Here is a 57,671-nt window from a genome sequence, read left to right on the forward strand (position 1 = left end):
GCGCGCCGTCTCCTCCGGAGACATGACGCGCCGTCACTACGTGACGGAGCGTTGCGCGTCGCTTCGCGACGAAATATGTAACGCCGCTCCGCGACGTTACATGGCTGGCTAGGAGAACGGGCCGGCCTCTCGCTCGCCGTTACATAAATCTGCGGAGCGACCTTGCCTCTCTTATGCCTTTGAACTGCAGTTTTACCCTTAGAAGGGGCTCTATTCTGGGCTGGGTCGACCGAAGCGCCCCTCCCGGGGCACGCTCCTCCCCTCTGAATGTGTACCCATTTTGTAACGCTCACTTGTTCGGTACATAATTTATGTAACGGCTACTCTCTGTAACTTGAGTAGTGGTCTGAACCTCTCGCGAAGTATTCGGCGCCCGAAAAAGCTGAATGAGAAACCTTGCCACTTTCTAGAGAGAATCTGTAATTCACCGAAAAAAGGTAGCTACATTCCTGGTGCACCCGCTCGCGTTACATACCTTATCTATCTTCTGGTGAGGTGTTGAGCATTCCGTGCCAAGGTAGTCAGTGCGAGAATTACATAACTATTCGTCAGTAATGCCACCAACAAGTAAGTGCCATCGGCCAGTTCCAACAGTCAGATAGCCGCGCCTGTGTCGCCTAACGCCCAGGCGACGACACAACCAACGCTTCCTTGCAAACATCACATCTCGCAGGGCACGGAGTGGCGTTGTCTCTTGGGCACGGCAGCCGTGCCCCCGGACGGTGCGGTGTCGTTGGGCAGCAAGTGACAACGATCGCGCTCGCCACTGCAGTACGCCAGGACGCGGGCGCACTCCTTGCCGCGTACGAGGCCGGGCAGTGGGTTCCGGAGCAGGCCGAACGCGAGCTTGCCGAAGGCCTCGCCATGGGCCAGTGGACCGGGCCGTACTTCCGCGCCTCGCTGTGCGACATGCCGCCAGCTGTACGGTCTGGCCGGCTCATCGACGTACTCGCCCCGGCCACCGAGGTCCTGGACCAGGCTGACGTCGACCAGGCATCGTGCGTCGGCTGCGCCTCCTGATCGACGCGATTACACCGGATCTCTGATTCGCGGTCACGGCCGTCAGCCTCCTGGCAGGGTATGACCGTGACCGAGATAGTCGTCGGCGCCGCCCTCGCCGCAGCAACAACGCTTCTCGGCACGTGGTTTGGCATCTGGCTGACCCGGCGGCATCAGCAGGCCGATGCCGCCGTCGCGGAACGGGAACAGCGGCTCCGCGCTGGCGACGCCCTCGCTTCAGCCGTCCTGACCGCAGCAGCCCCCTCCGCATGGCCGTCTACGACCGCCGCGTCCAACGCGCACTCGACGCCCTCAGCCTCACCCTCACTCCCGCCCCGGGGCGCTACCGCCGCTACCTCCGGCTTCTCAACGACCTCCTGCAACATGGCGGAGCAAACGCTGATGGCTGGACCGCACGCAACATCGATACCGCCCTTTACTGGGCCGGCACCAGCCCCAACCGCCAGCAACCGCCGGTCCCAACCACACAGCAAGCCTCTGACCAGTACAAGCCCGCACCACGCCTCTAGATGCCGGCCTGGTCGGGGACCGCTCGGGCGGCTGCCTCGCTCATGGGTTGTTCAGGACGGGCCGGGCTGGTCTGCGGTGCCCATGAGCAGAGGTGCGAATTGGTGGTGTCCGCGGTAGGTGGCTCGGTTGATGATGTCGCGGGCCAGTTCTTGGTGTTCAGGACAGGCGAGTCCGGCCAGCAGAATGGCGCGGATGTCGTTCTCCCTGATTCGGGGGGCGTAGTCGTACATGTCCAGGGTGGTGACCCATCGGCGCATCAGGTCCAGCACTGGCCCCAGGTGATCGGTGGCTGCTTCGGCCAGGAAAGAGTAGATGCGCCGGTCACGGCCGAGGCTATCGGTCGTCTCGAGGGCAACGCTCAGTTGTTGCAGGCGCCAGGTGACCGGGAAGGCGTCGTTGCGGACAAGCGGGCCGATCAGGGCGTGGATCTCGTCGGGTTGCGGTGCGGGTCCTTTCGCGCTGTCGTTTCGAGCGGTCAGGCGCCAGGTCCACCACTGCATGACGCGGTCGCGGGTCTCGGGTGACAGGTCGCGGTGGTGGACGGCCTCGCTCAGGAAGAAAGCGAGTTGAACTCCAGCCGCGGGTGAGGAGTACAGGTAGTCAGCCATGGTGCTCTCATCGTCCAGTCCGAGCAGACCTGCCAGGTAGATGGCCATGAGGTGGTCGCCCAGTCGACGGTGCAGTTCCCGGTGGCCATGACCGTTCGTTGCGGGTGTGCGGGCTGCGGTGCGGTAGGCATCCATGAGGAGGCTCACGACGGACTCGGTGAGGGATGAGGTGCTCAGGTGGGCTGTCCAGCTGGCACGGCCCAGTGCGGTGTCGGGGTTGAACAGAACATCGATTCGGCGTTGTGTCCAGGTCGGGTCGAGGGCATCGAGGCGGGTGATCAAGGATCCGACGGCCCGGCCGACGGGGCTGGCGCCTGGGGCAGTGGGCGTGCTGGTCGCGTCCAGCAGCAGGCTGTCCAGGGTGGTGAACAGCACCTGGGAGGTAGCGCCGTGTTCGCGGCGCCACAGCGCCCACGCAATGGCGGCCCGCAGGGCTGTTTCGAAACTCTCGTCCCAAACAGACTGCTGGTCGTCGTGAAGGTCGTCTTGTGGTGACCTGGCGGCGCTCCAGACCGACTTGAGTACGTTCCACAGTGCGTCGCCGAGCGGGGTGGGGATCTGGATGTTCTGTTGCGCCAGTCCCGTCAGCATAAACCGGGCGACGGCCAGGTGCAGGGCGCTGGTGTTGGGGGTGCGGGGACGGTCGGTAGCTGACTGTACGAGCGGGAAGATGGTGGCCCAGGTGAGTTGCTGGCCGGTTTGGAGAGCCGTACGGAATCCGTCGAGGACAGCGGCGAGGTGATCATCGGCCAACTCGGCGAACTGCGGGGCGTCTTCCTGGTAGGTGAGGGCCTGGCTGGTCACGGCGGCTTGCAGCTGGCTGCAGAAGGCTTCGGCGTTCGTGCCGAACCTGGTGGGTGTGGGCTGGAACTGCTGGGCGTGGCTGATTAGATCGGTGGCGGTCATCGTGGCCAGGTTCTCCGGCGAGCCCTGCTCTTCGGTTACCCAGGAGGTCAGGGGCTGGGGAACTGTGTCCAGCGATGGTGCTGGGCCGAGGTTCTCGCACAACTCTCGGTAGCGCCGCAGTTGGTGTTCGGGCAGGACGTCGGCGAGTGCGGCGTAGTGGTCTCGTTGCCAGGCGCCTGCCCACTGCTGGACGTACTGTTCCGGCGGTTCGGCGCCACCGGAGGTGTTGCGGAACCGCTGCACGAACCGTTCGGTGTCCGGCCCGGCGTCGATGACGGCCAGCACCTGTTCGAGCACGGGCGAGGTCAGCGAGCTGGCGTGGGCGCGGGCTAGGAGTGCCCACTCACGCTGCGACCGGGCGGCGGCGATCTGGTCAGGGTCCGTCAGGATGCTCTGCACCACGTCCGGGGCGTTGGCACCGTGACGCTGGAGAATGTGCAGGCGCAGCCTGCGGAAGATCAGCCACGGCTGGGACTCCAGGATGGGCAGGACAGCGTGGATGCCTGTGGCTGCCAGCTGGTCTGCCGTGTCGCGGACCGCCTCCGTGAGCAGGGCCCGGTCATCGGAGCGCATTCCCCCGAGGCCCGGGTCCAGCGCCGGGTACCACACGCTGGACAGGTCTTCCCCGTTGGCTCGGTCAGGGTTCATTCCGGTGGCCAGGAGCGCGCTTGCCAGGCTGCCGGCCAGAGCGTCCAACCAGGCCGCTCCCAGATGACGGGCCAAGGCGGCGTTATGGGTGCGCAGGATCTCCTGGAGATCGTAGTCGTCGATCCGGTCACCGTCCTGTGCAGCCTGCAGGAGCGCGGCCATCACCGCCAGGGCCTGCTCGGTGTGGCCGCCCTGGGCGCAGTGGACTGCGAGTTGGGCGTAGCGGTCCGGGGCGATCAGGTAGGGGCCACGGATCGCTTCCACTGCCCGTGGCACCAGACGCGCCGCGTCCGCAGGAGGCAGCAGAAGTGCCACCTCGGCAAGATCGAGGTTGACCCGCGGGTTGTCCGTCAACGGGATCTGCTCGACGATTTCTGCCACGCGTGCCGGAGCAACGCTGGTCATCCGCACCAGATACGTTGAGGCTGGCCAGGCGGGAAAGGCCACCGTGCGCGCTTCGTCATCGGGTTCCGGTGCCGGCGGTGTGCTGAAGAATCCATGCTCGTGCAGGTGCGGCAGCCACTGTGGGGCGTCCAGCAGCCCAAAGAAGCGTTCCTGGGTCAAGTAGTCCTGCGGGAAGGCCCCCAGGAGTAGCTTCACATGGGCCTTGCCCGGATTGCGTATGGCAGCCAGTGTCTCCAGACGCTGCAGCACGGTGACGTAGCGGGTCTCGAAGCGGTCGAGCACTATGTCGAGCATGTCCTCCAGTTCAGCCAGGCGCACACGGACTGCTGCGTCCATCGGCGTCTGTTCCATACGGACGCGGTGCGCGTAGCCGTGCAGCTTCGTCGCTTCTGCCAGCCAGACCCTGCCCGCGGGGCTGTCGGTTGGGATGCCCAGCCAGTCCAGCACACCCTTCACTTCGAACAGGTGCCGGTGGCCCTTGGTCGTGTCATTCCGGATGGCGTCGGGCAGGAGGACCTCGCGGAGGGCGCTTTCCAGTTCCCGGAACAGGTGCGAGACCAGCATCCCGGTCGAACGCAGCGGCAGATCTTCATCCAGCAGGGTGCAGATGTCGGCGTACCAGCCCGCCGGTCCGGGGCCGAACCGGCGCAGGCGGCTCTGGATCCGCTGCCGCCTATCAAGGTCAGCCGGGCCGGGGCGTTGCCCGGACAACCTCTCCAGAGGAACCTCGCGGCCCTGCGCCTGCGGCACCGATGCCACCCCCTATCGGCCGGCCCAGGCCAGCGCCCAGATCGGAAGCTGGCCGTCCCAAGGACACGCCGGACCACACCCCGATCGTTCCACAGCCACCGAGGCAATGCCGCCCGCCTGCACGGCTCGTACTGCGCAAGGCGCTGGCTGCACGGGGCACGCCTATCTCACTCAGGCCTGCCGACCACAGCACATCTTCTTCATGGTGGGCGTGGGGACCTTCGCGATCGGGACTGTAGGAAAGGTGTCCGTGTGGACCATCACAGCAGGGGTTGCCGTCGTCGTGACTGCGTTGCTTATCGGGTGGCAGTCCGAGCCGCGCGATGAGGCGGATCAGTGCTCACAGGGAACATCGGCGTCCTGAGGCGGATCGCGCGGCGCCGATGGCACGGTGGGCCTGCCTCCGCCGCAACTCGGCTCACAGGAGCGTCGACACCCAGATCGCCACACCTGCGCCACGGACGCTCAGACGTCGACATTCCACCGGCACTCCCCCGTCAGGCCCATCAGTCTTACGGGCGCCGAGCGCCGCTTTGGGCGGGTCACGCCGGGCTGCGGGCGGTCGTGTCAGGCGCCGATGCCGATGTAGGAGACGTAGGTGTAGGCGCCCCAGTCGGAGTCGAGTTCGGCGATGATGTCGTCCCAGAGGTCTTCCATGGTGTTCAGGTCGCTGGCGACGAGGGCGTCGACGGCGTCGTCCCAGATGTAGCGGACCTGCCGGTGCTGGATCCTCAGGTTGTCGCGGCGGCGTGGCTCATCGACGGTGGCCTGGTTGACGGGGTGGATTTCGATGCGGGTGCCGCGGCCGCCTCGGTTGAGGTGTTGTTTGAGGGCGCCGGGGTTGGTGAGCACGTTGTGGGCTCGTAGGTTCCAGTAGGCGGTGTCGATCGCTTCGAGGTTGGCCGGGCGGGGGCGTTGGGTGCCGCGGGTCCAGGCGCGGATCGTTGTGGGGGTGGCGTGGATGCCGGCGTCGGCCAGGGCTTGGGGGCCGCCTTTGGTGGTGGTGAGGTAGCGCATGCGGGCTTTCAGGCCGCGGCGGGTGCTGACGGGGGATTTGATTCCGCCGTCGATGATCAGGCGTTCGAGGGCGTCTTCGAGGGCGCGGGCGAGGGCGATTTTGCCGTGGACGTTTCCGGGGTCGCGGTCTGCGCCGTAGTTGCCGAAGTTCTTCCATGCGTCGGTCGACATCTATCGGGCGCTCTCCTCGGCAGGGGGTACTGGTCTTTTTGTTTCATCTGGGTGGTGAGGCGGCCCTCGGTGAAGACCGTGCGCCAGTCGCCGGCCACGTGGAGTTCGTCGGTGCCGCGGACGCGGACGACGGTCAGGCCGTTGCTGTGGGCCCGGTGGGATTTATACCAGAGGTTGGCGAATGCCTGGGAGCGGATGATGTGCATCCAGTCGGGTCGGCGGATGTCGCGGTTGACGCTTGATTCTCCGATGGTGGAGGTGAATTTGGAGTACATGGCTTTGATGTATTCGACGGTCACCGTGTCGTCGGTTTTGAGGGCGTTGGTGCGGGCCTCGGTCAGGACGCGGCGGAATTTTTCCAGGAGGCCTTCGCTGGCGCCGGAGGTCCAGCATTCGGTGATGTGTGGGGCCTCGCACAGGTCGAGGCGGGCGCAGCGGATGAGGAGGCGGATGGTGGCGTCGTCGAGGAGGACGGGGCCGTCTTCGCGGCGGTTGCCGATGGGGTCGGGCAGGTGGGGGTGGTGCCAGGTGGGGCGGGTGGGGAGGCGGTAGATGCCGGAGCGTTTGGGGTCGAAGCCGCCGTCGGGTTGGTGGATGAGGGCGCCGATGGGCAGGTGGGTCTTGAACGCGGACAGGAAGCTGGCGTTGGTGTCGAGGGCGTTGACGGTGATCGGGGGGTGGGTGCCGTTTTGGAGGGCTTCCATAAGGTGGGTGTTGGTCCAGTTGTGGCGGCCTTCCCAGATTTCGTCGGCGCCGTCCTTGGTTTTCTTTCGGAGGAATTCGAGGGCCTCCGGGTAGACGGTGTGCTCGTAATTACCGCCGACGCGGGTTGCCTCGAACAGGGCCATTGCGTTCGGGACGGCCTTTTTCACCAGGGCTTCGGTTGCGGCGGTGACGTCACCGCCGTGATCGTGGAGGGCTTCGTCGACAGCGCGGGTGATCATGCCGGTGAAGTAGGTGTAGTCCCGGTTTGCGTAGCCGCCCTCGGGCGGAGGTGGAGCGGTCGCGCGGCGGGGCGACGGCCTGCGTGGGGCGGCGGTGTGGGCCGTCGAGGCGGGCCGGGTGGGCGCAGGGTCCGGGGGCGGGCTGGTGGGGGCTTGGACAGGCGCCTGCGAGGTCTGTGCGGGGGCGTGCGGGGTCGCGGCCGGGGGTGTCTGTGGTGCTGGGGTGGGGGTGACGGCGCCGGCGTGGGGGTGGGTGAGGTCGGTGATGCGGGCGTGGGCGAGGTCGGCGTGGAGAGTGAGAGTTGCCTGCGGGCCGAGGTCGCGTTCGGTGACAGTGGCGTGGATCTGGTCGGCGTCGCGGGCCAGGGTGATGGTGATGTCGAGGCTGAGCGCGGCAATCAGCTGAGGGTCGTCGGTGTCGACGGCGGCGAGGACCGGGAGCTCGTGCGTGCGGGCCAGGTGAGCGAGGGCCTGGGCGGCGTCGGTGATCTGGGTGGGGCCGGACAGCGGCAGCCGGGGGTCCTCGGCCCTCTGGAGGCGGTCGACCACGACGAGGGCCAGGCCGGGCAGGTCCGGGACACTCTCGGCGATCGCGTCGGTGCTCAGGTCGGTGCCGTCGTCGATGTACAGCGGGGCTTGGGCCAGGTGGTGGTGGAGGGCGGCGGCGTCGTCCTGCTCGGTGGGGGTGAGGCGGCCGGCTCGCAGGCGGCGGTAGTCGACGGGCAGGTACGCGGCGACGATGCGTGCGGCGATGTCGGCGCGGGTGAGTCCGGAGGCGGCGTACAGGACGGGCTGGTGCTGGTCGAGGGCGCTCGTGCGCGCGGCGGCGGTGGCGATCAGGCTGGATCCGGCGCCCGGGGCGGCGGCGACAAGATAGAAGCGGCCGGGCTGGAGACCGCCGAGGACGTCGTCCAGGGCACGGATGCCGGTCGACAGGCCCATCAGGGGTGTGGGTGTGGCGGTTTCACCGGTGGGGGCGGTGGTCGGGAGGACGGTGTCCAGGGCTTGGGCGAGTGCGGCCAGGCGTCGCGGGGTGCGCGGCGCAGGGGTAGCCAGTGGGCCGCGCGTCGGAAGGGCGGGCTCGTGACCGGTGCCGGGCATCGCAAAAGCGGGGGCCGACGGGCTCGGCTCGGACGGGGTCGAGGGGGGTACGGGGAGGGTGGTCGGCGGTGTGACCGGGGGCTGGAGTGCGGAAGTGCCAGGTGTGGGAGCGGCGGGGGTTGGAGCGGTAGCGGTCGGCGAGCCGGTGGGGGCGGTCGGTTGGGCTGAGGTGGGGCCGGGTGAGGCGGGGGGCGTATCGACAGGTGCAGGCATGTCGTGGGCTGCCGACGCCGGTTCGGGTTGCGGTTCCGAGGACGTGGTGGGGGCAACGGCCGCTTCGGCAGGGGTAGTTGTCGGCGCGGAGGCGAAGTCTTTGGCGGCTTCGGCTGGTGTGGTCGGAAGGGGGTTCTGGACTGCTTGCTGGCCCTCAGAGGGTGTGGTGGAGTCCGGGGCTGCTGTTGCAGCCGAGGATGCTGTGTCAGGCGCGGGCTTGGCTTGAGGTGCGGGCGGGGCGGGGGTGCCGTCCGCGGCTGCGGCAAGCAGTAGGGCGACGGGGGTCCTGTGGCGGCACAGCACCTGGGGATGGCCCTCGGCGGCGTACCGGATCAGATCCCCGAGCTGTTTGCGGGCGTCCGCGAAGCTGTGGGTGGGGGCTTGGATGAGGTCCCAGCCCAGTTCGATCGCGTGGGCGGGAGTGGTGAGCAGTGCATGGTGCGGGCCACGCGTCAGGGGTGTGGGGTGCCCTTCGATGGCGGCATCGATCAGCTGCTTGAGTGCGCGGCGGGCCTCGTGCAGCGTCGCCGGGCCGGTGCGCGCCCGGGCGTGTGGTGTGTCCGCGCCAGGGGCGGTGGAGGTTGTTCCCGGCTTGACCAACGGGCCCTCAACTGACTCAGGTTGACTGTCTTCGCCGTGTCCGGCGTCTTCGGAGGCTGTCTTGGCCGCTGCGGATGGGGTGGGAGGTGTCGGGAAACTCAAGGGCCAGTTGCCCTCCCAGCGCGGAGCCGGGTCGGACGGCTCCGTCGGGGCTGCGGGGGCGGAGTTGTCCGGCACGGCAGCGCCTGAAGACGCCTCACCGGCAGTGCGGGATGAACGCGAGGAGGACACCCGGGGACTCCAAGAGCAGAAGCGGCAAGCGGGTTGCGAGGGACAGGTCGGGCAGTCGCGCCAAGGGGGTGCGGAGCGACCGCGCCGCCAAAATGTAACGCTGCTACCCAGTCTAGCTGACGGTACATAATATTCGCCGGAATTATGTAACGCTGGTCCCCGAATTATGTAACGCTTCGGTCGGGGTCTCGTGTGATCACGTGGCCTGGTCCTGCCTCCGGAGGGTGACGGTGTGCGAAGGGCGGCGGCCTCTCAGCTCGGGGGCCGTCAGGCGCGAGCGGCGGCCCCCTTCGTGGAGGTCGAGGAGTGCCGAGGCATCGCCGGCAGCAACGGCTTCTCAGGCCCTCGGCGAGCTCGTGTCCCCGGTCTCCTCGCACAGACACGAGTTCCTGAAAAAGGGCGGGGGAACCGAGGGACGCAGCTTCCCGGTAGCCGCTCCGCTTCTGCTGTATCGCCGACTTCCTCTCAAGGCCGTCGAGGACTCGATCAATTCCTTCCCGGGCGAGCGGGCCAACGGCGACATCGCCCCACTACCACTCGGTTACTGGCGCTCGCCGAGCGTCCAACCGACCATCAGCACTTTGGCGCCGTACGGCATCAATCGTGGATACGATGTCCGCCAGCTTGAGTGTCACGCAGTTTCTGAGGGGGGACCTTGGCACAGCAGCCGATCGAACTCGCCATGCCGGATGGGCAGATGGTCTGGGCCATGGTTGAGAGGCAGGGGCCGCGGGACACCGGACTCGGTGACCAGGTTGCGCAGCGGATCGAGGGCTTCCAGGAGTCACTGCATGCCGTGGCTGCGAACGTGCGTGCCGCGGTGGCGACTGCCCGGCCGGACGAGGTGGGTGTCGAGTTCGGGCTGGAGCTGGCCGCGGGCAAACACGGAGTTGTCGCCGCGCTGGCAGGCGTCGGCGGCAAGGCCGCGTTCAAGGTGACGTTGAAGTGGACCGCGACGGCACCCGACCCCGTCCAACCACCGCAGCCGGACTCCCATATCGTGCCTGCACCCGCCGCCGGTGCGTGAGCTTGTCCCGCTTCGCATAACCATCTGAGATCCCGACGGTCGCTATGCGCGGATTCGACCCACTCGCCGCACTCCAGGAGCTCCTGGAGAACTGCCGCGTGTTCGTGGAAGGCACAACCGACGGAACGGGATTCTTCGTTGCCCCCGGATTCGTCGTCTCCTGCGCCCACGTCGCCGGCGTTGAAGCGGGGCTGCCCGCACTGGTTCGGTGGAACGGCCAGGACTACGAAGCTGTGGTCGTAGCGGCCTCCGCAGACACCCCAGACCGCACGAGCGCGCTGTATGCGTTCCCCGACTTGGCCGTCGTGCAGCTCCTCGATCCACCTGCCGGTCATCCCTGTGTGTGGCTTGACATGGCCAGGCCCCTGCAGGGAAGTGAGTTGACGGCGGTGGGCTTCGCGGACACGCTCCAAGCCGCGGCCGCGCCGCGCCGGGTGAGGCTGATATCTGGAGGCCGCACCGCCCAGGCTGGCGGCCAGCTGATGGAACTCGTCGACGGGGAGATCAATCCGGGGCTCTCCGGGGGCCCTGTGCTCAATCACACCAGTGCCGGAGTATGTGCGGCCGTCAAGGCAACCCGCCTGGAGGACACCACCATGGGCGGTTTCGGAGTCCCCCTCGACTCGTTGCGGCTGCTCGACCCGGAGGTGTACCGGACTGTCATCGAAAGACACGACCGCTTCCACCAGTCGGACCCACGATGGCGCATGCTGTCCGATCGGGTGGAACAGGTCCCCGTCGGCGAGGTCTCCGAGGCGGCCTTTGACCGGCACTTCTTGGGCCTGCTGGCCGCCCTGCCCGGCTCCCACGACGCCGATCGATCACATTCCGCCGCGTTTCTAGCCGTTGCCGCGCCCGGGACGCCTCTGCCGGAGCGACCGTTGCTCACCCACCGCGACGTCTACGTGGAGTTGACCGCGCTTCTGCCGCCGCCGGACGGCGAACTCCCTTATGAGCTCGCCTTCTGCGCCGACCTCGCCCGTGAGCTGGCGATGGCGCCGTCCGACGCATCGGACCGAGTGACCGCATTGCGGGACCAAGTGCTGATCGCCGCTGGCCGGCTCAGGCTGGGCGACGCGGTACGGGCCCGGCTGGCGGGCAACGGAGTGCCAGCCCGGCGGCCCTCGGTGATCGGCAGGGTCCGGCATTCACTCCGGGACCGCAGTCTCTACCACATCATGGTCTGGCGGTTCCGGTCGCCGCACGACATCGTCCCGTGCGCCTCGGAATCCTCTGCCCTCCCCCTGCAGGAGGCCCTCGTCCTGCTATCCGACCTGCTGGCTCAGCAGATCGACCTGATGGCTGACCACCCGCAGCGCCGGGGGCTGATCGAACTAATCCTCCCGCGCGAGGTCCTCGACGAGGACTTCGCCGACTGGAGGCTGTGGCCGGAGGTCGGGTACTGGTCGCTGGGACGCAAGTGCGACCTGGTGGTGCGGCCGCTGGAACGCCACGAGGCTCCGCACCTCCACAGGGTCTGGGAAGAGCGCTGGCGTCATCTGGAGGGAAAACGGGTGGGTGAGGCGCTGGTCTGTGTCTGCGGACGCGACCGTCAGCGCCAGGCGGCACTCGACGCCATGTTCAACAACGACCCGACGCTGGCCGCGCTGGCGCTGGCCGGGACGCCGCGTCAACGACCGGTCGCTGAGGCGTACATGGTCGCACTCACGTCCGGAGTACCGATGATGTTGTGGCGACGCGGTTCTATGCCCGGCCCGCCGACCTGCGGAAGTCCCTGCGGAATCCCGGGCCGGGACGCCTGCCCCGATGCGGGGTTCCTTACCCGGGCGCGTGAGTTCCTCTCCGACACCCTGCGGGACGACGTGCCCGACAGGGTCTGCGTACTGCGCAACGATGCGGAGATCGAAGCGGAAGACGACGGTCACATCGGCGAGCACCTCGTGCTGCTGTGGGACGACCCCAGCCGGCGGATTCCTCGCACTCCCCTAGTCCCGGCAGCTCCGGTCGAGGAAGGACAACCCGTTGAGTGAGTGGAGGATCTATCAGGGCGTCGGCGAGCCGCACGATGGCATCGACCGCCTGCCCGCTCCGCCGCCGTGGCGTGACTTCGGCAACGACGGGGACGAAGTGACTCCCTTCGACCGGGAGGTACCCGCACAGGGCCGGCGCCGACTGCCGCGGGCCGCGGCCTACCAGGCCGACACAAGCATCATCGAAGCGGTGAACACTGCCCTTTATCTGCGCAGGCCGCTGCTGGTCACCGGAGACCCCGGCGTCGGCAAGTCGACGCTCGCGGACGCGGTGGCGAGCGAGTTGAAACTGGGCACAGTGCTGCGCTGGCCAGTGAACAGCAAGACCACGCTGCGCGACGGGCTGTATCGGTACGACTCGCTGGGCCGCCTGGAGGAAGCCGGCGTGAACAGGCGCCAGACGCGGCCGGGCGCTCAGCAGCCTGCAGGGCCCGGCCGGTACGTCAGCCTCGGCCCGCTGGGCACCGCTCTGGCCCCCTACCGGCTGCCGCGCGTGCTGCTGATCGACGAGATCGACAAGAGCGACATCGACCTGCCGAACGATCTTCTCGACGTCTTCGAAGAGGGCGGATTCGAGATCCCGGAGCTGGCGCGAGCCGCGGACACGCACGAGACGATCACAATCCGGCCAGCCGACGGCAGCGAGCACGTCACGGTACGCCGCGGCATGGTCCGCTGCCGTGCCTTCCCGTTCGTCGTCCTGACCAGCAACGGGGAACGAGAGTTTCCTCCTGCGTTCCTGAGGCGGTGCGTCCGCCTCCAACTGCCGGCAGTCACCGAAAACGAGACGCGACTGCGAGCCATTGTGAGCGCCCACCTTCCAGGCGCCGACGACCAGGCAGAAGAGATCATCCAGTTGTTCATGGAGCGTGCGGCAACCGGTGAACTCGCCACCGACCAGCTACTCAACGCGGTGTATCTGATGAGCCGGACCATCCAGGAGGGCGCACCCGACCAGGACGGGATCGCCCGGCTGGTGCTCCAGCATCTGAACCTGACAGCTCCCGTCGAGTGACAAGCGATGGCGGCGGCGTCGCACGCCTCGGCGCGCTGCTCGGCGCCCTCGACCCATACGGGCTACCGACCGGTCCACGGGAGGTCGCCGAACTGCTGTGGCTGGCCGCAAACCTGCCTGCGGGGGCCATCATCCGGGCGCAGACGTCGTCTGACGAAGGCGCTGTCCGTGAAACTCCGCCATCGCTTCCAGACCAGGAGGCGGCTACAGCCGAGGCTCCGGAGGCAACCGCCGATCAGGGTGATGCGGGGCCGGAGGGCCGCTTGTACCTGCCGGACGGCCAAGTCCCAGGCCAGGAACGCACGCAGGTCCATCGAGCCTCCCTCATCCGCGTCGCCGGCGCACCCGCTCTGCCAGGTCGGCGTGCGTTGGCCCGGTCACTGCGGCCGCTCAAGCGCCGGGTGCCTTCGACAACGCGCCTGACCCTCGATGAGGAAGCCACCGCCGACCGCATCGCCGACGAGGCCCGGTGGATGCCCGTCCTCGTCCCGGCCCAGGAACGATGGCTCGACCTTGCGCTCGTCATCGACGTCCAGGGGGACGGCGCAGCCCTGTGGCAGCCGTTGGCCCGTGGACTGCTGGGCGTGCTGCAGGAGCTGGGGGCCTATCGCAGCATTCGGACATACTGGCTGCGTCGTCGCCCTGACGGCACGCCCGGGCTGGCCGCGAGCCCACGCCAGGCACCGCGATCGGCCGCAACCGCGAGCGATCCCACCGGACGCACGGTCACGTTGCTTCTCACCGACGGAGTCGACCCGGGCTGGGGCAGCGCACCCCTACGCGGCATGCTGCGGCGATGGGCTCGCAGCGGACCCGCCGCAGTCCTGCAGACGCTTCCTGAACATCTATGGGCGCAAACAGCACTGGCACCGGAACCCGGCCGCTTCAGAAGCATCGAGCCAGGCGGCTCGCCCACGCTGCTGCACTTCACCCCCTACGCCCTCGGCTCGCGCGCGCCGCAACCGGGCGAGGTACCCCTACCGGTGCTGGCCATTCATCCGGAATGGCTGGCGCCCTGGGCCAAGTCCGTCGCTGGCGTGGGCGAGTTCGACGGCGCGGCAGTACGCCTGTCCGCGGTCGAGACAGCAGCGGTCCACGACCTCACACCGTCACCTGTCGGGGAGCCGATCAGCTTCGAGGGATTCCTCGCGCAGGCGCAGCTGAGAGTCTTCCGCCTCGCGGCCTACTTGTCCGCTGCCCCCCTCAACATCGCCGTCATGCGACTGGTGCAGTCGGCGATGCTCCCCAACAGCCCACCCTCAGACCTCGCCGAGATCCTCTTCAGCGGCCTCCTGCGCCGGCTTCCCACAAGCAGCACGGACCGCGATCCGCTTCAACAGGCCTACGAATTCATGCCCGGCGTCCGCGAACGTCTCCTGAGCACCCTGCGGCGCGACGAAGCCGCCCAGGTCATCGCCAGCGTCTCCGCCTACGTCGAGCGCCACATGCCGGCTGGCGCGACACGCTTCACCGCAGCGGTCGCCGACCCGAATGGCCCCCTCCTCCTCCCGGCCGGAGCCCAGCACTGGGCCGAAGTACAGAACCTGGTACGCCGTCGCCGTCGAAGCAGGACCACGGCGCACGGCACGGAGATTCTGGATCCCTCCGTTGTGCCCGCCTTCAAGGGGAAACTGGGACCGGTAGCGCACGGCACGCCCGAACCCCAGGCCGAGCAGCTACCCTCGACCTCTGCCGATAGTCACCCGGCCGGGCCAGGCCGCAGCGTCCCCAGACGCTTCCTGATCACCGTCGGCGTCTCACGGTTCCCGAACAGCTTGCCGGAGCTTCCCCAAGTCCCCGAGGACATCGCCCGGGTACGCGAGACGTTCGAGGCACTCGGGTACACACCTGTCCTGCCCGAGCTGGCGGACAACCCGTCGACATCCGCCGTGCTGCGAAACATCGAAGCCTGGGCCCGTAGCAAGCGCGTCCGCCCCTCCGATGTAGTGGTCGTCTACTTCGCAAGCCACACGACGATCATGGCCGACGGCACGGCGCAGCTCATGGCCTTCGACAGCGAGCCATCCACCGGGCAGCCGAGCGGTATCACAATTCCGCGACTACACCAGGCCTTCTCCGGCCGTACGAGTGGCGTCATGCTCATTCTCGACACCGGTTTCCCACTCCGAACTGCCATCTCTGCCGCCACGCAAGGCCCACCCATATGGGTGCTGGCGTGCAGTCCGGGCATGGAGGAGCGCCGCAACAGCACTTTCGCCCGCGCGCTGACTACCGAGCTGTCTCGCCTGAACGTTGCTTCAACTGCCCCTGAGGACTTCACGGGCTTCACCGCGCGCATCAGGACGCGGATGGCCCCGAGCGAACCCGTCATCAAGGCTTGGGGACCAGGCGACTCCTCCACCTTCCACCGCTTCTTCCCTGGCTCGGGGCGGCCGCGTACTGCAGGTATCCCACCCCTGCCAGCGAACATAGCCCCATGGGCCGGACAGTCGAATGTTCTCGAGGCCATCATGGACTGGCTGCTGTACCAACCAGGCGACGACAGACCCAGGATCGTGACCGGACCGCAAGGATCCGGCAAGACGACGGTTCTCCGGTTCCTGGAGCGCCAAATGGCCCAGCGCAGCATCCCAGATCCCGACACCATTCATCGTGAAGACCACGCGAGAGTAAGGGCCGTTCTGCTGAGCTCGATTCCCGACGCTGCAGACGCCGTATCACGGGACCTTGTCCTCCAACTCGGATACGAACGGCGCTCCAAGAACTGGATAAGTCAAGTGGCCAGCACCCCGGGCACGGTGCTCGTACTACTTGACCGGCTCCACGAGGCCTTCCCGAGTCAGCGCCGGAGCATCGTAGACCAAGTGGTTCGCCCCTTGCAGCAGCTGCCCGGCGTACGGTTCGTGATCGCTGATGAATCGACGCAACTCGCAAACGAACTGGGCACCGACGTAGAAGTTCTGCGCCTACCGGACTCGTGGCTGCAAGGCGCGACGGGCGCAACGGAAGATGTTCGGCGCGAGCCACAAAAAACCACCCTCAGCCCGTCTGTGAGCCTTGGTGCCGGACGCGAACCCTACTTCTTTCTCAGCTACGCGCGGAGGGACAATTCCGACGAGTTCGTCAAGCGGTTCTACGACGACCTCGTGCAGGAGCTCCGGCGGATCGGCGCCGACCCGGCCGCGCAGCCGCCGTTCCGGGACGTCGAAGGGCTCGGTCTGGGCTCGGACTGGACGCGGGTGCTCGGGAACGCGGTCGGGCGCTGCCGCGCCTTCGTCGCGCTGTACTCCCCGGCGTATCTGAACAGCGAGTACTGCGGCAAGGAGTGGACCGCCTTCCAGGAGCGGCTGCAGGAGTACCGCCGGGCGACCGAGATCGACGTACCCGCGCTGGTTCCGGTGCTGTGGGCACCCATAGAAGGGGAGATCCCGGAGGAAATCGCCCAATTCCAGTACAACGATGCAGGCATGGGCGAAGAGTACAGCACCCAGGGCCTGATGCAGGTCCTGCGTTCCGACCCGACGGGCCCGGCGTACCGCAGGGTCGTCGAGAAAGTCGCCGCCCGGGTGCGGATCGCCGCCGACCGGTTCCGGCTGCCGTTCACGCCCGGCCTCGACCTCGGCGAGGTGCGCGGCCTGTTCCCAGTGGCTGAGCACCAGCGGCCCGCCGCACTAAGCACTGCACATGTCCAGGTCTTCGTGGCCGCGGGGGTCGTGAACGCACTCCCGGAAGGTCGGCACCGGCCGGAGTACTACGGACGCTCTCCGAGGGAGTGGACGCCATACCACCCGCCCAAGCACCCCACGATCGCCCACCGGGCGCAGAGAGTGATCGTGGAGGAGGGCTACACCTGCAACATCGAGGTCGTCGACGACCGGCTGAGCAGCCGCCTCGACGAAGCGATGGCCGACAACCAGATAAACATCCTGCTTGTCGATCCATGGGCCGTACGCACCCCGGCCTACCGCGACGTACTCGCGGAGTTCGATACCCAGCACCACCCGACGACCGGCGTACTGGTGCCCCGCCACGACGGAGATGAGGAGTCAGGCAGTGAGGAGATCTGGGAGGACCTCAGCCGGGTGCTCAGGCGCAACTGGCGCCGGCACAACGACCCCAACGACCCACTGTTCCGGGTGCGGGTCGCCAGGGCCGAGTTCGACAGTCAGCTCGCCATGATGTTGACGGTGGCGCAGAACCGGCTGATGGAGATGGAGAACACCACCGCCTACAGGCCCCCCACGGGCCCGCCCCGCCCAAGCAGCTCACCGAAGAGTCGAATCAATGACGATTCTTCACCCGCGTAGCCCGGCCAGACCGCAAGAGCGTCTGTCCAAGGCCCCACTCGCCTCTTCTGCGGCGTCAGCCTCACCGGTTGCGGCGCTCTTGAACTCACCTTGCCTACCAGGCCGCTGAACTGGTCCGCCCAGGTGCGAATCAGACCACCCATAATGCGCTGACGATCGGCGTGAGAATGACATGACCTTTCGTCACTCACGTCAGCAACGGGTGGGCACAACCCGTCAGCGCGCGCCGTCCCGCGCTCTGTCGCGGCCGTGCAGCATGGCCCCTGGAGGACCTCGGATCGCCGCCGGGGCGGCCGGCAGCACACGCCCGCGGCTCTGGAGAAACAGCACCAGCATCAGGGGGTCGCTGCGCTGTGCTTGCGCACCCCCACTGGCGGGTCAGATCGTGTCGTCCTGGGTCGCCGGCCAGCCGAACGGGTCCGTGTGCTCGATGTCATCCGTCCAGTAGCCGTATCGCTCACCGAGCACCGACAGCAGTGCCTGAGAGTCGAGCGGGCCGGGGCGGATGGCGAGGCCGAGGCCTCGCGCGGTGCTCACCGCAGCCACGGACAGGTGTGAGCGCAGGGTATGTTCGGTGAATGCCTCTGCGGGGACAGGCGGGTCGTGGGGACGCTCGGGGGCCTGCATGGCGGCGAGGATGCGAGCTCGGTGTTCGGGGGAATCGCCCGGGGAGGGGCGCAGGCCCTGCTGCTGGGCGCGATGGTTTCCGACCGCGTTGGCGATGGCGGTCAGCAGGTGCCAGTCGCGCCACCCTTCCTGCCTCAACTGCGTGGCTGTACGCCGGAAGCCGGGGTCCGCGGCCAGGCGGGGAAGGGTGTAGCGCACGATGAGGAGCAGGTTGGTATAGCGGTTGCGGACGGTGTCGAGGGCTGTCTCGTGCTCGTAGCCGGGCCCAGGTCCGGTCCGGGCCGGCAGGGCAACTGGCTTCGCCTGGCCGCGCGGCGTGCCTGCTCCGACGGCCGGGTCGGCGAGCGCAGCCATCGTCTGGTAGTCGTCGGCCCTCAGGAAGTCGGCCAGTTCGTCGTAGGGGCGGCCGACGAAGAGCTTGTGCCAGAGGCCGCCGGCGAGCGCCTGCTCGACGAGGTGCATGAATGCCTCGTCGGAGAGCAGCGACTGGGAGAGCAGCACCTTGACCAGGGCGGTGAGCAGACGGGACGGTTCTGTTTCCAGGTCCGCGGGGGCGGTTGTGGGCAGGCGCAGCCTCCACCGGTTGGTGTCCCGGGCAGTGCTCTGGTCGCAGACGGCGGGCTGGTCGTGGGGCAGGGTGGCGTCTGCGCGGATCTCGACGCTCAGGCGTCCGGGCAGGAACAGCGGGTCCCCTAGGGCGAGTTCGCCGAGGAACACCTGGAGTGCTGCGGTGTAGCGTTCCGCGGCCAGCACCGACAGCCGGTCGTTCGGGCAGGTGATCTCCCAGTCGACGCCGAGCGCGTTCCAGGCATAGCTGCGTGTGGGGCCGGCGTCGCTGAAGGGCCGACCCACACCGTGTGCATCAGCCTCCTCGGCGTACGCCTCTTCGGTTGCTGTGGGGACGTCGGCGGTCGCGGCGAGCATCTCGTCGATGATGGTGTCGATGCCCACCGAGGCGGTGATCGTGCGGAGCAGGGGGACGAAACCGGGCCGCACCTCGCCGGCCACGCGCAGGGTGAGCGCCTGATTGCCCATCATGTCCCAGACGTAGGGGTGGCGTTCGTCGTTGTACGGCTCGTCGCAGTAGTCGGTTTGTGCCATGAGGCCGATGCAGAACAGGCGGGTGGCGGAGATCCAGTTTCCGGCCTGGCGGTCGTACTGGGCGGCGTGGATGATGCCGCGGGGGACGAAGCGGCTGAGTTCGGGGTTGGGCGCGGACTTTGCTGCGGTGGCGGCTGCGAGCGCGTACTGCTTTGCGGCGATGGGCAGGCCGAGTTCGCTGTAGAGGCGCGCGCACAGCAGCAGCATGATCAGGCCGCCCTCAAGGGTGTCGCCGCGCAGCCAGTTGGCCTTGGCCTCGTGGATCTCCTGGAGTGCTTGCGGGATGCGGCCGCTCTTGATCAGGGCGTGGCCCCGGGACTGGGCGCGTTCGCCGCGTGCACTCTGGCCGGTGACCCGGTCGGTGGCCTGATCGAGCAGGTCACGGACTTCCCGGTAGAGCGGGTGGTCCACCAGTACGGGGGTGAGGTAGTCGAAGAGGTCGGCGGTGTGCTCGATGGGGAACAGCGGTGCGTTGTCCAGGTGGTGGCCGAGCCGGAGCAGGATGTTCATGGCGGTGTCGAGGTCCGTGAGCGGCGGCCGTGTCTGGAGAGCAGGTACCGGTTCACCGGCTTCCACCGCTTCGAGGACGGATGCGGTGACCTCCGCGACGGTCGGCAGGTCCTCGGGCACGGATTCGAGGTCGGCGGTCATGTCGGTGTGCAGGGCCAGGCGGGCCCGCATGGCCAGCAGATGGGCCATGGCGTTGGCGGGCGGGCCCGCGTCCAGCAGGCGGTCGGTCTTGTCGGCCAGCAGGCGCTGCCAGCCGCACAGGTGCTCTGCGGTCAGCGCGGTGAGATTGCGCAGCAGTGCCCCGAATCCGTATCCGAGGAGCACGACGGCGTCCTCGAGGATTCCCGGGTCGGTGAGGGTGTCGTCGGCGGTGACCGTGTCGAAGAAGTCGCGGGCCAGCTGGTCCGCCGGGCGCATGTCGCCGAGGCCGCGCAGGGTGGCCACGACGATCTCGTAGCGGGCCCGCAGAGCGGTGTGGTCCCCCGCGGCGGCGGCCAGCAGGGCACGTGCGTGGCCGATCCATTCGGGCAGATCGGCCCGGGCCTCGTCGTGGAAGGTGGCGTGGCGCAGCGGGCCCCGCAGGTCCACCAGGTCGCCCAGGGTGCGGGCCGGCTCGTCGTTGGCCTGCCATCGCCGGCGGGCTCCGGCGTACCAGTCGGGCAGTTCACCGGCTCCGTCCGGGCGCGGTGGAGTGAGGTCGGAGGGCAGGTGGAGGTACTGGACGGCGAGGTAGAACAGGTCGTAGTCGGCGAGGTGGAGGGCGAGGGCGGTCGCGTCCCAGATCTCCAGGTCGACCTGGTGCGTGCGGGCGGCTTCGCCGATCAGGTCGTGCCGTTTCCCGGTGGGCACGGCGGTCACCGTGAAGTAGATGACGCGGTCAACGGGTGTGCCCTGCCCGCAGATCGATGCCAGGTCCTTTCGGATCTTGCCGGGGATTTCGGTGCTCTGGATGGTGCAGGCCATCACCACCCGCTGGGTGGAGGCCAGCGACGCGAACAGGGACGTGCCGGGCAGCTCCCGGGGGATGTTGCTCCAGTGGCTTTCGGCGTCCCGGCCCTGGTCCCCGCCGGCGCTGACGGGGCCGGTCGCCGGCAGCAGATTGCTGGTGATCCTGCGGCGGGCCAAACCCAGGCACAGGGCCTCGAACTCGTGGTGGCTGTTGCTCTCGCCGAGGGTGCCCAAGGCGAAGCGGATACGCTTCTCGAGCTGGACGGCATCGTCACTCACGTCGGTCCCCCTGGTCTCACTGCCGCAGTCACGCACGACCAGTGTCCGGTACTCCACTGACATCCCGGGGCTATGCAGGCGTCTGGGGTGCTGAGTGCTCAGGTGCGTCGTGTACCGGCACTCCTCGTGGGCTGAGCCTCGGCAACGCGCGGTGCGCGAGGATGGGGCCATGGCTGACGACCCCGCTGCCCCTGATGCGCGCCCGGTGCAGATCTCCGCGCGGATCCACGCAGTGGGGCCGGGCTGGCGGCAGCTGCTGGAGCGTCTGCATGAACAGATCCGTGCGGCCTTTCCCGGTTACCGTCTCCTCGATCTCAAGGAGAAACTCGGCGGTCTGCGCGTCTATGTGGAAGGGCCGCCGGGCAGCGGCGACACCCTAAGGAGCCTGATCGCCGCGGCCGAGGAGGAGGCGGAGCGCACCTGTGAGTTCTGCGGCGCGCCCGGCCGTATCCGCACCCGCGACGACTGGCCAGGGGGATGGCGCAAGGCCGTATGCGGCGCCTGCCATAGCGCGTGGTCGGCACATCGCATCATGATCGTTTGCGGTGTGGTGCGGGACCGCGGGTGAGGGCAGGCCGATGCGTGCGTTGCAGGTGCGGGCCACGCGCTGCTCATCCGCGTCGGCGGCCGTGCGGTGCCTGGGCGTTGATGGTGTGCTCGGTCAGGTGGGCGAGGACGGTGTGGTGGGCTTCCCAGCCGTCAGGGATCTTGGAGGCGGCTCCGGGGTGTACGGGGTGGTTGGAGGGGTGGGCGTCGAGGAGTTCGGCGATGCCGGCGCGGGCGACGACGATGCAGGCGTGGCGGTGTCGTGAGGTGAGGACGCACAGGCGGCCGGCTTCCAGGTGGAAGGCGGAGGCGTCGCCGCGCCCGGAGAGGGGGTGCAGGACGACGGTGACGCTGCGTTCGCAGCCCTGGAGCCGGTTGGCGGTGTCGACGGTGACGCCGTGGAGGTGGGGGTACTGGCGGGCCAGGAGCGCTCGGATGTGGTGGACCTGGCTGCGGTGGGAGGTGCCGATGGCGATGTCGCCGGGCTCCAGGACGTGTCCCTGGGGTGCTTCTTCGCAGGTGGTGGTGGCGCCGCGGGCCAGCAGTCGCTCGGCAAGGCCGAGGACGGTGTGGAAGGCTTCGATGTCGAGCTGGTGGGTGATGCGGGCGGGTAGTTCGAGCAGTGCCCATCCGGTGCGGGCCGCGTGTTCGATTGCCGCGTCGGCGGGGGTGCGCATGCCGCGGATGGAGAACGCGAGGGTGCGGTCGGCTTCGCTGCTTCCGGCGTGGAAGGGCGTGCCGGGGTAGAAGGCGTCGCTGATCGGGGGGACGGCTGAGGGCGGCAGGCGCCAGGACACGGGCAGCCAGTGGACGGGCAGGTCGGGGTTGTTGGCGAGCAGGACGGCGACGGCGCTGTTCATGGGGTCATGAGGCAGGCCGTGGAAGCGGTGCGTGTCGACCGTGGAGAAGGGGTCGAGTTGGCCGGGGTCTCCGACGAAGAGTGCTTGGTCGAAGAGGCCGGCGGTCCACAGAAGCATGTCGGAGCGCATCTGGTAGGCCTCGTCGATGATCGCCCAGGGCCATCGGCGGTCGGTGACCGTGGCCCATTTCATGGCGGTTCCCACGATGACGTCGGCCGTTTTCTCGAGGTCTTCGATGCGGGTGCCGATACGGATGCCGGGGCGGTCCTGCAGATCGTCCGGGACGGTGTGGTCGGCTGCGGTGAGCCGGGCGGTTTGCAGGTGCGGGTGGTGTCGGGCGAATCGCCGTACGAGATGGTCGACTTGGCTGTTGGTCTGGGCGATGACGACGCAGGGGGCACTGGATTGTGCGAGGACGTCGGCGGCTTGGGCGACAAGGGTGGATTTTCCGGCGCCGGGCGGGGAGTCCACGACGAGTCCGCGGTGGGTGAGCGTGGGCAGTTGGTCCAGGATGGCGCGGGCGGCCTGGTCCATCTGATGTTGCGGCAACGGCCGGTGAGGGGGTGTCACTCGTCTTCCTCGCCTTCGGCTTCGTCGCTGTGGTCCGGGTGGTCGGGAGGCGGCCCGCCGTGGGTCCAAGGGGTCTGCTCCCGTGAGGGGAATTCCGGCATCCGGTAGTGGTCCGGTGCGACGGTGAACACGAGGAAGGCGCCGGTTTCGGGCAGGACGGCGTGGTTGGGGCGGGCCACCGGGCCCATGCCGGCGGTGATCTCGAGTTCGACGAGGATGTCGTCGCCGTCGGCCGGGGTGACCTCGCAGATCCTGTAGCGGGCTCTGCGGTAGGTGTGACAAGCCAGGTACTGGCCGGGTTCCATGTTCACGGGGTCCGCGGTGGACACGGTGAGCCGGGGCCGCCATTGTCCTCGTCCGGTGGGTCCGCGCCGGATGTGTTCGTCGTCGATCGCGGTGACGGTCCCGGCGAAGGCCTCGCCGGTGGTGCGCAGTTCGGCCCGGACGAAGGGGTCGTCGGCGGCGCGTTCGGCGTCGAAGGTGGCGGCTGCGTGTTCCATGCGAGCCAGGCGGACGGCGGCGGCGACGGCTTGGTCGCGGGCGGGCCGGGGACGTCCGTCCTGGGCCAGGTGGAGGCATTCGTCGGTGAATACGGTGCGTTCGTGGTCCCAGCGGCGTGCGGTGCTCTTGGCTTCGGGGAGGGCCTGCAGGAGCGTGTAGGCGTGCCACATCCGATCCCAGGTGGGCTGCAGGTAGGCGGCCAGCAGGCGGTCGAGTTCGTGCAGGGTGCGGGTCTCGTCCCGTCCTCGGGCCCGGGCGCGGGTGTGGGCGTGGAACAGGGGCGCCAGTTGGTCGTTGTCGAAGGCGGCGTCGGTGGCCGGCCCCGCGGAGCGGTGGGTGGCCGGGTCTTCTGCCTGGTGTGCGGCGTCGCGTCCTGAGGTGGCGTGGCGGGGCGGGTCGATCCAGGCCAGCAGGATGGCCAGGTCCTCGTCCTCCAGGGGGCTTTGGCCGGTGACCCAGTGCATGCTGAGAAGGCTGGTGATGGGGAGGAGGGCGGCTGAGCCGGGGATGTCGGCGCGGTCGGTGAGATAGGTGAGCCAGTGGCCCAGGCGCTGGACGGACCGGGAACCGGGACTCTCATCGTCGACGCTGCGGAATCTCAGGGCGTCTCCGAGGTCTTTGAGGTGCTGCACGGTCTGGGGGTTGGGGACGAGGATCTGGGGGGCGTCGGTGTAGCGCTGGCGTGCTGGCCTGTCGTCGGTGGCGGACAGGTGCTCTTTGTGCTGCCGGCAGGCGTCGATGTATGCGGCGACGGCCTCTGCCAGGGCGGTGAGCATGGGGGCGGTGCTTCCTGAGGGCGGCGCAACCAGGAGCTGGGGGCGGTACGGGTCGGTGCCGAGCATGACGGCCAGCGGTCGCGCGGCGGGGCCCGTTCGCTTCAGCGTCAGCAGCATCAGCGGCTGGTCACTGAGGTGAAGGTGGCGCAGGTGGCTGGTGCGTAGGGCGTTGCCGGTGTCGGCGGCGCGGATCCGCAGGAGTGAGGCGAGCAGGCTCATGCGGTGTCCGTCTGGAGGTCTGTGTAGATGCGCTGTGCGTGGCGTAGGGCCTGGGCGAGGTTCTTGCTGTCCCGTGCCGGGTGCGCTCGTCCGTCGGTGAGGGCCAGGGCCATGTCGATCGTGTCGATTCCTGCCAGGTCGTCGCGGACTGCGGTACCCAGGGCCTGGGTCCTGCCTTGGTTGCGGGCCTCGTTGCGGCAGTGGAAGGCCAGGTCGCAGTGGTGGCGGCAGCCAGGGGTGTAGTGGGCCCGCACGGTGGCGAGTGCGGCAACGAGTTCGCCGCGGGGGCGGGTCGGTTTCCCGTCGGGATCGGGGGTCAGATCGAGGGTGGTTCCGGGTGGAAGCTTGTCCAGCAGCTCGGGCAGGCGGCTCAGTCTGCCGAGGTGGTGGCTCAGGGACTTGATGTGCCGGTAGGCGTCGAAGGACGTGGCAGTGGGGTGGCTGGAGAAGTTGCGCGGGTTGATCAGGATCACGGTGTCGGAGACACGATCCGGCGGGAGGCCGTCGGAGGCGAGGAGTTCACGCAGGGCCAGGATGTAGGCCGCGGCCTGGTTCAGCGCTGCGTTGACCTTGGCGGGGTCGGGCTGTCCGTAGATGACGGGGAAGGATTTGATCTCGACGATATGGAAGGTGCCTTCAAGCTGGAAGGCGATGACGTCTGGCTCAAGGTAGGCCTGGTGGCCGGCGACGGTCAGGCACAGCACGGGGTGGTCGAGCAGGGTGTGCGGGTCCGACCTGCGGTGTGCTGCGCTGAGGATGCGGGATCGGGTGTGGGTGCGGCGTAGCCGCAGGGGGGACTTGTCGTCGTCGCTGCCGACGCTGTTGACGTTCTCGTAGGACGCCTCGGGCAGGGTCAGGCCCAGAGCTTGGCGGAGCAGCGGCACGAGTGGTGCCCCGGCCTGGTCGGTGACCTGCTGTTCGAAGGCGAGACCGTAGTCGAGGGCGAGTTGGGATTTTCTCAGTGGCTGCGGCAGGTCCAGGTGGGCGGCGAGGGCGGCTTTGTCGATGCCAGCCGCGTCGATCAGGGAGCGGCGGTCGCAGGTCGGGTTGGCGGTCAGGGCTGCGAGGGTTCGTGCGGTGTGCGGGATGGGTGGCGCGGTTCCGCGTAGAGCGCCCAGTGGTGCGTCGAGCGAGCTCACTGTTTTCCTTGGAGGGACAGGGCACAGCCGTGCTGGTTGCAGGGGCGGGCTTACGAAGTACGGCGCAGGCGGGCGGTGTTGCGCAGGATGTTGCCGAAGATCTGCTCCGCGTCGCCGAGTTGCTGGCGTGCGCGCCGGGCTGCTTCGGCGCGGGTGTCGGCGTCGTCGTCGGCGTGGATCTCCAGTTCCGCTGCGGCGGCCCGGCGCAGTGCGGCCAGGTCGAGCGGGCCCCGGGTGGTGTCGCCGTGGATGTTGCGGCTGTAGTGCAGCAGGAGCTGCTGGACGGGCTGCGGCATTCCGGTTTCACCGGCGAGGTGTTCAGCGGCGTCCGCGAGGCGCAGGGCGGAGGTGAGGAAGTGGACGCGCTGGGTGAGTGGTCCCACCAGGCGCTCCTCCAGCGGCCAGGTACTCAGGGCGAGCAGCCCGCGGGCGGGTGAGAGCAGATCGGCGGTCAGCGCGGGGCAGATGTAGTAGGCGCGGCCGTAGGGGGCGGCGCGGAAGGAGCGTTCCTCGTCGCGGCGCAGGGTGGTCAGGCGGGCCGTGTTCAGCGGGCTGGAGAAGAACGCCTGGTGGACCTGGCTGAGCAGTTTCGGCGAGGCGGGGACGGTAAGCAGGGTCAGCGCCTGGTGGACCTGGTCACGTACGGGCACGCCCTGGTTGGGCTCGACAACTGCCAGCGTGGGCTCCGGCCGGACCTCAGGCCGGATCGCTTCCGGGGCGTCATCCAGCCCGCACAGAAGGTTCCAGGCGCGTCGAGTGCGCGTCAGCTCCTCGCTCAGGAGGCCGGCTTGGGCTTTGTCTTGTTGCGTGAGCGCCTGCCGGACCGCCTCCTGCAGCTGTTGCATGCGCTTCTCGAGTGCGACCAGATGCTCGTCCATGCCCGCATGCTAGCAGCCGCTCGGGGCGACCAGTTTTTACCCAGTCTTTTTAGTGGGCCGACGTCTAGTCGGCCTGGTCACGTACGGGGGCATCCCGATGAGGCTCGGTAACCGCTGGCGCGGGCGCCGGCCGGACCGAGCCCGGGACATCACTGAGCCCGACCAAAACGTCCCAGGCATGCTGAGCGCGTGTCAACTCGGCACCCAAAAGGCCAGTTTGGGCACTATCGTGTTGCGCGACTGCCTGCCGGACCGCCTCCTGCAGCTCTTGCATGTGCTTCTCGAGTGCGATCAGATGCTCGTCCATGCCCGGATGCTAGCAGGTACTCGTGAAGCCCAGTTTTACTCCAGGAAATATGGTGTACAGTCCCGGGCTCGTAAGGCACCACCGGTGCCCTCCTACGCCTCGCTTTGAGAAGGGCGCATGAAGGCATGAGCAGACTGCTCCACACCTCCGACTGGCATTTGGGCCACACTCTGTACGAGCATCCACGCGAAGAGGACTTCGACGCCGTCCTGGCCGAGATCGTGGCGATCGCCCAGGAGAGCAAGCCTGATCTGATCGTCCACAGCGGCGATCTGTTCCACTCCTCCCGTCCCACTGTCCGGGACCTGTTCCGCGCCATGCGTACCCTGCGTGAACTGGCCGCCGTCGCCCCCACCGTGGTCGTGGCCGGCAACCACGATTCCCCCACCTACTTCGAGTTCCTCGGCTTCATGAGCGGCCCCTCCTGCGGCCGCGGCCTGTTCTTCGTCGACCGGGTCCGCCCGGCGCGCGAGGGGGGCGTCCTCACCTTCGACGCCAGCGGCGGTGAGGAGCGCATCCGGCTGGCTGTCCTGCCGTTCGTGCACCCGAACCGGTTCTGGCAGCGCTCCTCCGCATCGGGCACGTCGTACGCCGACTACGCCGAGGGGATGCGCAGCCTGCAAGGGGAGCTGAAGGAGGCCTTGTACGAGGGGTACGACCCCGAGCGGGACATCCTGGCGTTCACGGCCCACGTGTTCGTCACCGGAGCCCAGACCTCGCCGAGCGAACGGGCCGTCAGCGATGACTTCGCAACGCCTCCCGAGGACCTTCCGGTGGTGTCGTACGCCGCGCTCGGCCACATCCACCGTCCACAGGCCGTAGAGCCGCTCAAGTTCACCGCCCGCTACGCGGGCAGTCCGCTGCCCATGGACTTCGGCGAAGCCAACGAGACCAAGAGTGTCGTGATCGTCGACGCCGTTCCTGGACGGCCGGTCAGGGCGTTGCCCCGGCGGCTGTCCAGCGGCCGACGGCTGGCCCACTTCACCGGAACCCTCGACGAGCTGAAGGCAGCGGCCGCCCAGTACGACGGGACCTTCCTCAAACCGGTGATCACCGGTGAAGAGCCCGACGGACTACTCAGCCAGAAGATCGCCGACATCGTCCCCCATGCGATCCTCATCAATCCGATCCCGGCACGTCAGGCAGCCGACGGCACCGTCCTGGACGGCGACCCCGGCGACGAGCCGGAACTCCCCGACGCATTCCGGGCCTACCTGGCGAGTAAGGGACTGAACGCAGAGACCGCCGAGTCCACCGTCACCGCGTTCCTCCACCTGCTCAACGAACTCGACGACGAGACGCTGACCCCGGCCCCCGCCGAGGAACTGCTGAGCGCCGCGCTGGAAAACACTTGGACGGAGGCCTCGTGAAACCCTTGCGGCTCACCCTCACAGGAGTACGCAGCCGCCCCGGCGCCTGCACCATCGACGCCACCGACCGGAATCTGCCTGCCATCGCCGGCGCCACCGGGGCGGGCAAGTCCACCATCCTCGAATCGATCATCTTCGCCCTGTACGGGCCGTGCTCGTGGTCCACGGACAACAAGGGTGCCCAGGAGCCGTCGCGCATCGCGCTGGAAGACATCACGACGGAGGCCTCGTGAAACCCTTGCGGCTCACCATCATGGGAGTGCGCAGCTACGCCGGTACCTGCACCATCGACTTCACTGACAAGCGCCTGCTCGCCATCCTGGGCCACACCGGCGTGGGCAAGTCCACCATCCTCGAATCGATCATCTTCGCCCTGTACGGGGCGAGCTCGTGGTCGAAGCGCCCCGAGGCGGCCTATGAGCTGATCAACAAGGGGTGCCCCAGCATGTATGTGGCGTTCGAGTTCTCAGCGAACGGCCGCGAGTGGAGCGTGCGCCGCACCCTGCATACAGACAAGAAGAAGCGGCCGAAGGCCGTGCTCGAGCCCCTGACCGAGGGGGCCGCCGACATGCGCATCGACAACAAGAGCGCAGTCACCGAGGCGGTCACCGAGATCATCGGGCTGGACTACGACGGCTTTGTCAGCACGGTCCTGCTCCGCCAGGGAAGGTTCGACACCCTCCTCAAGGCCCCCGAAGCCGTCCGTGCCGACATCCTGCGGCACATCTTCGGCATCAACGAACTCGAGCGTGTCCGCAAGCTGGCCGGCACGCGACTCAAGCGCCTGAATGCACAGATCAACGAGGCCACCCGGGTCCGCCATCGCCTCCTGCCGGATCCCCAAGCAGCCGCAGCCCAGGCGATGCTGGACGAGGAACGCTACCGGGACATCGCGGTCCGCCGACGCGAACGACTGGATGCTCTGCGTGCTGCCCAGAGCCAGGCCATCGAACACAAGCACCGCAAGACCAGCCTGGACAAGGCTGCGCGGCTGCTGCGTGAGCGCGCTGTTGCGGATGCGAGCATCACCATGGCCACGCTGGAACGGAAGAAGAAGGAACTCGATGCCGAAGCAGCAGAACAGGAGACAACCGGACACGGCCTGAACGCACAATTGGATGCGGCGCAGGCCGCTTTGGACACAGCCGCACAGGCCGGTGACACGGTCCGATCCCTGTCCAGCGCGTTCACTGTCCTGTCCCGCCTGCCGGAGCGTGCAGCCAGCCTGGACACCCTCGCACAACGGCTCGCGCAGGAGCAGCTTCAGCACACCGAGCACGAGCAGGAACATACGCAGGCACGGCAGGAACTGGAGGAGCACGAACAGCGCAGGACGGCCCTCGCCGAATCCGCCGCCCGGGCCGAACGCCTGGTGGGTGAGGCACGTACACGCACCGAGCAAATCCAGGAAGCCGTCCGGACGGCGCTGCAGGAGGCCAACACCGCGGCCGGCCATCTGCAGTCGCAGCGCACGACGCTCGAGACTCTGGAGGAACAGCGCACTCACAGCGCCGCCTGGGCGAGCAAGCTGACAGAGCGGCGCGGCGCGCTGGAAGCAGCCCAGGACGCGCGCGCTGCACTGGAGCGCCGGGAGGCGGCGCATGCGGCAGGCTCCGGTCTGGCGCCCGGGGACGCCTGCACGGTATGTACCCAGCCCGTCCCGAGCGATTTCACTCCTCCGCCGCTGCTGGACAGCAAGGCGCTTAGCCAGGCCAAAAGCAAGATCCGCACGCACGAAAAGGCCGTCACCGCGGCGGTGGAGGCGAAGGCGGAGGCGGTCGCCCAGCTGAAGGGGGCGGAGCGGACGGTCAACAAGCACCGCCGCGAACACCTGGCCGCCCGCGAGCGCATGGACGCGGCGCTGCTCCAGGTACAGGAGCTAACGAACGCGCTCCCCTCAGCTGATGCTCCCGCCACGGCCACTGTCCCGGACACGCTGGACCGGCAGGCCACGGCCCAGGCGTGTGCCCTGGCCGAGGGCGAGCCCACCGGCCGGGCACAGATCACCCGTGCGGTCAAAGCACTGGTCCAGCCGCTGCGCGACGCGGAAGGAGAAGTTCTCGCAGCCCACGCAAGCGCCCAGGCGCAGTTGGGTGCGGCGCAAGCCGAGACCGAGGCAGCCCGGGCCGAGATCAAACGCCAGCGTGGCCGCTTGCAGCGTGAGGGCAAACGACTGGACAAGACCCAGCTGCAGTACGAGACCGAGCGGGCGAGTCTGCTGACGGAGGTCGCCGGCCTCCCTCCCTCCATCCGCCCCACCCAGCCCTCCCCGACAGAACTGCCCTGCCTGCCAGACATCGCCTCCGCGCAGAAGGCAGCCGACCACCGCCTCACACAGCTCGAAGCCACGGCCCAGCAGCGTGACGAAGCCCGGCAGGCGCTCACGCTGCACGGCGAAAGCGTGCAAGCCCTGGACGCACGCCGTCGGCGCAGCGTCGAGACCCCCGCCCGCAATCTCATCAAGCAGCTGCAGCGCTGGGCAGACACCGCCACCGACGCCGCAGACCTCCTCAAGGAGGAGGCATCCCCCACATTGCCTCCCGTCCCGGACGGAAGTGACCTGGCAGTCGTCGACGCCTACTGCACGGCCCTGGCCTCGCTGCATCAGCATCTGACCGGCGCCCTCGGGCAGGATGCACGGCACGCCGCCGGCGAGGTCCGCGCATTCGAGAAGGAGCTCACCCGCCAAGCCGGCGCCACCACCGACGAGACGGACCACAGCCCGGGCTTTGCGGTCCCTGCCAAGAGCGACCTGCTCGCCCCCTCCGTTCTCGACCCACTCAGCCGTAAGACACTCCACGCGGAGGCCGCGCACGACAAGGCCAAAACCGAGCTGCGCACCGCGCAGTCCCAAATCCCCTACGCCGACGCGCTGGAGAACGCCCTCAAGGCCGCCCACCGGCAGGCCGAGGTGTGGGAGAGCGTGAGCGATCAGCTCACCGACGGGAATTTCCTCGCCCATCTCACCAATCAGCGCACCCATTCGCTGCTCCGCCACGGAAGCAGAATCCTCCAGCAGATCTCCACCGGCCAGTACGCATTCACCGAGGACTTCCAGATCGTGGACCTCGCCACCAACCATGCGCGCACCCCGGACACCCTCTCCGGCGGCGAGACCTTCCAGACCTCCCTGGCACTGGCACTGGCGCTCGTCGAACGCCACAACCGCGGTGCTACCAAGCTGGAAAGCCTGTTCCTGGACGAAGGCTTCGGCTCACTGGACAACAGCCACCTGGGCTACGCCCTCGACGTCCTCAGCGGCAGCGTGGCCCGGAACAAGACGGTCACGGTCATCAGCCATCTCTTCCCGGTGGCTGACGCCGTCGACGACGTCCTGTTCGTCGAAAAAACCGACCAGGGTTCCACAGCCTCCTGGCTCACACCGCAACAGCGCACCGAGCTCATCCACGACGGGATCCGGCGCATGCTGGAAAACACCTGAGCAGAACCGGGCCGGCCGACAAACGCCGAGGGGCTCGTCTCCACACTTCCGTGCAGCCCGTTCGGGCACCGGTGACTCCCCCTGCGGTGACCGGCGGACCCAGCACTTCCTTCCCGGCGCATCAGGGCGCGCCAGCATGACGGCGGCCTGCGGCAACAAAGCACAAGGCCCAGAGCCGACCGCGGCCGTCCCCAAGGACGCCGCACCAGGACGGCCAGTGCCAGGTCGTCCCCCACGTCCCGGCGTGAGAGTGCTCCACCAGCGTGCCATCAAGGAGCAGCTCTCCCTCCTCCTGGCGCAGTCCTGATGCTCGCATCCGGTACAAGCTCAATGCTCCGCCATGCCGGTCTCCCCTGGCATGGCGCCGCGTCACGGCCCTGACAGCGGCCGCGGACCTGCCGCGCCGTCCTCCCCCGGGGCGCCGCCAACGCCCAAGAGGCGCAGGGCACTTCTGACCCATTCCAAGATCCACATCTATGTAAGGAGCAGTGGCATGAGCGACCCGCCTGCCGGCATGCATGGCGCCGGCAAACCGGTTTTCACCGCCCGCTCGGGACGGCTGGCCGCGGTACCGCGGTTGATGAGCCTGGACCAGAGCGGCGAGTTGACCAGCGCGCACGTGAAGTTGGTCGCCACGGCTGTGGGACGGTCGGAGCGGGCGGTGTGGCGGTGGGTCGCCAAGGCGCGCGCCACCGGCCGCATCGACACGGCGTGCCGGGCACGGTTCAGCGTCACCCCGGAGCTGCGGCGGCTGCTGGTGCTGTGGGGAGGCAACGCCTCCGCCGTGCACCGTGAGCTGCAGCAGCGGGCCCTGGCCGATCCCCAACTGCCTGCGGTCCCGTCGTTGTCGACGATCCACCGGGCGCTGCGGCGGGACCTGACGCCCGGGGAGCGGGCCGGGCTCGCCAAGGGGGAGGCCGCCAGGCGTGCCTTCGATGTGTTCGGGCAGCGCCCGGTCACGCACCGCAACGCGGCCTGGGAAGGCGACCACAAGTGCGTGCCCGTGCGGGTGCTGCTCGAGGACCAGCTCGTGCAGCCCTGGGTGACCTGGTTCATCGACTGCGCCAAGAAAGTCATCATGGGGATGGCCGTGACGCCCCACGCTCCCAGCGCGGACGCGGTGCTGGCGGCCCTGCGGATGGCCTTGGACCGCTCCGAGCCCTTCGGCCCGGCCGGCGGCCTGCCCGGCCTGATCCGGGTGGACCGCGGCAAAGAGTTCTTGTGTAGCACCGTGGCTTCTGCCCTGGGCGCCTTCGCCGTGCCCGTCGTCGACCTTCCCGCCTACAGCCCGCATCTGAAGGGCACCATCGAGGCCCTCAACGGCGCGGTCGAGGAGATGCTGTTCGTCTCCATGCCGCGCTATGTCCACCGGCAGACGCTGACCGGCGGCCGCACCCCGGATCCGGACGAGCCCGCGCTCTCCTTCGAGGCGTTCGTGGAGCTGCTGCTGAAGTGGGTGCACTGGTGGAACACCGAGCACCGGCCCAGGGCGCTGGGCGGCCGTACCCCGATGGAGGCGTGGCGCTGCGACCCCACTCCCCTGCAGGACGTGCCCGCCGAACAGCTGGCCCATTTCGGGCTCGAGGACGACGGACGCGCCCGCACCATCACCACGCAGGGCGTGCGGTGGCGCAACCGCCACTACATCGCCCCCTGGATGGTGGGCCAGGCCGGCATCCAGGTCGTGGTGCGCCACCTGCCCCACCACGACACCACCATCGAGGTCTTCGACCTCAACGGCGCGCACCTGGGCAGCGCCGTTCTGGCCGAGGCCGCCAGCGAGGAGCAGGTCCGCAAGGTCCGCACCGCCCGCACCGCCAAGGCGCGGCGGCTGCGCGCGGACATGAAAGCCGCCGCTCGGCTGCGCCGCGAGCGCTTCGAAGCCGTCACCACAGCCACCCCGCCCGAGCGTCTGGGCTCGCTGACCGAGGCGGAGGCCGAGGCAGAGCTCTCCGAATCGGCCACCACGGACCTGCGGCGGGCCAATCCCGACTATGTCCCGCACCAGCCCGTCCCGGACGAGTGGGCACGCCCGATCCTCCCGGCCGCCGATGAGCCGGAAGACAAAACTCCTGAGGAGGACGTGTGAACTGCGACATGGACTACGGCAGGCTGCCCGCAGAGAAGGAGGACCACTTCCACCGCCTCGATGCACATCTGGTGGCCACCGACACGCTCATGACGACACTGGACGACGTCCAGGCGACGATCGACGACAGGGGCATGATGGTCGCCTATGGAGCGGCCGGATACGGCAAGACGATGTCGGTGAACTCGGCGCTGCGCAAGGTCGCCCCCGACATCACCTACCGCTTGGAGCTGCGCTCGGGGCCGACGCCCCGGGACATCCGCCACGGACTGTTCCACGCCCTGCAGCTGCCCGGGGAACCGCCGACCCGGCCGATCGAATTCGACACCCTCCTGAAGGAGGCGCTGTCCCAGACGTTCCGCGTGCTGGTGTGCGACGAGGCCCAGTGGATGGGCCGCAGCTCGTTCGAGTACTGGCGCCACCTGTGGGACGACCGCAAAACCGATATCGCGGTGATCTTCGCCGGCGGCGACAACTGCTACAAGGTCCTCAAGCGTGAACCGATGCTGGCGTCACGGATCTTCATCTGGCAGAAGTTCACGCGCATGCCCGAGTCCGAGGTCCTCGCCACGCTCCCAGCATTCCACTCCCTGTGGGCCCGGGTCGACCCGCAGATGATCCGCAACATCGACCGGGCCGCGGCACACGGCAACTTCCGCAACTGGACCACCATCACCAAACACACGCTCAACGGCATGAAGAAGAAGGGACTGACCGAGGTCACGCAGGACCTCATCAACTGGGTGTACAGCAAGCTGGGCGGCATGTAGCAGCGGCCGCACAAGGGGCGGCGGCCCGGCGTACGGGCCGCCGACAACCTGGTGCGCCGGGCAGACGAGCCTGGTGTCTGCACATCCTGGGCGGCTGCGAGGCCGGGAGGGAGCGGCGGTGGCGCTGGCTTATGGCGATGTGACGGTCGTGGTGGACGAGCGGGACGACCTGTTCTACACACGGGCGGCGCTGCAGGCCCACCGGCCCGGGGAAGGACGCATCACCGTGCAGCCGACACCCGCCAACGGCAGCCCGGCCGCGCTGGCGCACGACATGCTTTATGCGCTGGGCAAGCGGCTGGCTCCCGGGCCCCACTCCCCCGATGTGTGGCTGGACTCGGTGAACTCGGCCTGGCTCGCCGCGGCTGCCTGGGGTGTCGCGACCGGGGTGCGGCACGTTGTGGTCACTCGGGCCCATCTGCTGACCACCCGGCGCATCGACCAGTTGCTCGCCTGGCGCGAGTTGACGGGAGCTCAGCTGACCCTGCTGTGGCAAAAGCCCCCGCGCGGGCTGCCGCTGGCGCTGGCCCGCGTGGAGTGCCGTATCAGCGGCCGGGACCAGTTCGAAACGCTCCTCGCCGAGCCGGGACCGATACCCGCGCGCCCGTCCTTCCCTCCTGCTGCGCCGGCGATGCCGGTGCCGGGACCGGCGGCGCTGGCGGTGGCTGCGGGGCGGTCATCACCCGCCCGGCCGCCGCGGGGGACCGGGGCGGCGGTGAGGCCCGGGCGGCCGGCTCACCCTTGCATCGGTGCGTTGGCGACGGCGCAGCTGGTCCAGGCTGCCCCTGCCATCGAGATCCCGTCCGAGGAGGCCGCCGCTCTGGCCGCTCTCGCGCACCCGCTCATCGCCGCAGCGTTGAGTGTGCTGGCCTTCACCCGGGCTGGCCTGGGCAGCCTGCGCTTCACCCGCGACCTCGACATCGCCGGCGACGTCTGCGCCATCAAGCTCCACGGGGTGGGCCATCGGTCCTGTCCTTTGCACGCTGTGCCTGCCTGGGCGCGCCCGCTGTTGGCCGGCGCCCGTGCCCACCATCGTCTGACGACCCACTCGTCCGGGGACGGCGTGTTCGCCCCCGTGATGCTGGCTGAGGCTCGGCATCTGCGTGCGCACGCCGGACGCCTGCCCCGGCTCGGCCTGACCCTGCCCGCCGGCGCTCTTGTCCCGTGAGCTGTGCGTGGCGAAACACCTGCCCTGTGCACCGGGGAAACGGCAGCGCTGCTGCACGTGATGTCGGATGTTTCGCCCGTTCTGTGGCCGGGCTTCGCAGCGACGCCTGTTCTCTCAGCACGTAAGCACAGGCAGCCTGCTCAGGTGCGCTTCGGCACGGGGGCCTTCCTGCGCGCCGCGGCAGTCCTGCGGGCCTGGGCGCGCGCAGCGTGCTGATGCTCGAGTGCTTCACGGGTGCGCTTGGGGATGATCAGTTTCATCTTGGTGGCGGGCGCTACGAAGGTGCTGGCGCCGGTGCCGTAGCGGCCGTTGCGGGTGTCGCTGTCGGTCTTGTAGAGCAGGACGTCGACGATGCCGAGGGTCCGCAGGCTGGTCAGGACGCGTTGGACGTCGTCGATGTTGCGCCAGTCTGGGGTGTAGACGCAGATGGGACGGCGGGTGTCGTCGCTTTTGGTGCGGGTGTTGATGAGCGTGGCCGCCTTGCTGCGGAAGCCGAGAAGGCCGTCTTCGGTTGCGGTGCGGATCGTGGTCCAGGAGCGGTCGAGGAGGCTGAGCGGGGTGAACCAGAGCCACTTGCCGCTCCAGGGATGGTCGTCCTCGGTCAGGGGGGTGTCCGGGGCGGCGGCCCATAGCCAGTGCTCGGTGGTTTCGCGTGATGGGGCGTCCTGCTGGGCCGTTGGGGCGGTCTTGACGATCACGATCGGCACTGTATGCGAAGTTCATTAATTTTTTTGCTTATTTACCCGTTATGGGTCTTGTGGAACGGAACTCCCTCCGGTGGCGCCGTGATCTGGCGCTGACCGCGTGCTGCGCTGCCGCTGTCGCGGAAGCGGACCGAAGCGGCGATCCGGGCCAGCGAGCCGCCCGCCTCATCGACTGCCTGGGCGTTCTGCGCTCGGCACACGGCGCCGGCGCAGCCGCCGCCTTGGATATGCGCGCGCTGCGGCGCGGATTGCGCCACGGGCTCGCGCCCCTCCTGCCCGCCTGCGGCGAGGACGGTGATCCGCTCGGCGAGATGAGGCTGCTGGACCAGGACGGTCTGCTGCGTGACGCCGTGGAGGACCTGGGCCGCGAACACCTCGTGCCTCAGCAGGCGTTGATGGAGTACTGGCCCTGGGCGCGCTTGCGTGCCGAGCAGGAGGAGCAGCAGCTGTACGCGGAGATCCGGCGGCTCCCGCCGGACGACTACGCGAGGGTGCGCGAGCTGCTGGCGAGTGATCCGGTGGCGGAGCAGGGCGTGCTGTGGGAGAAGTGGGGCGGGCTGTGGGGGCGGTTCGGGTTCTTCGAGCCGGTCTCGTCCTGGCCGTGGTGCAACGCGGCGGGCTGGTGCTTCCCGTGTCCTGTCTGTGCCTGGCCGATGCGCGCGCAGCCTGCCGGGCAGGGGGTCTTCGCCGTGGCGTGCGACGCCCATCTACTGGAGGGGGTGCAGTACACCTACCGCCAGGTGCGCGGCAGCAGTGGCCCTCCGGTCCTGGAGGGCGGCGGGGCTTCAGCCGGTCGAGTGGAGGGCTTTCCCGCTGCCGGCGACTATTTGGCGGTCTCCCGGACGGTGTGGCGGTATATGACCCTGCCGGGACGCATGGAATTCGCGATCCGGGACGCGGTGACGGGCATCGCCGGTCTCGACGTCCTCATGTACCCCGGCGGTGACCGCTACGACCTGCGCATCACGGCCGCCGAGCCGCTGGTGGCCAAAGAGTGGCGGGTGGATGCGAAGGCGTGGCGATCTTTCGGGGCCCTGGCCGATGCCCTGCTGGAGCGTCCCGTGCTGGGCACAGCGGTGCCGCTGACGATCGTGGTCCCGCACCGGCAGCGGTCCGACCTTCCGCTGCTGCAGGCGCGTCTTGCCGGGCGGCGGGACCTGGAAGTGATGACCGACAAGGACTTCGTCGCCGAGGTTCTTCGCTGGTGCCGGGGTGAGTGGTGACGAGCGGCGATGTCCGTGAGGCGTTGCAGCGTTGCGCCATCGCGGCGTATCTCGCCCTGTCCGAGCAGTACTTCGCATTCGAGACCGTCGATGGCCGCCGCGGTGTGCCGCTGGACTTCGCGCAGATGTTCGCCGCCCGGCGCACCGATGCATGGGGACGGTGGCTGTCGCTGCCGCGCGCCGAGTACGAGCTGGTGGGCCGGCTGTGGCAGGCGCTCAAGCAGGAGGGGGACCTGGCGCAGCCGGACACGTTCCGCGAGGCGGTTATGGAGTACGCGGTGGCTCCCTCTGCGCTGTTCCGGATTCCGGGGGAATCGAACGCAGACGAAACCCACTGGTTGGTGGCCTGCCACGCGCAAGAGCCCCTCGCCCTGGCCGAGCATCTCATCGAGGAGGCCGAGGAGTACCGGGCCATGCTCCAGAGGGTGCTGCCGACGGCCGGTGAGGGACTGTGGGCCTTCGGCCGGGACCGTCTGTACACGGTGGAGATTCCTGCCAGCGAGAAGGATGCGTTCGTGGCCCCGGTCCGGTTGCGCACCGAGCCGTTCCTTGAGGAGGTGAGGCTGCCGCGGGAAGCGGTGATGGACCGCGTGGTGGGCCAGGCAACCGCCAAGCCAGGGAAGTTCGGGTGGAAACCCGGTCTGCTTCAGGGGTTCTTCGACCGGCTCACCAACGCGTACGGGCGCACGGCGGCAGAGTTGCGGCTGCCCGCGGGGCCGATGACGCTGCTGAATGCGCCCACCGGGGTGGGCAAGAGCGTGCTGATGCGGGATGCGGCGCATTTGCTGGCCGCCGGTGGCCAGGGCCCGGTCCTCATCGTGGTGGGCCGCATCCGTGAAGGACTGGGGACCGCCGAGCAGTTGGCCGCGGAGGATGGGCTGGTCGAGGAGACGGCCGCCGCTGTACGGGAGGCTGCCGAGCGGGCGGGCAAGGCGCTGCGGGTGGTGGCGTGGGTGGCGTCCTCACGCCACGATGACCAGGCCGCGCTCGCATTCGCCCAGGGACGCGAGGACCGCTTCGAGCGGTTCGCCGGCGGCTGCGAGATGACCGGCTGGCAGGTGGACGGCCCGCGGCTGGACCGCACCAGGCTCCCCTGCGCCCAGCTGGAGTGGGTTGATGGTCCCGCCGAGCCGGAGCACGCCAGCAAGCACCTGTGCCCGCGCATGGGCATCTGCCGGCGTTTCGAGCACATCCGGCAGGCCGCCGAGGCCGACATCATCGTCACCAACCACCACAACCTGATCCGTGGACGCTGCAAGGTGCCCGTCGAGGTGGACGGGGAGCGGATCGTCCATGACATGAGCGTGCTGGAGTTCGTGCTGCGGCGCTGCCGCGTCGTCATCATCGACGAGGTCGACGCCTTCCAGTCGACCTGGTGCACGCAGGGAGCGCAGGAGTTCACCCTCATCAGCCGCGGCCGGGGCCACGCGGGGCGGCTGGAAGAGGTCGACCGGCACCGAGGCGGCCTGTCGGCGCTGGAGAACCTGCTGGTGACCGGCCCGTTGATGGAGGCGCGCCGGCTCAGCGAGACCTTCCTGGACAACGTCTTGACCGGGCACCTCTACCTGGACTCCGAACAAGAGCGCCGCAATCGCCCGGGCTCCGGCTGGTACATGGTGGGCAAGAAGGATGCTGAGCTGTGCCGCCTTTTGACCGGCGCCTTGGAGGACGCCGAGATCACTGAAGCAGTGCACCATGCCTACCTGGCCCTCTTCCCAGGCGAGCGGTCCGGCGCCGAGCTGCCGGCGGGCTGGCAGCCGCTCGCCGATCAGATCCGCCAGGCCCTGGCCGGCAAGATCAAAGGAACCCGCCGCAGCAGAAAGCTCGCGGTCTTCAAGGACTCCATCGCCCGCATCCTGGCCGACGCGCCGTTCAACGTGCCCGCCTCCAAACGCGCCGCTGTGGTCAACGATCTCCTCGTGCGGGCCTGGCTCGGTGCGCTGCACAACGAGCTCCACACCCTGAAGTGGTCGATCCTGCCGCTGCTCGGGCAGCTGAACGCGGCCACCGACCTGGTCTCCACCATGGGGCTGCTCCCCCGCGACGAGCCGATTCCCTACGGGCCGCTCGGGCAGAACCTGTATGGATTCAAGCTCGACAAGAACGCCAGCGGCACCGGCCGCCTCTCGCTGCAGTCCCTGGGCGGCGACCCGCACACCTCCACCGTCCGTCTCGGCGACACCGTCGCGCTGGCCACCGCCGGGCTGCGGCGCAGCGTCCTGGGCCTGTCCGCCACCTCGTTCTTCCCCAAGGCCGCCCTGCAGCACGTGCACACCCTGCCCGCCTACGTGATGACCGACGCCGCCCCGGGCGCGGTCACCGCCCACGCCGGGAGCGTGTCGTCCACTGATCTGGGCTGGCAGCCCATCTCGATCGGCGGCGTGGAGGAAAAACGCAAGCCCTCCGAGCTGCGCAAGCTCGCCGAACGGCTGTGGCACACCCAGATGTCGTCACACCTGGAGAAGGTCGCCCGCAACGACCCGCGGCGGGAGCTGGCGCTGCTGGCCGGGAACTCCTATTTCCATGCGGCGGTGATGGCCGCCGGGATCGCGGCCGCGTGCGGCCGCCCCGAATGGGTCGCGGTCCTCGTCAGCAGCAACCAGACCTCCTCCGGGAAGGGGGTGCATCTGCCCGAGGGCGTGGTGCGGGTGACCATCGATGAACTCGAGGACCTGCCCGCCATCCATCCACGGGTGAAGGTGATCTGCGCGCCGCTGTCGGTGGTCTCGCGCGGCCTGAACATCCTCATCCCCCACACTGACCGCTCGGCGCTCGCCTCGGTGTGGGTGGGCGTGCGCCCCCTCACGCACCTGCACGAGCCGGCCGTCATGTACGCGAGCATCAACGCCTGCGGCATCGCCGCCGGCACCGTCAGCGCCGATCCCGCCGGCATGCTCGCCTCCCAGCGCACCGCAGCCGTCCGCCAGCGGGAGTTGCTGCTGCGCACCGACCCGCGGTTTTCCCGCATGCCGAAGTTCCTCAAGACCGAGATCCTGGCGGGCATCCTCGTCGAACTCATCCAGCTGGCCGGACGAGCGCGCCGCGGCGGCACCCCCGTCGAGCTCTACCTGGTCGACCACGCCTTCTTCAACCAGCAGTTGGGCTGCGACTTCCCCCGGCTGCTGCGCTCCTACTACGGCCAGCTGGACGCTGACGAGCAGGACATTCTGCGCCGCGTCTACGGCTCCACCCTCACCGCCTGGCTCGACCTCGCCCACAGCGAGGACCTGCTGCCGAACCCCGTCACCCTCATCCCCGCCCCCACCCCGGATGCCCAAGGACCCCAGTGATGCCGTCGAATGACACCCGCATGTCCATGCTGGCCGCGCCGTTGACCAGCTCGTTGATGGGCACCGTGTGGCTGTACCGGCTCCCCGAGAAGATCGAGCCCGAGTGGAAGAAACTGCGTGCCATCTACCACGGCAAGACCGGCTCGAAGGCCAACCTGCCCTATGCCGGGCTGCTGATGGTGCTGCGCGCCAGCGGCGCCACCAGCGCATCGCTGTATCCCACCAGCAAGAGCAAGCCGCCGCAGTTCCTTGCCCTGTCCAAGAAGCTGACACCGGCCCACCTGCGGGCCGTGGTCGCGCTGTGGGAGCAGGCCCTGCTGCAGACACCCCCGAACGAGATCTCCCTGGCCCACCCCAGTGACCTCGCCGACCTGTTCGCCTCGGTGGAGCCCGAGCAGGTGGCGGTGTGGGACCACGTCCGCCTCGGACCGCACGCGGTGGACGCGGACGGCTGGGTGTGGGACGCGGCCAGCTGGAACCTCGCCTCCCTGCTGGCCCGGACCGACCTGACGGCGGACGGCCGCACCATCCCGCTTCGCCCGGACACCGAGAACAACATGATGGTCTGGGACACCGAACACCTCTGGTCCAGCACCTGGCTCGAGGCCCGACCCGCCAAGGAGAAGACGGGCGAGGCCGGGGCAGACGAGGCGGCCACGGAGGCGGAGGAGTGGAAGGTCAGGCGCCACTACGCCGCGCTGCGTGTGGAAGTGGCGATGAAGTCGCTGCACTCCCTTCCCGTTCCGCTCGTGGTCATGACCCCACGCGTGTCGAGACTGAGCAATCAGATCAACGGCGCCCGCACCGCCTGGTGGGCGCCCCGCTCCCCCAGCGCCCCGCTGCTGCGTGTGAACCTGGGCGGCACGGGCAAGTACACCCACCTTGAGCACACCAGCCGCCTGGCCCTGAACGCCTGGGTCCGGCTGATGGACGACCCGGTTTTCCCGCGCAGTGCTGACGACACCGAGTTCCTTCCCGTCAGCGCCCTGGACCTGTCCGGCAAGCCAGGCAACTTCCGCGCGCTGATCCCTTTCTCGAAGTCGTTCCCCATCGGCAAGGGCGTCGGCCTGCACACCATCACCGCCCTCGCCGAGCACCTGTCCACCGTCACCGGGCAGGACCTCGTCCACGGCCGGCAGGTCGCCAAAGTCCTCTCGGTGGGGGCCCGCAAGACCGAGTACGGCCGCGATGCCACCCTCCTCGACGACGCCAGCCTCACCGACATCCTGGCCGCCGCCGGCTGCTCCAAGCTGCGCGTCCTGGCCCTGTACCAGCACCAGGACATGCGCACCCGCATGCAGCGCCTGCTGGCCTACCACTTCAACCAGCCCCACCTCGCCGACGGCATGGCCGACGATAAAATCATTCAACTCGGCTGCCACACCGAGGTATTGCTGCACCGGGCCCCTGAGCTGCTGTCCCACGGCAGCCACCACGACCGGCGCGGCGCACTCACCGACGCCCTGCCCGGACTCGAAGCCCCCGACACCGGGGTCCTGGCCCTGGTCGAGACCGAGTACGACGCCAAAGACTGGGGCCGCAAGCGGCGCGCCGCCCGCCGCGGGGAAGACGGTGCCGTCGACCCGTACACGCTCGATGCCAAGCCGGAGGTCTCCCGCCACCTCGCACGTCACGGCGTCCTCGCCCAGTTCCTCACCCCCGAAACCAAAAAGCGGCGCTCGAAGAAGAAGGAACGCGAGGCCCAATCCCCGCTCGAGGCCCTCGGCATGGAGCTCGCCGCGGACTTCCCCGGCCACCACGCCATCGGCGACATGCTGCGCTCCGCCGGCCTGGTCCATCCCCGCCTGACCCGCGCCATCTCCACGGGAAAGGGGATCAAGGACCGCGTCGCCCACCTCGGCCTGCACATGCGCGCCCAACTCGGCGAGAAGCACACCAACCGCACCGAGGAACCGAAACTCATGTGGGTCCTCACCGCGTTCGTGCCGGTCGGCGAGCAGTGGAAGGCCCTCGCCTACCTTCCCGCCGGCCGAGGCGGCCACGGCGGCTGGTTCAACTACGCCCGCGCCCAGGGCCTGTCCCGCAGCAGGCCCATCCCCGAGGGCAGCCGCGGCGACGACACTCTGCCCCGCCGCATCGACCACGCCCTGTACGAACTCAGCCGGCACCTCGAGTGCGGCTACGTCCTCTACGTCTCCGGCGACTCCACCCGCCCCGTCTGGCCACTGCTGTCGAACAAGAACGCCGACCTGCTCCCCGACCACGACGGCCTGGCCAACGGCAGGCCCGCCCTGCCCGGAGCCACCCTTACGCCCGAACACCGGCCGCGCGCCGTCATCCGCACCACCTCCAGCGCCGACCCCAGCATCCCCCTGCCCGCGCTCTTCCACGAGATCGACGAGAGCGGCACCACGAGCGACGGCGACAAGACCAGCAACGCGCTGTTCCAGCTCGACGGCACCGACACCACGTTCATCATGAGCCGCCGCCCCCACCAGATGGACGGCAAGACCCCCTCAGCCAAGTCCGGTCGCAGCCAGGGGCGTTGGCTGTGTGACGATCAGGAGCAGCAGGCCGAGACCTGGCACAACCTCACCGCCACCGAGATCGCCGTCATCCAGTATCCCGCCGAGGACGAAGCCCTCCCCTACGCCCTGACCGCAGCGCGGCTGTGCAACCACGCCCTGGCCTGGGAACACCGCACCCGGCATCCCCTGCCCGTCCACGCCGGCATCCAGATGGACAAAAACCACCCCGAGTACCGGCGCACCGTCGACTGGGACAACGACGACGCCACCGGATGACCGCCAAAAGCGATGCATGCGCGCGGTCACCGGTGGCACTGGCGCAGCGGGCCCATGGGGCTGATGCTCTTCGTCCTGGTGTCGGCTGGAAGTGGCAAAGGAGACATCCTCGGCCACGACATCCGCATCGGTCACCGCGGCATGCGCCCCGGCCTCGGCTTCGGCAGCGGCTGCCTCCCCAAGGACATCCGCGGCTTCATGGTCTCCGCCAGTGAGCTCGGCGTCGGCCAGGCCCTGACGATCCTCGGCGAGGTCGACGCCATCAACAACCGGCGCCGCGAGCGCATCATCGACCTCGCCCGCGAACAGATGGGCGGCGACCTCGCCAGCAAGCGGATCACTGTCTGGGGCGCCGCCTGCCCCTGGCCGCCCTGGCGACCCGATCCGCTTCGGTACCGCTCATGGTCGTCCGGGTCGCGAAGCCGGGTCTCGGGATCCAGGACCTCGCCGGGGCGCGCCAGCACGGTCTGGTACGGCGAGAACGGCAGCTAGCACCTGGGGCTGTTACAACGCGGGCGATGCGGCGAGCGTGGCGCAGATGTCGTCGTGACACGTCCTCTTCACTCCGCCGGAGGCTCTCCCCCGCTGGACGCACGGCGCTGATGGCGGCGATGGTTCGCGTCCTCCTGGGCCAAGCGGCGCAGAAGTCTGACGACCGGTTCGAAGAGCACGGTGAGGAACACGGCCCGTTCGGCGAGGGCGATGCGGTCGTCAATTCCGTTGAGTTGTTTGAAGTCCAGGTCCGCGGTGGAGGTGGCGAGCTGGGCGTAGGGGAGGAGGTCGTCAATTGCGTACTCGGCGCCGAGGCGGGACAGTGCTGCCAGGCTTTCGGCGAGCGCCGGGCGGTGCGGCGACTCGTCGGAGATCTGCCAGCCCATGCTCTCGATGAGGATCTCGACCCTCGCAGCGGTTCCCTCGCCTGACGCCGCCTCGTCGACCAAGCTATCTGACCCCGAGTTGCCCCGGCCGTCCCTTCCGGTCTTGTCGGCGGAGGGTACGGGCAGTGCGTGGTGGACGACGCCCAGGGTCTCGAACGCGTCCAGCGGACGGTCAACAGCTTCGAGCACTTCGCGGGTACGGGCGACGGACAGTCCGCCGAGCTGGGTGAGGGAACGGATCAGACGGAGCCGCTGGATGTGCTCTTCGCCGTACTCGACCGCTGTCGGGTTCAGCGCGCGGCCCTCGGGAAGCAGCCCTTCCCGTCGGTAGTACTTGATAGTCGCCACCGGTACCCCGGACCGCCGACTGAGCTCTGAAATCCTCATGCGCTCCCTCACACTCAACTGTCCCACCGGTGTCCCCAGGGTTGCCCCCGATTCTCGATAGTGCCACTATCAGGCACTCGGTAGTAACGCTATCAAGTGCCTCTTCGGCGTGCCCGCTTCCTCCGTTCGCGTGGACAACATGCTCCTGCGGAAGCCTTCGGCGTCACCCCGGCCGCACCCGGCCGTAGTTCCTCCCCCGTCCCCGGACCCGGGCAAGTCAGTCGTGGGTCCGGTCGTCTCGTACGCCTCGACCATGGAGAACCACACAATGTCCCAGCGAATCGGCAAGACCCACTGGAAGCGTTTCGCCATAGCTGCGGTGCCGACGGTGGCCGCAACAGCAGCCGTCGTCGTCTCCATGGCCCAGGGCGCACTGGCCGCTTCGTTCAGCATCTCCGGCGCCGACTTCCAGGTCTCGGCCGACAAGCTGAGCGGCAAAGGATTCGGCAACTACGCCACCGTGGATGTGGCCAAGAACGGCAAGCGCATACCTGTCGCCGTCTCGTCCATCGAGAACGCGACGATCACCGGCATGTGCCAGTCCGTCCCCGTCACCATCCCTGTGCTCGGGACCTACACGATGACACTCAAGGCCGGCGGGTCGGGCACACCGGTCAGGGCCGAGGACCTGTACATCGACATGACCGACCTCCAGGCCAAGACCGCCACCTTCAACAACGTCGACATCGGCGTCGCCACCGGCTCCATGACCAAGGGGCAGGTCAATCCCAAGGACCACGTCGACCCCGACGGCTACGCACAGCAGGCGGACTCGGTCGAGATCATCGACGCCCACCAGCAGGTCTGGGCCACGAGTGCGGGAACCTTCGAACTGCCGGGCCTGCACATGAACATCGCCGCCGGCCGCCACGACTGCTTCTGAGGTCGCTCCCGCCCTCGTCGTCTCCGGCATGGAAGCGGCCGGCGACAGAGGCGGGACGCCGAGCGACCCGCCCGCTCATAGACACCCCTCCCCCACCCATGACTCGGGAGCTCCCCCATGACGAGTGTCGGCGCACCCGCGAACGCCCACCGTGACAGCGGCTTCACTGGCGCTCGCCGGGCCTTCCGGACCTGGCGGCGCACCCGCCCTTTCTGGGCGGGCCTGCTGGTACTCCTGGCCGCCGCGCCGATCATCTACTTCCCGTACTTCAACCTCTCCCTGGGCGCCCTGTCCGTGGCGATGTCCACCACCGCGGGAGCCGGGTCCCTGGTCATCGGCCTGACCCTGATCGTCCTCGGCGGACTCCTCTGGTTCCAGCCGATCATCAGGTTCTTCGCCGGCTGCGTCGCCGTCTTCCTCGGTGTGCTGTCACTCCCCATCTCCAACTTCGGCGGCTTCTTCATCGGCACGCTGTTCGCGGCCACGGGCGGGCTCCTGGCTCTGGCTTGGGGACCGGCCGACGTACACCTGACGGAGACACCCGGCGGCGCCCAGGAGGCGTCGGACACCGCCAGTCCAAAAGAGAGGACCGGCGAATGACCGACCAGTCATCCGATGCCTACGGCGAGATCGCAGAACCCAGCTTCGCCCGGCCGTCGAGAAGCCGACAAGCCGGCCTCCGCACGTCCACGCTGACGCGCCCACGCCTCCGCCCGCGTCCGCGCGCACGCCTGCGCCTGCCGGTTGCGAGGGCTCTCGCGCTGACCGCGTTGCCGACCGCCCTCATCCTCGGGAGCCAGCGTCTGCCCGCCCCTGACACCAGCGCCCTCGCGGCTCATTCCGCTCTTGAAGGGGACGCGGTCAGAGGTGTCGACTGCGCCCGCCTCGGCGACGCATCGGCCCCGGTGACGGCGGCCCCCGCAAGCCCCTCCCCCTCCGCTGGCCCCAAGAGGTCGAGTGCTCACCGCAGTGGCGAGGCGGGCAGGCCGTCGGACCACGCACATGACCAGGAGACGCCACCGTCCCCAAGACAGACCGCCGCCCCCAGCCCTTCAGCCCACAACACCTCCGCCGAGACAGGCCTTGCGGACCTCCTCGCTCCCCTGGATCTCCTCAACGGCGACGCCGACCAGCAAGGTGCGGCACCCCCCACGATCCCCTCGCCGAGCTCGGTCACCGCTACGCCCGAGGCCACGGAGCCGTCCCACCTGCGGCTGTCCACGACGTCGGCGTCACCCGTCCCCAGCCACCGCGTCGCCGAGCCGTCGCCCCCACCGAAGTCCACGCCCGCGGCCGCCCGGGGAGCCGTTCGCACCTGCGACATCAGTGACGTCGAGGCCCCCGAGGAGACGAGTGCCGGCCGCTTCGCCGCCGAGCCCTGGAACATGAAAGGGAGCCGCCTCGAATTGCACGACCTCGTCTTCCACGGCGTCGTGACCGTGGACACGGCCGCCGGACCCAGGCGGGTGCTCAAGTTCTCCGCAGCGGCCGTCAAGATCCGTGACCTGAAGATGGCGGTACCCGTCGGCCAGCAGATCCAGCACATCGACGGAGCACCCGGCTCCACGTCCACGCTGCGAGGCGACGACATCACCATGTACGTCGAAAGCCTGACGGGCACCCTCTCCCGCGTCGGAAACGTCCCCACGCCACCCGTCCTCCATCTGCACCTCACTTCTGACACCGTCCCGGAATGGCTCTACGACACGACCGGGAACATCGGCCTCAAGTTCCAACTGAGCCTGAAAGATGCCGACATCGATCAGGCCGGCCAGACGGGTGGGGAGCTCAACGTCCCGGGGATTCACGGATATGGCACGACACGGTGACGCCGGCGCATGAGTCCGCGCGGCTTCGTGACCATGCGCGACAACGCCGGACCGCGGCTTGTCGCGCGTGCGGTGGTCTGTTGAGCGCCGACGGCGAGGCGCCGGTAGCTCACGCAGCCGCACCGCTTCCCTGGAAGGCGTGCTCTCGATTCGGACTTGGCTCGCGGCCGAGCTTCGACCGCGTCGACGTTGAGCGGGCCATCCTGTACGTGCTGCGAAGGGACCCGTTCGTTCCTGGCTCTGGGCGAGGAACGCACCAGGTGCGGCAATCAGGCGGTGACTATCGCATCTGCGCGCTACTCCACTTTCCCTGGTCGGGTCTGGCAGCGGTCGAGGATGCAGGGCCTTCCAACTCCACACCGCACGCGACGTCGTCGAGATCTGGCGCCACAGCCTGGCCACCCTCGACACCCCGTAGATCACCGCGGCGCATCTGGAGCCGACCGCTGACTCACGGAAACGCAGTGCGCGTTGGTTGCAGCGCTGCATCGGCCCGCTGGCGTGATAGGCCCTCTTATGCGCGCATCAGTAAGTATGTTGAGGTCTTGGATCAGCACCGGTTCGAGATCGTGCAGCAAGCGCGGGCAAAGAGTGCGCTAGGGGGGTGCGTGGTCTCCGGCAGCTTGGCAGGCGCTTTCCGGCGCGGTTGCGTCGATGCCGGGCGCACGGTGCGTTTCCCGATGTCGGGGACGCACTTCGTCGAGGGGAGCCTTCATCGTTGCTGCGGAGCCGCTTCCTCGTTTCGTCGGCAGCGCGAGCCCCCTTATCTGCCACTGCAGCCCCGCTGCACCGGCACGCTGGGCAAGGTCGGCAACTACGCAGCCCATTACGGCAACAACGGCTTGTGAGTGCGCGAACAACGTTCGCCGTCCTTCGAGGGCTTTGCAATCTGTGTCGAGCCCTGCGGGCATTCACCAGACGCCCGACACAGCGCCCTGTGCATCGAGTGGCGACAATTGCGAGTAGCGCGTCCGTGTTGCAACTGGGGCGTTCACCCTTCGCCCTGTGTTCATCATTGCCTGTGCCTCGTCGGCCAAATCCCCGTCCCGGCGTCGGAATGCTGCGAGCTGCGCCGTTACCCACCCTCACCGCTTGGAGATTCTGTGCACCCGTACGTTCCGCCCACTCGACCTGGTCCGCTGGCATCGAGTGCCACGCATGATGCCGCGAAGTGGCAGCGCATGGACAGCCTCCGCGTAACCACGCATCGTGCGCAGCGTGCCTTCCTTATCGTCAACGCGGTTCCCTTCGCCGTGAGCATCGTCCTGAGTTGCTTCACCGATGTTCCCGCCGTGGCGGTGTACGGGGAGTTCACTCTGGGATTGGCGTGGGGCATCGCGCAGTGCGCCCTATTCGTCGCCAGTGCCTGGTTGTGCGACATGCGAATTACACAGAAGTCCGAACCTGCCGAAGATTTCTTGGCGTCCGACGTGCAGCGCACCGAGATGTCGGGTGTTGTCCCCATCGACGGGTTCCGGCGGTGGGATCAGTGACCATGGATATCCTGAGCTCGGGGGCACTCGACCCTATCGGTTCGGACGCGAGGCGCCTCGTGATCGTTGTCTTTTTGATTTTCGTCGGAGGTTCTCTCTTGTGGCTCTTCGCGCTCGCCGCGGCGGAGGAGTCGAACCCGGAAAGGCTTTATGTTGCCAACCGATCCCTCTCTTCGGTCTTCAACGGTTTCGCTATGGCTGGCGAGCAGATATCGGTCGTCACCCTGTTGACGGTCTCTGGGAGCGTCGCCCTGTTCGGCTACGACGGGTTCACCTTCGCCCTCGACAGTCTGATCATGCTCGGCGTGCTGTTGCTCCTCGGCCAGAAGGTACGAAACAGTGGTCGCTATACTCTGGGTGGCCTGTTCTCATTGCGGGCTTCAGGTTCCGGGCCCCGAGTTGCCGCGGCCGCAGTGACTCTTGCCATCGTGATCCCCATTCTCGCGATCCAACTGCGTGCCGCCGGCATCAGCGCAGCCCTCCTGATCGGTATGCCGACGGCTGGCGCACAGTTGTTGTGCACGGTGCTGATGGGCTGTCTCGTTGTCTGCTTCGCAGCGATGGCGGGGCTGAGGGGCAACAGCTTCATGCATGTCGCCAAGGTGCCGATCATCTTGGTGACGCTTGCTGCGGTCACACTGCTTGCCCTAAAAAGGTTCGAGTGGGAGCCGGGAACTCTGCTCTCGACCGCGGCGGAGAAGAGCTTGGCACCGGACAGCTATCTGAGTCCGGGTTTGTGGCCGTACACGGTGAGCTTCGGGCCGCTCAACACGCTCGGCAATCACGTAGTCTTCATCCTCGGTACGGCCGTGATGCCCCACCTGATCCTGCGGATCGGCGCGTCGCGGACAGGGCATTCGGCGCGGCGCTCTATGAGTATCGCCACGGGGCTGGTCGGCGCGTTCATCCTCCTGCTGGTCACCACCGGCTTCGCCTCAGCTGCTGTGGTAGGCGCGAGCGGCATCGGCGCGGTGGATGCCTCTGGGCAGTCGTCCCCGATTCTGCTGGCCGCAGATCTACTCCGAGAGGGTTCGACAGGACGCGTCGTCCTCATCACCCTCATGGCATGCGCCGTCTTTTTGACAGTGCTCACCGGGGTAACCAGCGCGACGTTCGCTGCCGCTGTCTCCTTCGCGCACGATGTGTTCGCGGGAGGGAAACGCAGCCGCACCGACAGCGAAGAGATACGAGCATTGCGCGTGGCCGCCGTCATCGTGGGCGCGGTCGGCCTGTCATTGGCCGCTGTAATCCGCCGATACCCGACCGACTTCCTGATCGCATTTTCCATAAGCGTTGCCGCTTCATGCGTATTCCCTGTGCTGATGTACACGTTCTTCTGGAGCCGGTTTAACCGCAGGGGACTACTGTGGTCCGTGTATGGGGGACTTCTGCTCTGCACCGTCCTCACTACCTTCTCACCCATCGTCTCTGGGACGGAATTCGCGCTATGGCCTGAATCCAGCTTCAATTGGTATCCGTTCCAGACTCCTGGACTGGTTTCCGTTCCTGTCGCGTTCATCCTCGGGTGGCTCGGAAGCATTATTTCACCCCAAACTTCCGAGGCCGATTTCCGGAGCATGAAATACAAAATCTTGACGGGAAAGGAAAGCTAGGATTCACTCCGGCAGTGCACAATGGTAGGGCGTGCGTCGACACCCTCAATGTGAACCATGGGATCGGTTGAGCAACACCGATATCCGTCGCAACCCCCCAGTTGCACACGGCTGGGTATGGCTGTCCACCGGCATCCATACCCCTGCCTCCGTCGGTGAGTAGCCACCGACGGTGACCCTGGCCGACCGGTTCGAAGTGGCGCTGCCAGTGGCCGGTCGGCTTGCGTCTTGGGCCTACTTTGGGGGCCTCGACGACGATCTTGCGTCCGCCTGGAGGCCTACGTCGCCGAGGCGGTCAGTCGGGCTCGGCATCACCGATTCGCGGGCTGCGCGGTGCGCAACGACGTGTGCGAGGCGCGGGCCGAGGACGACGAGCTCGTACGGATTGCGCAGTCGTGGCTGTCGGACGCTCGCGAGCGCCCGCCTGATCGTCGCCGGCTCGGTGCCGACGACTCCGACACGCTCGCCGACCCGTCTGGCTGGTTATGGACGGTGGCCATGCTGGTGGGCCAGAGTTCACTGACGCGGCTCTCGCACTCACCCACCGCCTGCTCGAACACTCCGTCTGACGCCTGCCTCGCACGAAGCGGCTGTCCGCCTCTATGAGTCGATCAAAACCGAGTGGCTCTTCGGCTCCTGCCCTGTGCGCCGTACGGAAGGTGACGTGTCGAACCACCGACGTACCGCACGAGTGAGACTGGCCTGCTCGTGCATTCCCAGTCTCGCCGCGATGTGCGAGAACGACAGGTCGGTCGTTGTGATCAGGTCAAAGGCCTGACCCCTGCGAACGCGATCGACGACGCCGATGAAGGTCGTGCCCTCCGCGGACAGGGACCGCTGCAGCGACCGCGGGTGGAGACTCAGCAGCCGTGCGACTTTCGACAGGTCCGGATAGTCGCTTCCGTGCTGCTCGCTGAGAATCGCTGCCACCAGGTCCGAGATCGGCAGGTCCTTGCGGCCGAAGTGCGTGTCGAGATAGCCGATCGCGGTGTCACGAAGCAGGGCGTTGCCGCCGCTGACCGGCATCGAGACAGTCCGCTCGTGACGCGGAGAACCGCACTCGGACAAGCAAACCGGACCTCCGCTCCGAGGCTCCCGGGTAGGCGCTTTCAGGGGCCAGACGCGCGTGCGGAAGCTGGACCGAACGAAGTCCGTAGGGTGCGTCGCCGTTGATCAGCGTCAAGAATCGGTGAACGATCGCGATGCCGTAGTCGATCGACCGCGGTGACGCGTCCATCGTCTTGCTCGCGTAGCGAAGCCCGATCACCCCGGGACTTCCCAGCGGATCCTCGGTCACCTCGAGTGAGATGGCCGGGTGTAGACGAACAGGTACCGGCTCGCGCACCCGACGGCCTTGCCGATCGTGCGTGAGTTCTCCATGGCGATCGCCAGCGGCCCCAGCATATGCAGATCCTGCTGCGCAGCCATCCTCAACCCGAGGCCAGGCAGCGCGAACTGGCTAGCCCTCTCCTCAAGAACGCGCTCGACCAGTCGGAGGCTGACAAAGGAGTTGCCCTCGACGATCTTCGCCTCGTCGAAGCCATACGCTGCGAGGAGGCCGGGAACCGGGCCGCCGGCCGCGCTGACGAGCGTGGTCAACCCCCGCAAGGTTCTCGTTGTCGCCCAGCGACTACCGCGAAGCCCACGGATTCGCCTGACCGGCCTGATCACAGGCCGTGGCACAGCCATACCAGCACGCGGCGCAATCGTTCTATGTGCTCTGCCGGGCCGCACTCATAGATTGCGTCTGTCCGAAACCACGGCTCGAGACATGATCACTCCAAGTGAACCACAGCTCGAGAGACGGACCACTATCAGAATCGGAACATCACATGAACCGCGAAGATATCGAGTTCAAGGGTGAGGGTGGCGTCACCCTCCGGGGCTGGTTCTACCCGGCCAAAAACACCAGCGGCCCCGCACCAGTCGTCGTCCTGGCGCACGGGCTGTCAGCCGTTAAGGAGATGCACCTCGACGACTACGCCGTGGTCTTCGCCGAAGCCGGTCTCAACGTGCTTGTTTACGATCACCAGAACTTCGGGGACAGCGATGGGGCTCCCCGCCAGGAGGTTGACCCGGTCCTGCAGTACCGGGACTTCCGGAACGCAATCACCTACGCCACCACCCGCCCTGAAGTCGACGCGTCGAACGTCGGCATCTGGGGCTCCAGCTTCTCCGGTGGACACGTCCTCATGGTCGCGTCGATCGACAAGAGAGTGAAGGCCGTCGTCTCCCAGGTGCCTTTCGTCTCGGGATCGCGCATGCTGAGCCAGGCCATCCGGCCGGACTTCATCCCACACACCCGTGCGGCACTGCAGGGCGACCGACTCCACCAGTTCACGGGCGGAGAGCCCACGATGCTCCCGGTCGTCACACCCGACCCGATGGCGCAGGCGGTGATGCCCGCAACCGAGGCCTACGAATGGTTCAGCAAGACATCGGCTGACCGGGCCCCCAACTGGAAGAACGAGATGACGGCTCGGAGCCTTGAGCTGGCGAGCGAATACGAGCCGGGCAGCTACATCAGCCGGATCGCCCCGACCCCACTCCTGATGATCGTGGCCGCCGGCGACACTGTGACACCGTTCGAGCACGCCCTCGACACGTACGAAGAGGCCCGGGAGCCGAAGCAGATCATCGTCATCCAGGGCGGCCACTTCGACGCCTACACGGGATCCGGGTTCGACGAGTGCTCCGCAGCCGCACGTGACCACTTCGTCAAGCACCTCCAAGTCTGAGACGCCCGTACCAAAGCCACATCCACCCGCCGTGCATCCAGAGGAGCCGCAATGCCGTACTGGGAGATCTTCGCCCCCGAGAACGCCTACACGCCGGAGGACAGGGAACAACTGTCCGAGCGCATCACCTCGCTCTACGTGGACTACGCCAACCTGCCCAAGTTCTACGTCGTGACCCTGTTCCAGGACGTTCCGGAGAACACCATGTACGTCGGTGGCAAGGCGGCCACCAACTTCGTGCGGATACGGGTGAACCACGTCGCCAGGCAGATGGTTGACCCCGAGATGCGTTTCACGTGCATGGAGGTGATCGGGGAGAAGCTCGCGCCGTTCGTGAAGGATCGCGGCTACGACTGGGAGATCCACATCGATGAGAGCCCCATGGACCTGTGGCGCACGCAGGGCCTCGTTCCGCCTCCCCCCGAGTCCGACATGGAGAAGCTCTGGGCAAAGGAGAACAGGGCCATTCCCTTCGAGGTAGCGAGCTGACCTGCTGACCGAGGACCCGGCGCACGGTCGGGCGCTGACGGTCACCGCGCCCCGGGCCCTCTTCTTCCACCTCCGGCGTCTGAGGAGTGTGCCGTGACCACAGCGCGGGCACCGCTCCGGCCACCGCGATCATCCTTGCGCTCTGCGCCGCCGCTGCCTCCGCACAGTGTTGCTGGTCCTGCGGTGAGCAGGATCAAGGGCTCCGGCGGCCGCGGGGCTGCTCCAGAAGACTGAGGCGCTCACGTACCAGCGCTGGGCGCGCTCGTCCTACGAGTCACCGATCGCGCGTTCAAAACTTGACTTCGCCCACCGCCGACGATCGCCATGCGACGCCGGCCCCCCACACCGCTCCGGAGGTACCTCATGAACTCTGAGACCCCCTCGCCAGCCGTACCCATCCGCGCGACGGTCTTTGTCGGTCGCTCGCCGAACATCCCCGCCGAAGAGGTGCCCGGCATACCGCCCGGCACCTTCTCGCCGACCACGGCCACCCTCGTGAGCGGCGCCACCGAGGTGGTCCTGATCGACGCGCTCTACCTCAAGAAGGACGTACAGGAACTCGGTGATCTGATCGAGCGCACCGGCAAGAAGCTCACGACGATCTACATCACCCACGATCATGCTGATCACTACTTGGGCTTCGGACCGCTCCTGGAGCGGTTCCCGGAGGCGAAGTGCGTGGCGCTCCCCCACGTCATCGAGTCCATGAAGGCCACCATGCAAACGCAGGCCGACCAGTGGAAGTTGCTGTTCGGCGACACCTGCGTCATGGCGGGACCGGTTCCGGACCCGCTGGAAGGTAACACCCTGTACGTCGACGGATCTCCCCTGCACATCATCGAGGTGAAGCAGGCCGACATCCATCCCACGTCCATCGTGCATATCCCCGGGATCGACGTCGTCGTGGCCGGTGACTCCATCTACAACGAGATCCACCCGATGCTCGGTCTGTCGACGCCCGCGGAGTGGCAGGACTGGCTCGAGACCGTCAATGTCGTGGAGAGGCTCCGACCGCGAATGATCGTGTCCGGACACCGCAGGCCGGACAGCGACGACTATGCGGTTGACACCATGATCGCCCAAACCCGTGCCTACATCCAGGACTTCGCAGCCGCCTACGAGGTCGCGAAGGACGCCGAAGAACTGATGGCCGTCATGACTGCGAAGTACCCGCACCACGGCAATCTCTGGACACTCGAGTTCTCCGCCATCTTCGCGATCATGGGACGCGATGCCGCACAGTGACCGAGCCTTTCACTCGGAGCCAGCACCAGTTGCCAACCGCACCTATTCATCTTGTTGATTATGAGAGGTGGGTTTATGCATCCCTTCTGCAAGGCTGTCGAGAGCGGTGACATGGATGCCGTGACCGCGCTGCTGGCCGACGACGTCGTCTTCACCAGCCCGGCCGCATTCAGGCCGTACCCGGGCAAGGCGATCACCGATCACATCCTGCGCAGCGTGACTGGCGTCTTCAAGGACTTCACCTACACTCGCGAGATCACCAATCCTGACGGCCGTGACCACGCCTTCGTCTTCACCGCCACCGTCTCGGGCAAGAACGTCCAGGGCTGCGACTTCATTCACTTCGACGAGAACGGCAAGATTGACGACATCATGGTGATGGTGCGCCCGCTTTCCGCCCTTCAGGCCCTGGCCGAGGCGATGGGTCCCCACTTCGAGCAGACCACCCTGGAGACTGCGAAGAAGTGAGCGCGGCAATCAACTCCGGCGCGATCGAACTGGAGCAGTGCCACCCACGCCGCAGCTCACAGAGCCCTGGCCCGTGCCGCAGTGGGCTCGAGCACGGCCTGCACGTCGCCGCATTCCAGTGCAGTTAGTCTCGATCTTGCACGACGGTCCGCCGACGGCGTCGGTGGACCGTTTCGCTTTCTGTGGCTGACAGTGGGCATGCTGGCGGCGCGAGTGTCGCGTCGGGTAGGCACCGGGTTCCACTGCTCGGGCTGGGTCCACCGAACACCATCAGTTGCGGCTTTCCGCGATGTAGTCGCCAGTGAGCCTTCCGGCGGTGTCGTCGCCCCCATCGGGGGCCGTGCCGGCCCCCGGGGCTGTGGCCGGCCTGCATGTTCTCAGCCGTGGTCGGGCGCCATCGAGACCACAACCTTGCCAGCCTTGGCGCGGCCGTGCTCTACGTGTGCCATCGCCTCGAGTGTCCGGTCGAACGGGAAGACGCTGTCGATAACGGGGCGGAGCTTTCCGCTGTCGTAGAGGGCGCTGAGTTTGCGCAGCTGGGAGCCGTCGGCCTGCATGAAGAAGAACTGGTAGCGCACGCCCAGCGCCCTGGCACGCCTGCGAATCTTGCGGCTGAGCGCGTTCATGACCAGGCCTAGGGCGGAGGGGGCGCCGAGCTGCTTGGCGAAGGCGGCGTCCGGCGGGCCGGCGACACCGATGGCCAGGCCGCCGGGCTTCAGCACCGTCAGCGACTTCTCGAGGTTCGCTCCGCCGAGGGAGTCCAGCACCAGGTCGTAGCCGGACAGCACCTTCGAGAAGTCCTCCTTGGTGTAGTCGACGACGACGTCGGCACCGAGGGTCCTGGCCAGTTCCTCATTCTCGGTGCTCGTGGTCGTCGCCACCGTGGCGCCGAGGTGCTTGGCGAGTTGGACGGCCGTCGACCCGAGTCCGCCGGCGCCGGCATGGATGAGCACCTTCTGCCCTGGCTGCACCTGAGCGCCGTCGACGAGGATCTGCCAGGCAGTCAGGGCCACCAACGGCACTGCAGCCGCCTCTTGGAAAGTGAGAGAGGCGGGCTTGGGCGCGACATCGTCCGCGTCGATGGCGATGAACTCCGCAAAGCTTCCTACCCGTAGGTCTCGCGGACGGGCGTAGACCTCGTCGCCGACATTGAGGTCGTGTACGGCGGAACCGACCCTCGTCACGACGCCGGCCACATCGTGGCCGAGCACGAACGGGAGCTTGTACTTCAGGAGCAGCTTGAGCTCCCCGTCGCGGACCTTTTTGTCCAGCGGGTTGATGCCGGCGGCGCTCACTTTGACCAGGACGTCGCGCTCTCCGACGGTCGGCTCGGGTACCTCTGCGGCGCGGGCGCCGTCCTTGCCGTACTTCTCGACGACGAATGCCTTCATCCCGGCCGCCATTCTGTGTGGGTGTCTCGGTGGTCGATGCGACTCTTCGGGCAGAACCCGCCTGCGCGCCCGCATCTCGTGCGCGCCTGTCTCTCGTGTGCGGCCGGGCCGGTGTGCCGGTCGCGACACTACTTACTGAGTATAGGAAAGTAAACTCAGATGGGGTTAGGGTCCCCCCCATGGATGCGAGGACCGAAGCCCTGCAGGCCGCCGGCGCGGACCCCCGGCTCGACCGGGACGTGTCGAACTGCTCGATTGCCCGGACCCTTGAGGTGGTGGGCGAGAAGTGGACGATCCTGATCCTGCGCGAGGTCTGGTACGGCTCGTCGCGCTTCGGCGACTTCGAACGCGTGCTGGGCTGCCCTCGCAACCTGCTCGCGTCCCGGCTCCGGATGCTCGTGGAGGAGGGGATCCTGGCTGCCGAGACGTACAAGGAGCCGGGCTCGCGGAGCCGGCCCAAGTACGTGATCACTCCCAAGGGCATGGATCTGGTCCCGGCCGTGATGGGACTCCTGCAGTGGGGTGACCGATACCGCGCCGACCCTGAGGGACCGGCCGTACTGACGCGACACCGCGGATGCAGCGCACCCGTCGGCGTCCGGCTCCGCTGCGAAGAGGGGCACGCCGTGCAGGCGGAAGACATCGAGAGCGTCCCCGGTCCGGCGTTCCGCCTGCGGCCCGCCACGTGAGCAGAGCGCGGTGGCTCCAGCGAGGCTCGGAGCCCGGCTGGATAGCGACCTCGGCCGGGTG

41 protein-coding genes are annotated in these 57,671 nt (G+C 68.0%); 28 read left to right on the forward strand and 13 right to left on the reverse strand.

Annotated elements, in window-relative coordinates:
* Positions 1 to 744 precede the first annotated feature (744 nt).
* Positions 745 to 1,020, forward strand: a complete 276-nt coding sequence (locus ACIBTS_RS42210; RefSeq protein WP_399326283.1) for a hypothetical protein — start codon at positions 745 to 747, stop codon at positions 1,018 to 1,020.
* A 248-nt stretch (positions 1,021 to 1,268) separates the two neighbouring features.
* Positions 1,269 to 1,529, forward strand: coding sequence for a hypothetical protein (locus tag ACIBTS_RS42215; RefSeq protein WP_399326286.1), 261 nt, complete (start codon positions 1,269 to 1,271; stop codon positions 1,527 to 1,529).
* Between the two features lie 51 nt (positions 1,530 to 1,580).
* Here ACIBTS_RS42215 and ACIBTS_RS42220 read toward each other — a convergent pair whose 3' ends face one another.
* The 3 genes from ACIBTS_RS42220 to ACIBTS_RS42230 form a co-directional block, all read right to left on the reverse strand.
* Positions 1,581 to 4,847 (reverse strand): hypothetical protein, encoded by a 3,267-nt coding sequence (locus ACIBTS_RS42220; RefSeq protein WP_399326288.1) that lies wholly within the window; start codon positions 4,845 to 4,847, stop codon positions 1,581 to 1,583.
* Positions 4,848 to 5,414: 567 nt separating this feature from the next.
* Positions 5,415 to 6,035, reverse strand: coding sequence for a hypothetical protein (locus ACIBTS_RS42225; protein WP_399326290.1), 621 nt, complete (start codon positions 6,033 to 6,035; stop codon positions 5,415 to 5,417).
* Complete coding sequence (locus ACIBTS_RS42230; protein WP_399326292.1) at positions 5,921 to 8,080, reverse strand: DnaB-like helicase C-terminal domain-containing protein; 2,160 nt, start codon at positions 8,078 to 8,080, stop codon at positions 5,921 to 5,923. The genes ACIBTS_RS42225 and ACIBTS_RS42230 overlap by 115 nt, the downstream gene beginning before the upstream one ends.
* 1,699 nt (positions 8,081 to 9,779) lie before the next feature.
* Between ACIBTS_RS42230 and ACIBTS_RS42235 the strand changes: the two genes are divergently transcribed.
* From ACIBTS_RS42235 to fsxC, 4 genes are read left to right on the forward strand one after another with little or no spacing between them, the layout of a single operon-like run.
* Positions 9,780 to 10,151, forward strand: coding sequence for a CU044_2847 family protein (locus ACIBTS_RS42235; RefSeq protein ID WP_399326294.1), 372 nt, complete (start codon positions 9,780 to 9,782; stop codon positions 10,149 to 10,151).
* A gap of 44 nt (positions 10,152 to 10,195) precedes the next feature.
* Positions 10,196 to 12,142, forward strand: a complete 1,947-nt coding sequence (locus ACIBTS_RS42240; protein WP_399326296.1) for a trypsin-like peptidase domain-containing protein — start codon at positions 10,196 to 10,198, stop codon at positions 12,140 to 12,142.
* Complete coding sequence (locus ACIBTS_RS42245) at positions 12,135 to 13,157, forward strand: AAA family ATPase (protein WP_399326298.1); 1,023 nt, start codon at positions 12,135 to 12,137, stop codon at positions 13,155 to 13,157. The genes ACIBTS_RS42240 and ACIBTS_RS42245 overlap by 8 nt, the downstream gene beginning before the upstream one ends.
* A complete protein-coding gene (fsxC, locus tag ACIBTS_RS42250; protein WP_399326300.1) occupies positions 13,154 to 17,425 on the forward strand; it encodes an FxsC protein in 4,272 nt (1,423 codons plus the stop codon). The genes ACIBTS_RS42245 and fsxC overlap by 4 nt, the downstream gene beginning before the upstream one ends.
* A 378-nt stretch (positions 17,426 to 17,803) precedes the next feature.
* Here the strand turns inward: fsxC and ACIBTS_RS42255 are convergent, their stop codons facing one another.
* Positions 17,804 to 20,890 carry a hypothetical protein gene (locus tag ACIBTS_RS42255; RefSeq protein ID WP_399326302.1) on the reverse strand — a complete coding sequence of 1,029 codons (3,087 nt, stop codon included), beginning with the start codon at positions 20,888 to 20,890 and terminating at the stop codon, positions 17,804 to 17,806.
* 169 nt (positions 20,891 to 21,059) lie between these two features.
* Between ACIBTS_RS42255 and ACIBTS_RS42260 the strand changes: the two genes are divergently transcribed.
* Positions 21,060 to 21,458: a hypothetical protein gene (locus tag ACIBTS_RS42260; protein WP_399326304.1), complete on the forward strand. Its 399-nt coding sequence runs from the start codon at positions 21,060 to 21,062 to the stop codon at positions 21,456 to 21,458.
* Positions 21,459 to 21,501: 43 nt separating this feature from the next.
* Here the strand turns inward: ACIBTS_RS42260 and ACIBTS_RS42265 are convergent, their stop codons facing one another.
* The 4 genes from ACIBTS_RS42265 to ACIBTS_RS42280 are packed head-to-tail and all read right to left on the reverse strand — an operon-like array spanning position 21,502 to position 26,379.
* Positions 21,502 to 22,830 carry an AAA domain-containing protein gene (locus ACIBTS_RS42265; protein WP_399326306.1) on the reverse strand — a complete coding sequence of 443 codons (1,329 nt, stop codon included), beginning with the start codon at positions 22,828 to 22,830 and terminating at the stop codon, positions 21,502 to 21,504.
* A 32-nt stretch (positions 22,831 to 22,862) separates the two neighbouring features.
* Positions 22,863 to 24,362 (reverse strand): hypothetical protein, encoded by a 1,500-nt coding sequence (locus ACIBTS_RS42270; protein ID WP_399326308.1) that lies wholly within the window; start codon positions 24,360 to 24,362, stop codon positions 22,863 to 22,865.
* Positions 24,359 to 25,501, reverse strand: coding sequence for a hypothetical protein (locus tag ACIBTS_RS42275; protein WP_399326310.1), 1,143 nt, complete (start codon positions 25,499 to 25,501; stop codon positions 24,359 to 24,361). The genes ACIBTS_RS42270 and ACIBTS_RS42275 overlap by 4 nt, the downstream gene beginning before the upstream one ends.
* Before the next feature lie 50 nt (positions 25,502 to 25,551).
* Positions 25,552 to 26,379, reverse strand: a complete 828-nt coding sequence (locus ACIBTS_RS42280) for a hypothetical protein (protein ID WP_399326312.1) — start codon at positions 26,377 to 26,379, stop codon at positions 25,552 to 25,554.
* A gap of 432 nt (positions 26,380 to 26,811) precedes the next feature.
* Between ACIBTS_RS42280 and sbcD the strand changes: the two genes are divergently transcribed.
* The 6 genes from sbcD (at position 26,812) to ACIBTS_RS42310 (ending at position 35,525) form a co-directional block, all read left to right on the forward strand.
* Complete coding sequence (gene sbcD / locus ACIBTS_RS42285) at positions 26,812 to 28,056, forward strand: exonuclease subunit SbcD (protein WP_399326314.1); 1,245 nt, start codon at positions 26,812 to 26,814, stop codon at positions 28,054 to 28,056.
* Positions 28,053 to 28,289 carry an AAA family ATPase gene (locus tag ACIBTS_RS42290; RefSeq protein WP_399326316.1) on the forward strand — a complete coding sequence of 79 codons (237 nt, stop codon included), beginning with the start codon at positions 28,053 to 28,055 and terminating at the stop codon, positions 28,287 to 28,289. The genes sbcD and ACIBTS_RS42290 overlap by 4 nt, the downstream gene beginning before the upstream one ends.
* On the forward strand, positions 28,286 to 31,498 hold the full coding sequence (locus ACIBTS_RS42295) for an AAA family ATPase (RefSeq protein WP_399326318.1): 3,213 nt from the start codon (positions 28,286 to 28,288) through the stop codon (positions 31,496 to 31,498). Before ACIBTS_RS42290 ends, ACIBTS_RS42295 begins: the two co-directional genes overlap by 4 nt.
* A gap of 580 nt (positions 31,499 to 32,078) precedes the next feature.
* Positions 32,079 to 33,587: a Mu transposase C-terminal domain-containing protein gene (locus ACIBTS_RS42300; RefSeq protein WP_399326359.1), complete on the forward strand. Its 1,509-nt coding sequence runs from the start codon at positions 32,079 to 32,081 to the stop codon at positions 33,585 to 33,587.
* Positions 33,584 to 34,357 (forward strand): AAA family ATPase, encoded by a 774-nt coding sequence (locus tag ACIBTS_RS42305; RefSeq protein WP_399326320.1) that lies wholly within the window; start codon positions 33,584 to 33,586, stop codon positions 34,355 to 34,357. Before ACIBTS_RS42300 ends, ACIBTS_RS42305 begins: the two co-directional genes overlap by 4 nt.
* A 118-nt stretch (positions 34,358 to 34,475) precedes the next feature.
* Positions 34,476 to 35,525: a hypothetical protein gene (locus ACIBTS_RS42310; RefSeq protein ID WP_399326322.1), complete on the forward strand. Its 1,050-nt coding sequence runs from the start codon at positions 34,476 to 34,478 to the stop codon at positions 35,523 to 35,525.
* Between the two features lie 140 nt (positions 35,526 to 35,665).
* Here the strand turns inward: ACIBTS_RS42310 and ACIBTS_RS42315 are convergent, their stop codons facing one another.
* A complete protein-coding gene (locus ACIBTS_RS42315) occupies positions 35,666 to 36,223 on the reverse strand; it encodes a putative phosphothreonine lyase domain-containg protein (RefSeq protein ID WP_399326324.1) in 558 nt (185 codons plus the stop codon).
* Positions 36,224 to 36,282: 59 nt separating this feature from the next.
* Here ACIBTS_RS42315 and ACIBTS_RS42320 point away from each other — a divergent pair, with 59 nt between their 5' ends.
* From ACIBTS_RS42320 to ACIBTS_RS42335, 4 genes are read left to right on the forward strand one after another with little or no spacing between them, the layout of a single operon-like run.
* Positions 36,283 to 37,452 carry a hypothetical protein gene (locus ACIBTS_RS42320; RefSeq protein WP_399326326.1) on the forward strand — a complete coding sequence of 390 codons (1,170 nt, stop codon included), beginning with the start codon at positions 36,283 to 36,285 and terminating at the stop codon, positions 37,450 to 37,452.
* Positions 37,449 to 40,742 (forward strand): hypothetical protein, encoded by a 3,294-nt coding sequence (locus ACIBTS_RS42325; protein ID WP_399326328.1) that lies wholly within the window; start codon positions 37,449 to 37,451, stop codon positions 40,740 to 40,742. Before ACIBTS_RS42320 ends, ACIBTS_RS42325 begins: the two co-directional genes overlap by 4 nt.
* Positions 40,742 to 43,507 carry an RNaseH domain-containing protein gene (locus ACIBTS_RS42330; protein ID WP_399326330.1) on the forward strand — a complete coding sequence of 922 codons (2,766 nt, stop codon included), beginning with the start codon at positions 40,742 to 40,744 and terminating at the stop codon, positions 43,505 to 43,507. The genes ACIBTS_RS42325 and ACIBTS_RS42330 overlap by 1 nt, the downstream gene beginning before the upstream one ends.
* A gap of 54 nt (positions 43,508 to 43,561) precedes the next feature.
* On the forward strand, positions 43,562 to 43,999 hold the full coding sequence (locus ACIBTS_RS42335; protein WP_367881080.1) for a hypothetical protein: 438 nt from the start codon (positions 43,562 to 43,564) through the stop codon (positions 43,997 to 43,999).
* A gap of 68 nt (positions 44,000 to 44,067) precedes the next feature.
* Here ACIBTS_RS42335 and ACIBTS_RS42340 read toward each other — a convergent pair whose 3' ends face one another.
* A complete protein-coding gene (locus ACIBTS_RS42340; RefSeq protein WP_107448318.1) occupies positions 44,068 to 44,772 on the reverse strand; it encodes a MerR family transcriptional regulator in 705 nt (234 codons plus the stop codon).
* Positions 44,773 to 45,040: 268 nt separating this feature from the next.
* Here ACIBTS_RS42340 and ACIBTS_RS42345 point away from each other — a divergent pair, with 268 nt between their 5' ends.
* From ACIBTS_RS42345 to ACIBTS_RS42370, 6 genes are all read left to right on the forward strand, one after another.
* Positions 45,041 to 45,655 carry a DUF6230 family protein gene (locus ACIBTS_RS42345; RefSeq protein ID WP_107449474.1) on the forward strand — a complete coding sequence of 205 codons (615 nt, stop codon included), beginning with the start codon at positions 45,041 to 45,043 and terminating at the stop codon, positions 45,653 to 45,655.
* 117 nt (positions 45,656 to 45,772) lie between these two features.
* Positions 45,773 to 46,255 carry a DUF6114 domain-containing protein gene (locus tag ACIBTS_RS42350; RefSeq protein WP_399326333.1) on the forward strand — a complete coding sequence of 161 codons (483 nt, stop codon included), beginning with the start codon at positions 45,773 to 45,775 and terminating at the stop codon, positions 46,253 to 46,255.
* On the forward strand, positions 46,252 to 47,484 hold the full coding sequence (locus ACIBTS_RS42355; RefSeq protein WP_159083449.1) for a hypothetical protein: 1,233 nt from the start codon (positions 46,252 to 46,254) through the stop codon (positions 47,482 to 47,484). The genes ACIBTS_RS42350 and ACIBTS_RS42355 overlap by 4 nt, the downstream gene beginning before the upstream one ends.
* A 545-nt stretch (positions 47,485 to 48,029) precedes the next feature.
* The gene (locus ACIBTS_RS42360; RefSeq protein ID WP_399326335.1) at positions 48,030 to 48,332 is read left to right on the forward strand and encodes a hypothetical protein; all 303 of its coding nucleotides are present in this window, start codon (positions 48,030 to 48,032) and stop codon (positions 48,330 to 48,332) included.
* Positions 48,333 to 48,665: 333 nt separating this feature from the next.
* Positions 48,666 to 48,977 (forward strand): hypothetical protein, encoded by a 312-nt coding sequence (locus tag ACIBTS_RS42365; RefSeq protein WP_107448315.1) that lies wholly within the window; start codon positions 48,666 to 48,668, stop codon positions 48,975 to 48,977.
* Between the two features lie 2 nt (positions 48,978 to 48,979).
* On the forward strand, positions 48,980 to 50,590 hold the full coding sequence (locus ACIBTS_RS42370) for a transporter (RefSeq protein ID WP_107449473.1): 1,611 nt from the start codon (positions 48,980 to 48,982) through the stop codon (positions 50,588 to 50,590).
* Positions 50,591 to 51,190: 600 nt separating this feature from the next.
* Here the strand turns inward: ACIBTS_RS42370 and ACIBTS_RS42375 are convergent.
* Positions 51,191 to 51,616: a helix-turn-helix transcriptional regulator gene (locus ACIBTS_RS42375; protein WP_399326337.1), complete on the reverse strand. Its 426-nt coding sequence runs from the start codon at positions 51,614 to 51,616 to the stop codon at positions 51,191 to 51,193.
* A gap of 267 nt (positions 51,617 to 51,883) precedes the next feature.
* Positions 51,884 to 52,189: an AraC family transcriptional regulator ligand-binding domain-containing protein gene (locus ACIBTS_RS42380; protein ID WP_159083446.1), complete on the reverse strand. Its 306-nt coding sequence runs from the start codon at positions 52,187 to 52,189 to the stop codon at positions 51,884 to 51,886.
* Positions 52,190 to 52,374: 185 nt separating this feature from the next.
* On the opposite strand from ACIBTS_RS42380, the gene ACIBTS_RS42385 reads away from it, so the two are divergent.
* From ACIBTS_RS42385 to ACIBTS_RS42400, 4 genes are all read left to right on the forward strand, one after another.
* Positions 52,375 to 53,328, forward strand: coding sequence for an alpha/beta hydrolase (locus ACIBTS_RS42385; RefSeq protein ID WP_399326340.1), 954 nt, complete (start codon positions 52,375 to 52,377; stop codon positions 53,326 to 53,328).
* A 51-nt stretch (positions 53,329 to 53,379) separates the two neighbouring features.
* A complete protein-coding gene (locus ACIBTS_RS42390; RefSeq protein WP_399326342.1) occupies positions 53,380 to 53,817 on the forward strand; it encodes a tautomerase family protein in 438 nt (145 codons plus the stop codon).
* Between the two features lie 363 nt (positions 53,818 to 54,180).
* A complete protein-coding gene (locus ACIBTS_RS42395; protein ID WP_399326344.1) occupies positions 54,181 to 55,062 on the forward strand; it encodes an MBL fold metallo-hydrolase in 882 nt (293 codons plus the stop codon).
* A gap of 75 nt (positions 55,063 to 55,137) precedes the next feature.
* Positions 55,138 to 55,530, forward strand: a complete 393-nt coding sequence (locus tag ACIBTS_RS42400) for a nuclear transport factor 2 family protein (RefSeq protein ID WP_399326346.1) — start codon at positions 55,138 to 55,140, stop codon at positions 55,528 to 55,530.
* 377 nt (positions 55,531 to 55,907) lie between these two features.
* Here the strand turns inward: ACIBTS_RS42400 and ACIBTS_RS42405 are convergent, their stop codons facing one another.
* Positions 55,908 to 56,921 carry an NADP-dependent oxidoreductase gene (locus ACIBTS_RS42405; protein WP_399326347.1) on the reverse strand — a complete coding sequence of 338 codons (1,014 nt, stop codon included), beginning with the start codon at positions 56,919 to 56,921 and terminating at the stop codon, positions 55,908 to 55,910.
* Between the two features lie 179 nt (positions 56,922 to 57,100).
* On the opposite strand from ACIBTS_RS42405, the gene ACIBTS_RS42410 reads away from it, so the two are divergent.
* Positions 57,101 to 57,610, forward strand: coding sequence for a winged helix-turn-helix transcriptional regulator (locus tag ACIBTS_RS42410; protein ID WP_399326349.1), 510 nt, complete (start codon positions 57,101 to 57,103; stop codon positions 57,608 to 57,610).
* The last annotated feature ends 61 nt before the right edge of the window (positions 57,611 to 57,671 follow it).

It is taken from the genome of Streptomyces sp. NPDC050121, assembly GCF_044460385.1.
In the GTDB taxonomy this organism is placed as follows: Bacteria; Actinomycetota; Actinomycetes; order Streptomycetales; family Streptomycetaceae; genus Streptomyces; species Streptomyces soliscabiei.

What these genes read in the sequence shown, in the direction of transcription:
- ACIBTS_RS42400 (WP_399326346.1), top strand. Translation starts at nt 55,138, where the DNA reads ATGCATCCCTTCTGCAAGGCTGTCGAGAGCGGTGACATGGATGCCGTG.
- ACIBTS_RS42335 (WP_367881080.1), top strand. Translation starts at nt 43,562, where the DNA reads ATGGGGCTGATGCTCTTCGTCCTGGTGTCGGCTGGAAGTGGCAAAGGA.
- ACIBTS_RS42225 (WP_399326290.1), bottom strand. Translation starts at nt 6,035, where the DNA reads ATGTCGACCGACGCATGGAAGAACTTCGGCAACTACGGCGCAGACCGC.
- ACIBTS_RS42375 (WP_399326337.1), bottom strand. Translation starts at nt 51,616, where the DNA reads ATGCCGGTCAGCGGCGGCAACGCCCTGCTTCGTGACACCGCGATCGGC.
- ACIBTS_RS42355 (WP_159083449.1), top strand. Translation starts at nt 46,252, where the DNA reads ATGACCGACCAGTCATCCGATGCCTACGGCGAGATCGCAGAACCCAGC.
- ACIBTS_RS42215 (WP_399326286.1), top strand. Translation starts at nt 1,269, where the DNA reads ATGGCCGTCTACGACCGCCGCGTCCAACGCGCACTCGACGCCCTCAGC.
- ACIBTS_RS42395 (WP_399326344.1), top strand. Translation starts at nt 54,181, where the DNA reads ATGAACTCTGAGACCCCCTCGCCAGCCGTACCCATCCGCGCGACGGTC.
- ACIBTS_RS42410 (WP_399326349.1), top strand. Translation starts at nt 57,101, where the DNA reads ATGGATGCGAGGACCGAAGCCCTGCAGGCCGCCGGCGCGGACCCCCGG.
- ACIBTS_RS42330 (WP_399326330.1), top strand. Translation starts at nt 40,742, where the DNA reads ATGCCGTCGAATGACACCCGCATGTCCATGCTGGCCGCGCCGTTGACC.
- ACIBTS_RS42300 (WP_399326359.1), top strand. Translation starts at nt 32,079, where the DNA reads ATGAGCCTGGACCAGAGCGGCGAGTTGACCAGCGCGCACGTGAAGTTG.
- ACIBTS_RS42240 (WP_399326296.1), top strand. Translation starts at nt 10,196, where the DNA reads ATGCGCGGATTCGACCCACTCGCCGCACTCCAGGAGCTCCTGGAGAAC.
- ACIBTS_RS42345 (WP_107449474.1), top strand. Translation starts at nt 45,041, where the DNA reads ATGTCCCAGCGAATCGGCAAGACCCACTGGAAGCGTTTCGCCATAGCT.
- ACIBTS_RS42280 (WP_399326312.1), bottom strand. Translation starts at nt 26,379, where the DNA reads ATGGACGAGCATCTGGTCGCACTCGAGAAGCGCATGCAACAGCTGCAG.
- ACIBTS_RS42390 (WP_399326342.1), top strand. Translation starts at nt 53,380, where the DNA reads ATGCCGTACTGGGAGATCTTCGCCCCCGAGAACGCCTACACGCCGGAG.
- ACIBTS_RS42365 (WP_107448315.1), top strand. Translation starts at nt 48,666, where the DNA reads ATGGACAGCCTCCGCGTAACCACGCATCGTGCGCAGCGTGCCTTCCTT.
- ACIBTS_RS42340 (WP_107448318.1), bottom strand. Translation starts at nt 44,772, where the DNA reads ATGAGGATTTCAGAGCTCAGTCGGCGGTCCGGGGTACCGGTGGCGACT.
- ACIBTS_RS42270 (WP_399326308.1), bottom strand. Translation starts at nt 24,362, where the DNA reads ATGAGCCTGCTCGCCTCACTCCTGCGGATCCGCGCCGCCGACACCGGC.
- ACIBTS_RS42405 (WP_399326347.1), bottom strand. Translation starts at nt 56,921, where the DNA reads ATGAAGGCATTCGTCGTCGAGAAGTACGGCAAGGACGGCGCCCGCGCC.
- ACIBTS_RS42260 (WP_399326304.1), top strand. Translation starts at nt 21,060, where the DNA reads ATGGCTGACGACCCCGCTGCCCCTGATGCGCGCCCGGTGCAGATCTCC.
- ACIBTS_RS42370 (WP_107449473.1), top strand. Translation starts at nt 48,980, where the DNA reads ATGGATATCCTGAGCTCGGGGGCACTCGACCCTATCGGTTCGGACGCG.
- ACIBTS_RS42350 (WP_399326333.1), top strand. Translation starts at nt 45,773, where the DNA reads ATGACGAGTGTCGGCGCACCCGCGAACGCCCACCGTGACAGCGGCTTC.
- ACIBTS_RS42230 (WP_399326292.1), bottom strand. Translation starts at nt 8,080, where the DNA reads ATGCCCGGCACCGGTCACGAGCCCGCCCTTCCGACGCGCGGCCCACTG.
- sbcD (WP_399326314.1), top strand. Translation starts at nt 26,812, where the DNA reads ATGAGCAGACTGCTCCACACCTCCGACTGGCATTTGGGCCACACTCTG.
- ACIBTS_RS42265 (WP_399326306.1), bottom strand. Translation starts at nt 22,830, where the DNA reads ATGGACCAGGCCGCCCGCGCCATCCTGGACCAACTGCCCACGCTCACC.